The sequence below is a fragment of the Variovorax sp. LjRoot84 genome (genome assembly GCF_964254305.1).
In the GTDB taxonomy this organism is placed as follows: domain Bacteria; phylum Pseudomonadota; class Gammaproteobacteria; order Burkholderiales; family Burkholderiaceae_C; genus Variovorax.
On sequence record NZ_CAXUTE020000003.1, the window covers coordinates 1 to 56,830 of the forward strand.

At 67.1% G+C, this 56,830-nt stretch carries 49 protein-coding genes (1 of these 49 cut by a window edge); 25 read left to right on the plus strand and 24 right to left on the minus strand.

The window, feature by feature from the left end; genetic code table 11:
• The 8 genes from ACSQ9I_RS38305 to ACSQ9I_RS38340 all read right to left on the minus strand — a co-directional run bounded on the left by ACSQ9I_RS38305 (position 1) and on the right by ACSQ9I_RS38340 (position 8,012).
• Positions 1-1,131, minus strand: a complete 1,131-nt coding sequence (locus ACSQ9I_RS38305) for an acyl-CoA dehydrogenase family protein (protein WP_436317130.1) — start codon at positions 1,129-1,131, stop codon at positions 1-3.
• A 114-nt stretch (positions 1,132-1,245) separates the two neighbouring features.
• Positions 1,246-2,283 carry a phosphotransferase family protein gene (locus tag ACSQ9I_RS38310; RefSeq protein ID WP_436317131.1) on the minus strand — a complete coding sequence of 346 codons (1,038 nt, stop codon included), beginning with the start codon at positions 2,281-2,283 and terminating at the stop codon, positions 1,246-1,248.
• Between the two features lies 1 nt (position 2,284).
• Positions 2,285-3,088, minus strand: a complete 804-nt coding sequence (locus ACSQ9I_RS38315; protein ID WP_436317132.1) for an enoyl-CoA hydratase-related protein — start codon at positions 3,086-3,088, stop codon at positions 2,285-2,287.
• Positions 3,089-3,267: 179 nt separating this feature from the next.
• A complete protein-coding gene (locus ACSQ9I_RS38320; RefSeq protein ID WP_436317133.1) occupies positions 3,268-4,260 on the minus strand; it encodes a branched-chain amino acid ABC transporter permease in 993 nt (330 codons plus the stop codon).
• A gap of 40 nt (positions 4,261-4,300) precedes the next feature.
• Positions 4,301-5,173: a branched-chain amino acid ABC transporter permease gene (locus ACSQ9I_RS38325; RefSeq protein ID WP_436317134.1), complete on the minus strand. Its 873-nt coding sequence runs from the start codon at positions 5,171-5,173 to the stop codon at positions 4,301-4,303.
• Positions 5,174-5,186: 13 nt separating this feature from the next.
• Positions 5,187-5,906 carry an ABC transporter ATP-binding protein gene (locus ACSQ9I_RS38330; RefSeq protein ID WP_436317135.1) on the minus strand — a complete coding sequence of 240 codons (720 nt, stop codon included), beginning with the start codon at positions 5,904-5,906 and terminating at the stop codon, positions 5,187-5,189.
• Positions 5,903-6,718, minus strand: coding sequence for an ABC transporter ATP-binding protein (locus ACSQ9I_RS38335; RefSeq protein ID WP_436317136.1), 816 nt, complete (start codon positions 6,716-6,718; stop codon positions 5,903-5,905). The genes ACSQ9I_RS38330 and ACSQ9I_RS38335 overlap by 4 nt, the downstream gene beginning before the upstream one ends.
• A gap of 115 nt (positions 6,719-6,833) precedes the next feature.
• Positions 6,834-8,012, minus strand: coding sequence for an acetyl-CoA C-acetyltransferase (locus ACSQ9I_RS38340; protein ID WP_436317137.1), 1,179 nt, complete (start codon positions 8,010-8,012; stop codon positions 6,834-6,836).
• A 188-nt stretch (positions 8,013-8,200) separates the two neighbouring features.
• Between ACSQ9I_RS38340 and ACSQ9I_RS38345 the strand changes: the two genes are divergently transcribed.
• Positions 8,201-9,409, plus strand: coding sequence for an ABC transporter substrate-binding protein (locus ACSQ9I_RS38345; RefSeq protein ID WP_436317138.1), 1,209 nt, complete (start codon positions 8,201-8,203; stop codon positions 9,407-9,409).
• A 19-nt stretch (positions 9,410-9,428) separates the two neighbouring features.
• Positions 9,429-10,997, plus strand: a complete 1,569-nt coding sequence (locus ACSQ9I_RS38350) for an AMP-binding protein (protein ID WP_436317139.1) — start codon at positions 9,429-9,431, stop codon at positions 10,995-10,997.
• Positions 10,998-11,038: 41 nt separating this feature from the next.
• Here ACSQ9I_RS38350 and ACSQ9I_RS38355 read toward each other — a convergent pair whose 3' ends face one another.
• From ACSQ9I_RS38355 to ACSQ9I_RS38370, 4 genes are all read right to left on the minus strand, one after another.
• The gene (locus tag ACSQ9I_RS38355) at positions 11,039-12,196 is read right to left on the minus strand and encodes an acyl-CoA dehydrogenase family protein (protein WP_436317140.1); all 1,158 of its coding nucleotides are present in this window, start codon (positions 12,194-12,196) and stop codon (positions 11,039-11,041) included.
• A 199-nt stretch (positions 12,197-12,395) separates the two neighbouring features.
• Positions 12,396-13,451, minus strand: a complete 1,056-nt coding sequence (locus tag ACSQ9I_RS38360) for a phosphotransferase family protein (protein ID WP_436317141.1) — start codon at positions 13,449-13,451, stop codon at positions 12,396-12,398.
• On the minus strand, positions 13,448-14,740 hold the full coding sequence (locus ACSQ9I_RS38365; protein WP_436317142.1) for an acyl-CoA dehydrogenase family protein: 1,293 nt from the start codon (positions 14,738-14,740) through the stop codon (positions 13,448-13,450). The genes ACSQ9I_RS38360 and ACSQ9I_RS38365 overlap by 4 nt, the downstream gene beginning before the upstream one ends.
• Positions 14,741-14,766: 26 nt before the next feature.
• Positions 14,767-15,546, minus strand: a complete 780-nt coding sequence (locus tag ACSQ9I_RS38370) for an SDR family NAD(P)-dependent oxidoreductase (protein WP_436317143.1) — start codon at positions 15,544-15,546, stop codon at positions 14,767-14,769.
• A gap of 136 nt (positions 15,547-15,682) precedes the next feature.
• Here ACSQ9I_RS38370 and ACSQ9I_RS38375 point away from each other — a divergent pair, with 136 nt between their 5' ends.
• The gene (locus tag ACSQ9I_RS38375; RefSeq protein WP_436317144.1) at positions 15,683-16,372 is read left to right on the plus strand and encodes a TetR/AcrR family transcriptional regulator; all 690 of its coding nucleotides are present in this window, start codon (positions 15,683-15,685) and stop codon (positions 16,370-16,372) included.
• 111 nt (positions 16,373-16,483) lie between these two features.
• Here ACSQ9I_RS38375 and ACSQ9I_RS38380 read toward each other — a convergent pair whose 3' ends face one another.
• The 5 genes from ACSQ9I_RS38380 to ACSQ9I_RS38400 all read right to left on the minus strand — a co-directional run bounded on the left by ACSQ9I_RS38380 (position 16,484) and on the right by ACSQ9I_RS38400 (position 22,396).
• A complete protein-coding gene (locus ACSQ9I_RS38380; RefSeq protein ID WP_436317145.1) occupies positions 16,484-17,728 on the minus strand; it encodes an ABC transporter substrate-binding protein in 1,245 nt (414 codons plus the stop codon).
• A gap of 87 nt (positions 17,729-17,815) precedes the next feature.
• Positions 17,816-18,598, minus strand: a complete 783-nt coding sequence (locus ACSQ9I_RS38385) for an SDR family NAD(P)-dependent oxidoreductase (protein WP_436317146.1) — start codon at positions 18,596-18,598, stop codon at positions 17,816-17,818.
• A gap of 66 nt (positions 18,599-18,664) precedes the next feature.
• Positions 18,665-20,815: a fatty acid oxidation complex subunit alpha FadB gene (gene fadB / locus ACSQ9I_RS38390; RefSeq protein ID WP_436317147.1), complete on the minus strand. Its 2,151-nt coding sequence runs from the start codon at positions 20,813-20,815 to the stop codon at positions 18,665-18,667.
• Between the two features lie 280 nt (positions 20,816-21,095).
• On the minus strand, positions 21,096-21,233 hold the full coding sequence (locus ACSQ9I_RS38395; protein ID WP_436317148.1) for a hypothetical protein: 138 nt from the start codon (positions 21,231-21,233) through the stop codon (positions 21,096-21,098).
• Positions 21,230-22,396 (minus strand): NAD(P)H-dependent flavin oxidoreductase, encoded by a 1,167-nt coding sequence (locus tag ACSQ9I_RS38400; protein WP_436317149.1) that lies wholly within the window; start codon positions 22,394-22,396, stop codon positions 21,230-21,232. The genes ACSQ9I_RS38395 and ACSQ9I_RS38400 overlap by 4 nt, the downstream gene beginning before the upstream one ends.
• A gap of 60 nt (positions 22,397-22,456) precedes the next feature.
• Here ACSQ9I_RS38400 and ACSQ9I_RS38405 point away from each other — a divergent pair, with 60 nt between their 5' ends.
• Positions 22,457-25,195: a LuxR C-terminal-related transcriptional regulator gene (locus ACSQ9I_RS38405; RefSeq protein WP_436317150.1), complete on the plus strand. Its 2,739-nt coding sequence runs from the start codon at positions 22,457-22,459 to the stop codon at positions 25,193-25,195.
• A 171-nt stretch (positions 25,196-25,366) separates the two neighbouring features.
• On the opposite strand, the gene ACSQ9I_RS38410 is transcribed toward ACSQ9I_RS38405, so the two are convergent.
• From ACSQ9I_RS38410 to ACSQ9I_RS38435, 6 genes are all read right to left on the minus strand, one after another.
• A complete protein-coding gene (locus ACSQ9I_RS38410; protein WP_436317151.1) occupies positions 25,367-26,515 on the minus strand; it encodes an acyl-CoA dehydrogenase family protein in 1,149 nt (382 codons plus the stop codon).
• Between the two features lie 38 nt (positions 26,516-26,553).
• The gene (locus ACSQ9I_RS38415) at positions 26,554-28,113 is read right to left on the minus strand and encodes a long-chain-fatty-acid--CoA ligase (protein WP_436317152.1); all 1,560 of its coding nucleotides are present in this window, start codon (positions 28,111-28,113) and stop codon (positions 26,554-26,556) included.
• 36 nt (positions 28,114-28,149) lie between these two features.
• Complete coding sequence (locus tag ACSQ9I_RS38420) at positions 28,150-29,718, minus strand: acyl-CoA synthetase (RefSeq protein WP_436317153.1); 1,569 nt, start codon at positions 29,716-29,718, stop codon at positions 28,150-28,152.
• A gap of 83 nt (positions 29,719-29,801) precedes the next feature.
• The gene (locus tag ACSQ9I_RS38425) at positions 29,802-30,905 is read right to left on the minus strand and encodes a CaiB/BaiF CoA transferase family protein (RefSeq protein WP_436317154.1); all 1,104 of its coding nucleotides are present in this window, start codon (positions 30,903-30,905) and stop codon (positions 29,802-29,804) included.
• Positions 30,906-31,241: 336 nt separating this feature from the next.
• Positions 31,242-32,423 carry an acyl-CoA dehydrogenase family protein gene (locus ACSQ9I_RS38430; protein ID WP_436317155.1) on the minus strand — a complete coding sequence of 394 codons (1,182 nt, stop codon included), beginning with the start codon at positions 32,421-32,423 and terminating at the stop codon, positions 31,242-31,244.
• Between the two features lie 12 nt (positions 32,424-32,435).
• Positions 32,436-33,638 (minus strand): acyl-CoA dehydrogenase family protein, encoded by a 1,203-nt coding sequence (locus ACSQ9I_RS38435; protein ID WP_436317156.1) that lies wholly within the window; start codon positions 33,636-33,638, stop codon positions 32,436-32,438.
• A gap of 883 nt (positions 33,639-34,521) precedes the next feature.
• On the opposite strand from ACSQ9I_RS38435, the gene ACSQ9I_RS38440 reads away from it, so the two are divergent.
• The 13 genes from ACSQ9I_RS38440 (at position 34,522) to ACSQ9I_RS38500 (ending at position 46,592) form a co-directional block, all read left to right on the plus strand.
• The gene (locus ACSQ9I_RS38440) at positions 34,522-35,706 is read left to right on the plus strand and encodes an ABC transporter substrate-binding protein (protein ID WP_436317157.1); all 1,185 of its coding nucleotides are present in this window, start codon (positions 34,522-34,524) and stop codon (positions 35,704-35,706) included.
• A 22-nt stretch (positions 35,707-35,728) separates the two neighbouring features.
• Positions 35,729-36,586, plus strand: a complete 858-nt coding sequence (locus ACSQ9I_RS38445) for a branched-chain amino acid ABC transporter permease (protein ID WP_436317158.1) — start codon at positions 35,729-35,731, stop codon at positions 36,584-36,586.
• Complete coding sequence (locus ACSQ9I_RS38450; RefSeq protein WP_436317159.1) at positions 36,583-37,578, plus strand: branched-chain amino acid ABC transporter permease; 996 nt, start codon at positions 36,583-36,585, stop codon at positions 37,576-37,578. The genes ACSQ9I_RS38445 and ACSQ9I_RS38450 overlap by 4 nt, the downstream gene beginning before the upstream one ends.
• Positions 37,575-38,324 (plus strand): ABC transporter ATP-binding protein, encoded by a 750-nt coding sequence (locus tag ACSQ9I_RS38455; RefSeq protein ID WP_436317160.1) that lies wholly within the window; start codon positions 37,575-37,577, stop codon positions 38,322-38,324. Before ACSQ9I_RS38450 ends, ACSQ9I_RS38455 begins: the two co-directional genes overlap by 4 nt.
• On the plus strand, positions 38,321-39,034 hold the full coding sequence (locus ACSQ9I_RS38460) for an ABC transporter ATP-binding protein (protein WP_436317161.1): 714 nt from the start codon (positions 38,321-38,323) through the stop codon (positions 39,032-39,034). The genes ACSQ9I_RS38455 and ACSQ9I_RS38460 overlap by 4 nt, the downstream gene beginning before the upstream one ends.
• Before the next feature lie 18 nt (positions 39,035-39,052).
• The gene (locus tag ACSQ9I_RS38465) at positions 39,053-40,261 is read left to right on the plus strand and encodes a cytochrome P450 (RefSeq protein WP_436317162.1); all 1,209 of its coding nucleotides are present in this window, start codon (positions 39,053-39,055) and stop codon (positions 40,259-40,261) included.
• 34 nt (positions 40,262-40,295) lie between these two features.
• On the plus strand, positions 40,296-40,619 hold the full coding sequence (locus ACSQ9I_RS38470) for a 2Fe-2S iron-sulfur cluster-binding protein (RefSeq protein ID WP_436317163.1): 324 nt from the start codon (positions 40,296-40,298) through the stop codon (positions 40,617-40,619).
• Positions 40,616-41,206, plus strand: coding sequence for a MarR family winged helix-turn-helix transcriptional regulator (locus ACSQ9I_RS38475; RefSeq protein WP_436317164.1), 591 nt, complete (start codon positions 40,616-40,618; stop codon positions 41,204-41,206). Before ACSQ9I_RS38470 ends, ACSQ9I_RS38475 begins: the two co-directional genes overlap by 4 nt.
• A gap of 61 nt (positions 41,207-41,267) precedes the next feature.
• Positions 41,268-42,377 (plus strand): S-(hydroxymethyl)glutathione dehydrogenase/class III alcohol dehydrogenase, encoded by a 1,110-nt coding sequence (locus ACSQ9I_RS38480; RefSeq protein ID WP_436317165.1) that lies wholly within the window; start codon positions 41,268-41,270, stop codon positions 42,375-42,377.
• Between the two features lie 13 nt (positions 42,378-42,390).
• Positions 42,391-43,605 (plus strand): NAD(P)/FAD-dependent oxidoreductase, encoded by a 1,215-nt coding sequence (locus tag ACSQ9I_RS38485; RefSeq protein ID WP_436317166.1) that lies wholly within the window; start codon positions 42,391-42,393, stop codon positions 43,603-43,605.
• 14 nt (positions 43,606-43,619) lie between these two features.
• On the plus strand, positions 43,620-44,483 hold the full coding sequence (locus ACSQ9I_RS38490) for a helix-turn-helix transcriptional regulator (protein ID WP_436317167.1): 864 nt from the start codon (positions 43,620-43,622) through the stop codon (positions 44,481-44,483).
• A 43-nt stretch (positions 44,484-44,526) separates the two neighbouring features.
• The gene (locus ACSQ9I_RS38495) at positions 44,527-45,504 is read left to right on the plus strand and encodes a Bug family tripartite tricarboxylate transporter substrate binding protein (RefSeq protein ID WP_436317168.1); all 978 of its coding nucleotides are present in this window, start codon (positions 44,527-44,529) and stop codon (positions 45,502-45,504) included.
• Positions 45,505-45,524: 20 nt separating this feature from the next.
• Positions 45,525-46,592 (plus strand): Rieske 2Fe-2S domain-containing protein, encoded by a 1,068-nt coding sequence (locus tag ACSQ9I_RS38500; protein WP_436317169.1) that lies wholly within the window; start codon positions 45,525-45,527, stop codon positions 46,590-46,592.
• Positions 46,593-46,775: 183 nt separating this feature from the next.
• On the opposite strand, the gene ACSQ9I_RS38505 is transcribed toward ACSQ9I_RS38500, so the two are convergent.
• Entirely contained in the window at positions 46,776-47,690 is a 915-nt protein-coding gene (locus tag ACSQ9I_RS38505; RefSeq protein WP_436317170.1) for a LysR family transcriptional regulator, read from the minus strand.
• An 84-nt stretch (positions 47,691-47,774) separates the two neighbouring features.
• Between ACSQ9I_RS38505 and mdlC the strand changes: the two genes are divergently transcribed.
• The 8 genes in view from mdlC to ACSQ9I_RS38545 are tightly spaced (at most 41 nt apart) and all read left to right on the plus strand, a layout consistent with a single transcriptional unit that may run on beyond the window.
• Positions 47,775-49,403 carry a benzoylformate decarboxylase gene (gene mdlC / locus ACSQ9I_RS38510; RefSeq protein ID WP_436317171.1) on the plus strand — a complete coding sequence of 543 codons (1,629 nt, stop codon included), beginning with the start codon at positions 47,775-47,777 and terminating at the stop codon, positions 49,401-49,403.
• Positions 49,404-49,444: 41 nt separating this feature from the next.
• Positions 49,445-50,896 (plus strand): aldehyde dehydrogenase, encoded by a 1,452-nt coding sequence (locus ACSQ9I_RS38515; RefSeq protein WP_436317172.1) that lies wholly within the window; start codon positions 49,445-49,447, stop codon positions 50,894-50,896.
• Positions 50,897-50,916: 20 nt separating this feature from the next.
• Positions 50,917-51,882, plus strand: a complete 966-nt coding sequence (locus tag ACSQ9I_RS38520) for a Bug family tripartite tricarboxylate transporter substrate binding protein (RefSeq protein ID WP_436317173.1) — start codon at positions 50,917-50,919, stop codon at positions 51,880-51,882.
• A 23-nt stretch (positions 51,883-51,905) separates the two neighbouring features.
• Positions 51,906-53,675, plus strand: a complete 1,770-nt coding sequence (locus tag ACSQ9I_RS38525; RefSeq protein WP_436317174.1) for an FAD-dependent oxidoreductase — start codon at positions 51,906-51,908, stop codon at positions 53,673-53,675.
• On the plus strand, positions 53,672-54,634 hold the full coding sequence (locus ACSQ9I_RS38530; RefSeq protein ID WP_436317175.1) for a Bug family tripartite tricarboxylate transporter substrate binding protein: 963 nt from the start codon (positions 53,672-53,674) through the stop codon (positions 54,632-54,634). The genes ACSQ9I_RS38525 and ACSQ9I_RS38530 overlap by 4 nt, the downstream gene beginning before the upstream one ends.
• 8 nt (positions 54,635-54,642) lie before the next feature.
• Positions 54,643-55,491 (plus strand): intradiol ring-cleavage dioxygenase, encoded by an 849-nt coding sequence (locus ACSQ9I_RS38535; protein ID WP_436317176.1) that lies wholly within the window; start codon positions 54,643-54,645, stop codon positions 55,489-55,491.
• Between the two features lie 36 nt (positions 55,492-55,527).
• Entirely contained in the window at positions 55,528-55,836 is a 309-nt protein-coding gene (locus ACSQ9I_RS38540; RefSeq protein WP_436297678.1) for a Dabb family protein, read from the plus strand.
• A 32-nt stretch (positions 55,837-55,868) separates the two neighbouring features.
• Positions 55,869-56,830 carry the 5' portion of a maleylacetate reductase gene (locus tag ACSQ9I_RS38545; RefSeq protein WP_436317177.1) on the plus strand. The gene runs 115 nt beyond the window's last position, so only the first 962 of its 1,077 coding nucleotides appear in the window; it begins with the start codon at positions 55,869-55,871; its stop codon lies beyond the right edge, outside the window.

Consider the following 56,830-nt stretch of genomic DNA (forward strand, 5'->3'; position numbering starts at 1 on the left):
TCAGGCCAGCGCGCGCTTGATCAGGAGCTTCTGGATGTCCGACGTGCCTTCGTAGATCTGGCACACGCGCACGTCGCGGTAGATGCGTTCCAGCGGGAAGTCGTTGACATAGCCGTAGCCTCCGAGCGTCTGGATCGCCGCGCTGCACACCTTCTCTGCCATCTCGCTCGCGAAGAGCTTGGCCATCGCCGCCTCCTTGAGGCAGGGCCGGCCCGCGTCGCGCAGGCTCGCCGCATGCCAGATCAACTGGCGCGCGGCTTCGAGCTGGGTCGCGCATTCCGCGAGCCGGAAGCCCACGGCCTGCTGCTCGAAGATCGCGCCGCCGAAGGCCTGGCGTTCCTTGGCGTAGGCCAGCGCCACCTCGAAGGCGCTGCGCGCCATGCCCACGCTCTGCGCGGCGATGCCGATGCGGCCGCCTTCCAGCGCGCCGAGCGCGATCTTGTAGCCCTCGCCCTCCTGGCCGATCAGGTTCTCGGCCGGGATGCGGCAGGCATCGAAATTGATCTGCGCGGTGTCGCTCGAATGCTGGCCCAGCTTGTCCTCCAGCCGCGCGACCGTGTAGCCCGGCGCGTCGGTGGGCACGACGAAGGCGCTCATGCCGCGCTTGCCCGCGCCCTTGTCGGTGACGGCGATCACGATCGCGACCTGGCCGTTCTTGCCGCTGGTGATGAACTGCTTGACGCCGTCGATCACCCAGCCGTCCGCGTCCTTGCGCGCCGTGGTGCGCAGCGACGAGGCATCGCTGCCGGCCTGCGGCTCGGTCAGGCAGAAGGCGCCGAGCATCTGCCCCTGCGCCAGTGGCTGCAGCCACTTCTTCTTTTGCTGCGCATTGCCGTAGCGCATGAGGATCGCGTTGACCGGGCAGTTGGTGACGCTGATCGCGGTGCTGGTGCCGCCGTCGCCGGCCGCGATTTCTTCCAGCACCAACGCGAGCGTGAGGTAGTCCAACCCCGCACCGCCGTCTTCCTCGGGCACGCAGATGCCGTAGGCGCCCAACGCGGCTAGGCCCTGGTGCGCCTCTATCGGAAAGTGGTGTTCCTTGTCCCAGCGCGCGGCATGGGGCGCGAGTTCCTGCTGCGCGAAGGCGCGCACGGCATCGCGAATGGCTTCCTGGTCGAGGGTCAGCAGCATGCTCTTGTCTCTCGTTTTGATATCGAATCAGTAGCCACTTGCACCCGTACAGCGGGCGGCACAAGCCGACTAGGCTAGAAACGCCACTGGTTGTTGAGGCGTTGATGACGCACCTTAGGCGATCAGCGCCGCCGCTCGTCGCGCGAACCCCGCGCCCTGCGCGCCGACTTTCACCGCATCTTTCGCCGCCGCGCTGCCGCTATTGGCGCGAGCCGCGATGCCTTCGAGGATCACGGCGAAGCGGAACAGCGAAAACGCCAAGTGGAAGTTCGTCACCGGCTCGGCGCAGCCGCCGGCCTGCTGGTAGTGGGCCACGTACTCGGCCTGTGTCGGGATGCCTTCGGCCGCGAGGTCTATGCCCTGCATGCCCTCGAACTCGTCGGCACCGGTGTGCCAGGCCATGCAGTTGTAGGCCACGTCAGCGAGCGGGTGGCCCTGTGTTGACAGCTCCCAGTCGAGCACGGCGATCACGCGCGGCTCGGTGGGGTGGAACATCAGATTGCCGAAACGGAAGTCACCGTGCGCAATGGTGGTCTGGTCGCTCGGCGGAATGTTCGCGGGCAGCCACGCGATGAGGCGGTCGATGTTCGCGTCTTCGCGGGTGCGCGACGCCTCCCACTGCCGGATCCAGCGCGCGATCTGGCGCCGGAAGAAGTTGCCAGGACTGCCGTAGTCGCCCAGGCCGACGGCCGCCGGGTCCACGGCATGCAGGCGCGCCAGGGTCTCGGCCATCGCGAAGTAGTAGGCGCGGCGCTCGGCGGGCGCGACGCCGGGTAGCGCGTAGTTCGGCATGACACGGCCTTCGAGCTTTTCCATCACGTAGAAGGGTGTGCCCACCACGGCGCGGTCGTCGCAGTACAGCACGGTGCGCGGCACGGGCACATCGGTGCCGGCCAGTGCGCGCAGCACGCGGTACTCGCGGTCCACGGCGTGGGCCGAGGGCAGCAGCTCGCCGGGTGGCTGCTTGCGCAGCACGAGTGCGCGGTTGTCGAAGTCGACGAAGAAGGTCGGGTTCGACTGTCCGCCGCCGATGCGCGCCAGGCGCATCGGCCCGTCGAGGCCGGGCAGCGCCCGCTGCAGGTGGAGCTGAAGGCAATCTGAATCGAACTCGATACCCGACGGCCGCGCAGAGGTAGATGCGAGTTTGCTCATGTCAGCGGAACACGGGCTCACGTTTTTCCAGGAAGGCCTTGACGCCTTCGGCGAATTCGGGGCGATCGATCAGCTCGCGTTGGCGCTCCGCCTCGTGATGCAACTGCCCGAGCAGCGATTGGCTGGCGGCCGACTCGTACACCGACCGGATCTCGCGCGCCGCGTACGCGGGCAGACGCGCGAGCCGCTGCGCGACCGCTACGGCCTGGGCACGCAGTTCAGCATCGTCCACACACGCCCACACGAGGCCCCATTGCGCGGCCTGCTCGCCGGACAGGCGATCGCCGAGCAGCGACAGGCCGACCGCACGCGACCGGCCCACAAGGCGCTCAAGAAACCAGGTGGTTCCGAGGTCAGGCACGACGCCCAGGCGCGGCATGAAGGGCAGGTAAAAGTACGCAGAGCGCGCAGCCAGCACCACGTCTGCCGCCAGCGCCACCCCCACGCCCGCACCCGCAGCGGGGCCGTTGATGGCGCTCACCACCAGGAAGGGCATGCTGCGCAGATCCTCGATGAGGCGATTGGAAATCGACTCCATCGCGTCCGCCGTGCGCTGGCCCAGGCTGCCGGGCGCGCTGGCGTCCATGCTGCTGAGGTCGGCGCCCACGCAGAAGGAATTGCCGACGCCGGTCAGCACCACGGCGCGCACTTCGCCTTCGTCGCGCAGTTGCGCGAGCCGCTCGCGCAGGGCCTGCTGCAGCGACTGGGTGAGCGGATTGAGGCGCTTGGGAATGTTGAAGCTGAGCATGGCGACGTCGCCATCGCGCTCATACAGAAGGGGGGCCTGGTCGTCAGGCTGGATCATGGCGGAGGGCTCCAAAAAGGGGATAGATGAATGGACTCACTTCGTGTTCAGTTGCGGCTGGCCGGATGGAGATCCGCCGTGCTGTAGCACGCGGACAGATCAAGGCATAGGCGTCCAACTCAGTTGCCGCACGGAGCCTTGTCACGAGGGCAGCATCGCGCGCTCCCGCCAGCACCACTTCAGCGCACGCCGCCAAAGCGTGTCTGAAGTTTGCGAAGCAACCCGACCACGCCGCCGGGCATCGCGAACATGAAGGCGATCAGCACCACGCCGTACACCGCCCACGGCGCGGCCTTGGAGACCTTCTCGGCCAGCGAGGGCACGAACATGATGAAGATTGCGCCGAAGATCGCGCCGTACAGCGTGCCCACGCCGCCCACCACGATGCCCACCAGCAGCGAGATCGAGAGGAACAGCGTGAACGAATCGGGCGCCACGAACTGCACGGCGATGGCCGACAGCGCGCCGCCCACGCCGGTGTACGCGGCCGAGACGCCGAAGGTCATGGCCTTGTAGTGGCTGTTGTCCACGCCCATCGCCTCCGAGGCCATGGCGTGGTCGCGGATGGCGCGCATGGCCCGGCCGCTGCCGCTTTGCAGCAGGTTGTGGGCAATGAAGAACATCACGACCGCGACGAACAACGAGAACAGGTAGAGCCACTGGTCTTCGTTGAGCGGCAGGCCGAAAGGCGCGGCGGGCTTCATGAGCACGATGCCCTGCACGCCGCCGGTCCAGGCTTCGAGGTGCTTGTACTTGAGCAGCTGCGGCATCGCCACGCCAAGCGCGAAGGTGGCCAGCGCGAGGTACAGCCCTTCCAGCTTGAGCGCAGGCCGCCCGAACAGGTAGCCCACGATCAGGCACACCACGGCCGCCGCCGGCACCGTGAGCCAGTACGGCGCGCCCGCGTGCTCCATGAGAATGCCAGTGGTGTAGGCGCCAATGGCATAGAAGGCGCCGTGGCCCAGCGAGATCTGCCCGTTGTAGCCCGTGAGGATGTTCAGGCCCAGCAGCGCGATCGCATACGAGATCACCATGGTCGCCTGGAACAGCTGGTAGCCGCGCGCCGCGAAGGTGATGCCGATGGCCAGCAGGATCAGCAGGCCGACCCACATCAGCGGGGAGCGCCAGGCCTTGGCGCTTCGTGTGTCGGCTGACCCGGCGAGAGGTGCCATGGCGGTCGGCAAGGAGGAGGCGTGAGGAGCGTTCATGCGATCAGACCCGGGTGACGAGTTTGCGGCCCATGAGGCCAGAGGGCTTGACGATGAGCACGCCGACGATCAGCACCAGCGCCACCGACAGCTTGAGTTCGGTGCCCACCACGTAGGTGCCGATGAGGTTTTCGAGCACGCCGACGATGAAGCCGCCGAGCACCGCACCCACGGGGCTGTCGATGCCGCCGATGAGCGCGCCCGCAAAGGCGTAGAGCAGCACGCCGGTCATCATGTGCGGGTCGAGAAAGACCACGGGCGCGACCATCATCCCGGCCACCGCGCCGATGGCGCCGGCCAAGCCCCAGCCCAGCATCAGCATGCGCCCTACGTTGATGCCCACCAGCCGCGACGAGGCCGCGTTCTGCGCGGCAGCGCGCATCGCCAGGCCCAGCGGCGTGAAGCGGAAGAAGCCGAACAGCAGCAGCACCACCAGCAGCGTGATGCCGATGGCACCCATTTCGTGCGCCGACATCATGGCGCTGCCGAACCAGGCGTCCGACGGGAACGGGCTCGGGAACTGCTTGATGGTGTAGCCGAAGAGCCAGCCCGCCAGGCTGTGGAAGATCACCAGCAGGCCGATGAACACCACCACCACAGACAGCGCGGGCTTGTCGTGCATGGGCCGGATCACGGTGAACTCCACCACGGCCGCGAGCACGAAGGACAGCACAACGGTCGAGGCGAACGCGACCCAGTACGACAGGCCGGCCTGCATGAGGCTCCAGGCGATGAAGGTCGAGAACATCGCCATCTCGCCCTGGGCGAAGTTGATGTGGTGCGTGGCCTGGTAGATCATCACCAGAGCCAGCGCAACGCTGGCGTAGATGCCGCCGGTGGCCAGGCCCGCCAGCATTTGGTGCAGGAATGCGTCCATGGGTGTGGGACCTCTATTCGCCCAAGTAGGCTTTGCGGACCGCGTCGTTGCGGCGAATCTCGGCGGCGGTGCCCGAGAGCACGATGCGGCCGGTCTCCAGGAGGTAGGCCGAGTCGGCCAGCTCGAGCGCGAGCTTGGCGTTCTGCTCCACCAGGAGAATCGACACGCGCTCTTCCTTGTTGATGCGCCGCATGATCGCGAAGATGTCCTTCACGATGAGCGGCGCGAGCCCGAAAGATGGCTCATCGAGCAGCAGCAGGCGCGGCTTGCCCATGAGCGCGCGGCTGATGGCCAGCATCTGCTGTTCGCCGCCCGACAACGTGCCCGCCTGCTGGGCGCGGCGCTCGCGCAGGCGCGGGAAGTAGTCGAACACGCGGGCCATGTCGGCGTCGATTCCTTCCCTACTCGCGCGGGCGTAGGCGCCCAGGCGCAGGTTCTCCTCGGTCGTGAGGCTCAGGAAGGTGCCGCGCCCGTCGGGCACATGGCCCACGCCGGCCTTGGCGATCTGCTCGGTCGAGCGGCCGTCGATGCGCTGGCCGGCCAGCACGATGCGGCCCTCGGTGCTCACCATCATCTGGCACAGCGCGCGCAGCGTGGTGGTCTTGCCGGCGCCGTTGGCGCCCAGCAGCGCCACGACCTGGCCCGTTGGAATGTCGAGGTCGATGCCCTGGAGCACACGCGTGGGGCCGTAGGCAGCGTGCAGGCCGCGCACTTCAATAATGTTGGTTGTCATGCCATGGCCTCCGCTTCTGCTTCCTCGCCCAGGTAGGCGCGGATCACCTCGGGGTGCGCGCGCACCTCGGCCGGCGTGCCCTCGGCAATCTTCTTGCCGAAGTTCAGCGCCACCACCTTGTCCGACACGCCCATCACCAGGCTCATGTGGTGTTCCACCAGCAGCACCGTCACGTTCAGGCGGTCTCGGATGTCGCGGATCAGCGTGCCCAGGCTTTCGAGTTCTTCGTGGTTGAGGCCGCAGGCTGGCTCGTCGAGCAGCAGCAATTGCGGCTCGGCCGCCAGCGCGCGCGCCAGCTCGACGCGCTTCTGCGTGCCGAAGGGCAGGTCGGCCACCTCGCGCTCGGCCACGGCATCGAGGTCGAGGAAATGGATCAGCTGGTCGGCCCGCGCACGCGCCTGCGACTCGATGACCGCCACACCGGGCAGCCGGAAGGCGTTGCGCAGGAAGCCCGCGTGGTGCTTGCTGTGGCAGCCGACCAGCACGTTGTCGCGCACGGTCATCGTGCGAAACAGCGCAAGGTTCTGGAAGGTGCGCCCAATGCCCAGGCCCGCCATGCGGTGGCGTGGCAGGCGCGTGAGCGGATGGCCGTCGAACTCGATGCGGCCGGCGCTGCATTCGTACAGACGCGAGAGACAGTTGAACAGCGTGCTCTTGCCCGCCCCGTTCGGCCCGATGAGGCCGCAGATCTGGCCCCGCCGCACGTCGAACGAGACGCCGTCGAGCGCCACGATGCCGCCGAAGCGCACCGACACGGCGTCGATGCGCAACAGGGGGATGTTCTCGTCTCCGCGATCGTTGTCATGAATCATGCTTCGATCTCTTTTTTGTCGAGCTGCAATCGGCGACTGCAGCGTTCTTGTTGCCTGAAACACCGTGGAGCCGGCTTTGAAGGCCACACAAGGTGGGGCAAGCCCGAGGGTATGCCTACAGCCGTTCGACGATCGTCACGTTGGCGAGGCCGCCGCCTTCGCACATCGTCTGCAGGCCGTAGCGCTTGCCGCGCTGGCCCAGCGCATTCACCAGCGTAGTCATCAGCTTGGTGCCCGAGGCGCCCAGCGGATGGCCCAGCGCGATGGCGCCGCCGTTCACGTTGATGCGGGCCGGGTCGGCTTCGAGCGTCTTCAGCCAAGCCAGCGGCACGGGCGCAAAGGCTTCGTTGACTTCGTATAGATCGATGTCGTCGATCTTCATGCCGGCCTTCTGGAGCGCGCGCTGCGTGGCGGGCAGTGGAGCCTCGAGCATGATGACGGGGTCGTGGCCCAGCACGCTCATGTGATGGATGCGGGCCAGCGGCTTCACGCCCAGCGTCTTCAGGCCGCGCTCGTTCACGACCATCATGCCGCTGGCGCCGTCGCAGATCTGGCTGGCGGTGGCCGCGGTGCAGCGCCCGCCTTCGGCGATCAGCTTGACGCCGGCGATGCTCTCCAGCGTGGCGTCGTAGCGGATGCCTTCATCGGTAGTGTGCATCTCGCCGGTCTCGGTGCCATCGGCCATGCGCACGGCCACGGGCACGATCTCACGCGCGAAGTGCCCAGCCTTGGTGGCGGCAATGGCGCGGTGGTGGCTTTCGAGCGCGTAGCGGTCGAGCGCGTCTTTCTCGATGCCGTAGTTGCGGGCGATCATCTCGGCGCCCGTGAACTGGCTGAACTGGATGCCGGGGTAGCGCTTTTCCATGCCCGGGCTCACGTAGAAGCCCAGGTTGTTCTTCAACGGCAGCGTGGTGGGCAGGCCCATGGGCACGCGACTCATGCTTTCGACGCCGGCCGCGACCACGATGTCCATGGTGCCCGACATGACGGCCTGGGCCGCGAAATGCAGCGCCTGCTGCGACGAGCCGCACTGGCGATCGACCGAGGTGGCGGGCACCGACTCGGGCAGGCGTGAAGCCATGACCGCGTTGCGTGCGATGTTGTTGGACTGCTCGCCAGCTTGGCCGACGCAACCCATGATCACGTCTTCGATCAGCGCCGGATCGGCGTCGGTGCGTGCAATCAGCGCATCGAGCACCTGGGCAGCCAGGTCGGCGGGATGCCAACCGGCAAGACGGCCGTTGCGGCGGCCGCCGGCGGTACGGGCGACGGCAACGATATAGGCTTCGGGCATTGGGGTTCTCCAGTTTCGAAAGTGAGCAGCAAGGCCATTGTTGGCGCAAGGGGCGCACCCAGCGTCGTCGGAACGGACGATTTTGAGAATCGGCCTTCAGGTGCACGATGGCCGCCTGCACCGCGCACCTTCGCATGCGGCGCAGCAACCCGGCGTATGTCCGGGCCTTCACAAAACCGGAGACAACCTTGATACAACGCTTTGCCATTTCGATCTGCGCCGCCGCGCTCTCGCTCACTACCGCATCCGCCTGGTCGCAGAAGAAGTACGGGCCCGGCGTCACCGACACCGCCGTCCGCATCGGCCAGTCAATTCCCTACAGCGGCCCGCTGTCGTCGTACGGCACGCTGGGCAAGGCGCAGTTGGCCTACTTCCGCATGCTCAACGATCAGGGCGGGATCAACGGCCGAAAAGTCGAACTGATCTCGCTGGACGACGCCTACAGCCCGCCCAAGACCGTCGAGATGACGCGTCGCCTGGTCGAACAGGACGAGGTTCTGGCCATCTACGGCACCATCGGCACACCCACCAACACGGCCATCCACCGTTACCTCAACGCGAAGAAGGTGCCGCAGTTGCTGGCCTCAAGCGGCGGCACGAAGTGGAACGACCCGAAGAACTTCCCGTGGACCATGGCCTGGCTACCAACGTACCACGCCGAGGGCCGGATCTACGCCGAACACATCATCAAAACCAAACCGGATGCCAAGATCGGCGTGCTCTATCAGAACGACGATTTCGGCAAGGACTATCTCAACGGCCTCAAGGAAGGCCTGGGCGCCCGAGCCGCCCAGGTCATCGTCGCCGAGGCTTCCTACGAGACCTCCGACCCCACGGTCGATTCGCAAGTCGTGGCGCTCAAGGCGGCCGGCGCCAACGTGTTCGTGAACCTGGCATCGCCCAAGGCCGCCGCGCTTGCGATCCGCAAGGCGGCCGATATCGGTTGGCAGCCCGTGCAGTACCTCGTGTCCATCTCCTCCTCGGTCAGCCAAGTGCTCAAGCCCAGCGGTGCGAGCGCTGCCAGCGGCATCATGACCGTGCTGTGGCTCAAGGACACCTCCGATACGCAGTGGGCGCAGGACGAGGGCATGAAGTGGTACCTCGACTTCATGAAGCGCTACTACCCGGAAGGCGACCCCAACGACTTGATGGTGGGCGTCGCCGTGTCGTCGGCGCACGTGATGGCGCAGATCCTGAGGCAGTCCGGCGACGACCTCACGCGCGAGAACCTCATGCGCCAAGCGGCCAGCCTGAAGGACGTAAGCCCTCCGCTGCTGCTGCCCGGCATCCGCGTCAACACCAGCCCCACCAACTACGCCATGATCGAATCGATGCAGCTCGCCCGCTACGACGGTGCGCGCTGGACGCGCTTCGGCGAAATCATGGGCCGCCGATGAACCGCCAGCGATGCCAGCCATGAACAACACCCTCCAAAATATCGCCTTGAGCGACGGCCCCAGCATGGGCCACCTGCTCGCCACCGCCATCCAGCGCGGCGGCGACGCCATTGCCTTCATCCATGAAGACCGGCAGATCAGCTACCGCGACTTCGGCCGGATACTCAGCCGACTGGTGCAGGCGCTGCACGCGCGCGGTCTCCGCCAGGGTGACTCGATCGCGACGTTGTCGGCCAACCGGCCCGAGGCCTTCATCGTCACTGCGGCCAGCCACCTGATGGGCATGCGCATTACCTGGATCAGCCCCTTGTCCTCGGAGGAGGACCATGCCTACATTCTGGCCGACGCGGGCGTGAAGGCGCTGTTCGTCGACCCGGTGCCCTTCGGTGAGCGCGCACGGCGGCTGTGCGAACGCACGCCGGGTATCGCGCAGTGCTTCGGGCTCGGACCACTCGACGGCTGCGAGGACATCCTGGCCGCGCTGGCCGCCTACGAACCCGGTCCGCTGGAACCGCGCGCTCGCCCCCAGGACGACTGCGTGGTGGTCTACACCGGCGGCACCACCGGCCGACCCAAGGGTGTGGTGCACAGCCACCTGGTGCAGGTCACGATGTCGATCACTCAGATGGCCGAGTGGGACTGGCCAGCCGAGTTGCGCTTCCTCGCGCTCTCGCCCATCACCCATGCAGCCGGCGCCGTGATCCCCACGGTGCTGATGCGCTCGGGCACCTTCGTGACGACCGCCGGCTTCGACGCCGACCGTTTCATCGACCTGGTCGAGCGCCACCGCATCACCGCGACCTTCCTGGTACCGACCATGATCTACGTGCTGCTCGACCATCCTCGCCTGCCCACGGCGCGGCTCGACAGCCTGGCGCTGATCGTCTACGGCGCCGCTGCGATGCTACCCAGCCGGCTGGTCGAGGCCATGGAACGCTTCGGTCCAATCTTCATGCAGCTCTACGGCCAGTCGGAAGCGCCGATGGCCGTCACCGTGTTGCGCCAGCGCGACCACGACCCCGTGAACCATCCGCAGCGCCTGGCCTCCTGTGGCACGCCCACCTCGGCCGTGCAACTGCGGCTGCTCGACGATGCGGGGCAGGAGGTGCCTGAGGGCGAGGTCGGCGAGATCTGCCTGCGCGGCCCGCTGGTCACGCGCGGCTACCTGGACAATCCCGAGGAGACGGCCGCCGCCTGGCGCCACGGCTGGCTCTACAGCGGCGACCTGGCGCGGCGCGATGCCGATGGCTTTCTCTATATCGTCGACCGCTCGAAGGACATGGTGATCAGCGGCGGCTTCAACGTTTTCCCACGCGAGATCGAAGACGTGCTGAGTCGGCATCCGGCCGTGGCGGGTGCGGCCGTGATCGGCGTGCCCGACGCCAAATGGGGCGAAGCCGTGAAGGCCGTGGTCGTGTGCAAGCCAGGTGCGCAGGTGGAAGCGTCCGAGCTGATTGCGCTGGTGAAGCAGTACAAGGGCGCGGTCTATGCGCCCAAGACCGTGGACTTTGTCGCCTCCCTGCCCGTGACCGGGCTGGGCAAGCTGGACAAGAAAGCGCTGCGCGCGCTCTACCGCGCAGCAGCCTGAAACTGATTCGCCGGCTCGGAGCCGGCGATTTGGGGGTGCGCTTAGAGCCTGGCAATCCGCTTGGCCATGCTCCAACGATGCACTTCCGACGGGCCGTCGTAGATCCGGAAGCCCCGCATGTCGCGGAAGATGCGCGCCGCCACCGTCTCGTCCGAGACGCCGTTCGCGCCGAGGATCTGCACTGAGCGGTCGACCACGCGCCACTCGGCCTCCGAGCACAGCACCTTCGCCACGCTCGACTCGTGCCGGCCCTTGCCGCCCTGGTCGAGCACCCAGGCGCAATGCCAGATCGCGAGGCGCGAGACATGCAGGTCCATCTCGTTGTCGGCCAGCATGAAGCCCACGCCCTCGTGCTCCACGAGCGCGTGGCCGAAGGCCTGGCGGCGGCGCGCGTAGTCGCTCGCGAGCTCGTGCACGCGGCGCGCGGCGCCGAGCCAGCGCATGCAGTGCGTGAGGCGCGCGGGCGCGAGCCGCACCTGCGCATAGCGGAAACCCTCGCCGATCGTGCCCAGCACGTCCTCAGCCGGGACCCGCAGGCCGTCGAAGCGCACTACGCCGTGGCCGCCGGTGAAGCAGCTGTCGAGCGCGTCGATCTGGCGCTCGATCACGATCTCGGGCTGATCCATGTCGGCCAGGAACATGGTCGACGAGCCATCTTCCATGCGCGCCATGATGATCGCGAAGCCCGCGCCGGTGGCGCCTGTGATGAACCACTTGCGCCCGGTAATCACATAGTGGTCGCCGTCGCGCACGGCCGTGGTCTGCATCATCGACGGATCAGAGCCGGCGCCGGGCGGCGGCTCGGTCATGCAGAAGCAGGAGCGCACGTGGCCGTCAATCAGCGGCTGCAGCCAGCGCGCCTTTTGCCCGGGCGTGGCGACCACCTCCATCAGGTGCACGTTGCCTTCGTCGGGTGCGTGAATGTTGAGCGCGGTGGGGCCGAGCGGCGAATAGCCCGCCTCTTCGAACACGATGGCCTTGTCGACGTGCGACAGCCCGAGGCCGCCGTGCGCCACCAATGCGTGGGGAGTGAGCAGGCCATGGCGGCGGGCGCGGGCGACGAGCTCGTCGCGCAGCTCCTCGCTCGGGCCGTGCGACCCCTGGCGCGGGTCGAACTCCAACGGGATCACTTCATCGGCGATGAAGCTACGGGTGCGCTGTTGCAGTTCCAACTGCGCGGGAGATAGGCTGAAATCCATGCGGCTCTCGCTTTCGTTGTCTCTTGTTCGATGAATGGCCAAGTGGGCCGTTTGCGGGGTCACGATGTCGGTGCGCGCATTGCATTCACGGCCACCGGTTCGACCGCTTCAGCACCTTCAGGCACTGCGCGCCATGAGTCCGCCGTCCACCGGGATCGCTGCGGATGCTTGACCGCTTGTTCGCCATCTTTTTTTTCATTTAGCGCGACGTGCGCGCCTCGATCCAAAGCGCCGCTCGCTCAAAGAGCTTGCGTGCCATCGCGTGCAGGCGGTCGCCGGTGGCACGGTCCGCCTTTCCGGCCCAAGCCCGCGCGTGGCTGCCTTCGAGCAGGATCGCGAGCTTGTAGCAGGCCAGCACCGCATACCAATGCACCTGCGACAGGTCGCGCTGCGAGCCCCGCGCGTAGCGCGCGATCAGTTCCTCGGCTTTCGGAAAGCCTTGCCATGGCCTGGGCACGTCGGGTCCGACTGCCTCGCCATCGGTGTCCGGCCAGGTTGCGAGCAACCAGCCCAGGTCCAACAATGGATCGCCCTGCACTGCCAATTCCCAGTCGACGATGGCCGCGAGCTGCGGGCCATCGTTGCGGTACATCACGTTCGCGAGGTGATAGTCGCCGTGCATGAGCCCTGGCACGAAGGCCTGGGGCCGGTGTGCTTCGAGCCAGCGGCCCACAGCATCGACATCGCCCAGCGACGCAGCGCCGGGCCAGCCTTCGAATTCCGCATAACCCTCGAGCTGGGCACGCCAGCGCGGCACCTGTCGCTCAAGGAAGCCGTCGAGCCGGCCCAGGTCCGACAGGCCGATGGTCGAAGGCACGAGCCGGCCCAACGCAGCAGCACCGTCGGCAATGGCCAGGCCCATCGCATGGCGAAGCGCCGGGTCGCGCGCGTGTAGCACCGGCATGCCGGCACAGGCATTGAAGCCCTCGACCGGCTCCATCAGGTAGAAGGCCGCGCCCAGCACCTCGGTGTCGGTGCAGCCCGCGATCAGCCGTGGATGCGGCACCTCGCTGTCGGCCAGTGCACCGAGCACACGGATCTCGCGGCGCATGGTCGCATTACCGTCGGCGCGCGGGTGCAGCGGCGGGCGGCGCAGCACGTAGTCATCGCCACTCCGGCTGAAGCGCAACAGCAGGTTCTGCGTGCCTCCGGCCAGCACCGTCGGCGCGACGATCGCACCCTCGCCCAGGCCCTGCGCGTCCATCCACTGCGCCAGGCGCTGCACGTCGACCAGGGCTTCCCAGCTATGGTTCACACCACACCTTGCAGGTCTTCCAGCGCATCACCGTACAGTGCCAGCGCGCGTTCGCGCGCGCGCGGCAGGTGGTAGTGCGGGAACAACTCGCTCGTAGGCGCGACATCGCGCAGCACCTGGCGTGCCACCGTGACCTTGTGTACTTCGGTCGGCCCGTCGGCCAAACCCAGGAAGAACGAGTTGATCACGCTGGTCACGAAGGGCATCTCGCTGGACACGCCGATCGAGCCGTGCAAATGCAACGCGCGCGACGCAATGTCGTGCAGCAGCTTGGGCATGGCCGCCTTGACTGCGGCAATGTCCTTCTGCACGCGCTTGTAATCCTTGTACTTGTCGATCAGCCACGCGGTACGCAGCACCAGCAGGCGGAATTGCTCGAGCTCGATCCAGCAGTCGGCGATCTTCTCCTGCACCATCTGCTTGTGGGCCAGCGGCTCGCCCTTGGTCTGGCGCGACACGACGCGCTCGCAGACCATCTCGAAGATCATGCGGGCCTCGCCGATGGTTCGCATCGCATGATGGATGCGGCCACCGCCCAGCCGGGTCTGTGCGACCACGAACGCCCGGCCCTCGCCTCCTAGCACATGGTCAGCTGGCACGCGCACGTCGGTGAAGCGCAGATAGGCGTGCGTAGCGACCTTCTCCGAGGCGATGCCCGCGTCGCGCACGATCTCGACGCCGGGCGTGTCAGCCGGCACGATGAACATCGACTGACGCGAGATCAGCGGCGCCTCGGGGTCGGTGACGGCCATCACGATGAAGAAGCTCGCATAGCGCGCGTTGGAGGCGAACCACTTCTCGCCGTTGAGCACCCAGCCCTTGCCGTCGCGCACGCCGCGCGTGGTGAAGACCATTGGATCGGCGCCCCCCTGCGGCTCGGTCATCGCGAAGCACGAGACGATCTCGTTGGCCAGCAGCGGCTCGAGCCACCGCTTCTTCTGCGCAGGCGTGCCGAAGTGCGCGAGGATCTCGCCGTTTCCGGTGTCGGGCGCCTGCGTGCCAAACACCGTGGGCGCGAAGATCGAGCGCCCCAGGATCTCGTTCATCAAGCCGAGCTTGACCTGACCGAAACCCTGCCCGCCCAACTCCGGCCCCAGGTGACAAGCCCAAAGGCCGCGCGCCTTGACCTCCGCCTGCAGCGGCCGCACGAGCCGTACGTTGCGCGGGTTGGCGACGTCATAGGGGCTGCCCAGCACCTCGGCCAACGGCTCGACGCGCATGCGCACGAACTCGTTCATCCAGTCCAGCTGGTGCTGGAAGTCGGGGTCGGTTTCGAAATCCCATGCCATGTGTGTTTCTCCTGTGGTGTTGTGTCTCAGGCGAGCGTGAGCCCGCCATCGACGATGAGGGTCTGACCAGTCATGTAGGCCGACAGCGGCGAGGCGAGGAACAGCGCCGCGCCGGCCATGTCTTGCGGCAGCCCGAAGCGGCCGGCCGGAATGCGCGCGAGCATCGCATCGCGCCGAGCCGGGATGTCGGTCGTGACCTTCGTAAGCTTGGTATCGACCAGCCCCGGCGCGATGCCGTTGACGCGGATGCCCTCGCCCGCCCATGCCTCGCCCAGCGTGCGCGTGAGCCCCACCGCACCAGCCTTGGAAGCAGCGTACGCGGGATTGCCGCGCGTGGAGCGGAAGCCCGCGGTCGAGCTCACGGTGATCAGTGCGCCGCCGGCCGCGCGCAACATCGGGTGGAACTTGAGCGCACACCCCATCAGGCTGCCGAGATTCACGCGCATCACACGGTCGAAGCCCGGCATCTCGAACTCGCCGCGCTTGTAGGCCACGATGCCCTGCGCCAGCACCAGTATGTCGAGCCGATCGAAGGCCGGCGCGTACGCATCGATGGCAGCCTGATCGGCCATATCGAGCTGCACGTAGTGCAGGCCCGCGAGATCGCTTCCCTCCTCGTTTGCATAGTCGGTGGCCGCTGTGCGCGTACCCCAGACATGCACCTGCGCGCCCAGCGCGCGAAAGGCCTGGGCGATGCCATTGCCGATGCCGCTCGAGCCGCCGACGACCAACACGGTCTTGCCGCCGAAGTCGAGAGCGCTCGCGTAGCGCAGCGGCGCCGGAGACGGCAGTGCAGTCGTGGTCATATTGTTGTCTCCAGTTGAATTAAAACAGTGACCTAATTGCTGTAATATAGCCTCGCAGCTCAGCCCGGTCAACGAAGGAGGGCCTCTGACTGCGACCCAGCTGCCACCTAGGCGACAGACGACACCACCACACACCATGCGCGGCCCCGACACACGCACTCACATCAAGCAGATCGCCCTGAAGCTCTTCGCAGCGCGGGGCATCGACAACGTCTCGGTCCGTGACATCCTGGTAGCGGCCAAGCAGAAGAACGGCGGGTCGCTGCACTACCATTTCGGAAGCAAGGAGGCGCTCGTGCTTGAGCTGGTGAGCGACGGCGCGCAGCGCATCGACGCGTGGCGCCTGCAGCAACTCGATGCGCTGGAGGCGCTGGAGACGCCCCCCACGCTTCGCGACATCGTCAAGCTGCTGGCCGACCCGCTGGGACCGCGGTGCACAGCGGACCAGGGCGACGACACCGGCTACATTCCCTTCATGAACTCGTTGCTGGTGCGTCACCACGCGATGTTTCTCGAAGGCGTGGACGGACAGGACGCGGGCTTCAAGCGCTGCGTCGCGCACCTGCGTGCACTGCTGCCCGACATTCCCACCGAGTTGTTCAATCAGCGGCTGCGGCTCATGATGCTTTACCTGTTCACGGCCGTCTCGGCGCGCGAACAGACGGGCGACCGCAGCACCTGGTACCGGCTCTGGGAGCATCCGGCGAGCGAGGAGAACTTCATCGACAGCGTCGAGGGCATGCTGCGCGAGCCGGCCTCGGCGGCCACGCGCGCCGCGATGAAATCGGCCTCGAAGTCAGCGCCGCGCCCGCGCACGGCGCGCTGATTCCGTCTCGTTCGACGACGCGCGCCAGCGTGCCGCACCAACATGGCCCGACGCCTTGCATTCGATCAGGCGACGACGACTGGCCCATGCGCTTCAGAGGCCGCTTTCACCCTACTGACCGCGTATCGGTCCGATCGGTTCGAAGCCCTCGCCGTTGAAGCGGATCAGCTGCATCTGCTTGATGGCGACGTAGTCGTCCGGCGTGGTACGGATGCGCACGCCCGGGTACAGCATGGGCAGCGTGAGATCGAGGTTGGCCGCCTGCTTGAGCACGTTCTCGCGCGTAAGGTTGTCACCGGCGCGGCGCAGCGTGTGCTCGAGCACCTGCGCGATGTAGTAGCCCGTCACGTTGTAAGACTCGTCGGGGTTGGCTGCCGGGTTGTACTTGCGGATCCATGCCTTGTAGTCAGCGACTTCCTTGCTGTCCTTCCACATCGGGTCGGACGGGACGCGGATGTAGGTCGCCGAGTACACGCCCGTGGCGTTGTCCAGCCCCGCAGGCTGCAGCACGGTGTCGACCGAGTTCGCGGTGCTGCTCAGGTAGCGCACAGGCTTCCAGCCCATCTCGGCCGATCGGCGAATCGCCTGCGCCGCGGCTTTGGGGGTGGCGATCAACACCAGCGTATCGGCGCCGGAGGCCTTCAGGGAGACCAGTTGACTATCGATGGTGGGGGCGCTCACCTCGAAACTCGCCTGCGCGGCGATCCGGGCCGCGGCCTTGTCGCCCAGCTTGCCCATGAAGCCTCGCAGGTAGTCCTTGCCCAGGTCGTCGTTCTGGTAGAGCACCGCGATGCGCGCGTTCGGATTCGTCTCGAGAATGTGTTGCGCGTAGATCGCGCCCTCAGTGGTGTAGGTGGGCAGCATGCCCATGGTCCACGGAAAGTTCTTGGGGTCGGCCCAGCGCGACGAGCCGCTGTCGACGAAGAGCTGCGGAATCTTCTTCATGTTGAGGTACTTCTGCACCGCCGCATTGGTCGGCGTGCCCAGCGCGCCGGCGATCAGCAGCACCTCTTCCTGCTCCACCAGCTGGCGCGTCTGCTCTACCGTCTTGGGTGGGCTGTAGGCGTCGTCGAGCGAGATGAACCTGATCTTGCGGCCGTTGATGCCGCCGCCCGCGTTGACCTTGTCGAAGTAGCCCGCCATGGTCTTGCCAATGGTGCCGTAGGCCGAGGCCGGACCCGAGTACGGCATCGTGTTGCCGATGCGAATCTCCGTGTCACTGGCGCCGGCGTCGTATTTCTTCTGGGCCATTGCCGCCGAAGGCCACGCCGAGAGCGCCATCAGGCCCGCAGCGCCCAGCGCCCCCGCGAGCATTGAGCGCCGGCGCCGTATCACCACATTGTCAGTTCGGCTCATTTCTTGTCTCCGAAAAAGCGTCGAGAAAAAGAAAGAAAACGGGCGCGCACGCGGGGGCACCATGCGCGCGCCACGGGCATTCGCGACTCAGCGGGGCGCCATCCGGATCGCGCCGTCCAGCCGCACGCTCTCGCCGTTGAAGTACCCGTTGGTGATCATCAGCTCGGCCAGCGTCGCATACTCGGCCGGGTTGCCCAGGCGTTTGGGGAACGGCACCGAGGCGGCAAGCGCCGCTTTCACGTTGTCGGGCGCGCCCTGCAGCAGAGGGGTGTTGAAGATGCCCGGCAGGATCGTGTTCACGCGGATTCCCTCGCTCATCAGGTCGCGTGCAATGGGCAGCGTCATGCCGGTCACGCCGGCCTTCGAGGCAGTGTAGGCTGCCTGGCCCATCTGACCGTCCTGCGCCGCCACCGAGGCGGTGTTGACGATGGCGCCGCGCTCGCCGTCTTCCAGCGCATCGAGCGTGAGCATGCCGGCCGCCGACTTGGCGATGCAGCGGAAGGTGCCCACAAGGTTGATCTGGATGATGCGATCGAAGTTGGCGAGCGGATAGTGCTTGATCTCGCCCGAGGCCTTGTCGCGGCTCGCGGTCTTCACCGCATTGCCGGTGCCGGCGCAGTTGACCAGTACGCGCTCTTGGCCGTGCGCGGCACGCGCCGTGGCAAAGGCCGCGTCAACCTGCTCCTCGGAGGTCACGTCGACCTTGCAGAACACGCCGCCCAGTTCCGTGGCAAGGGCCTCGCCCTGCTCCACGTTGAGGTCGAACAGCGAGACCTTCACGCCGTGGCTTGCAAGGCGGCGCGCGGTGGCGGCCCCGAGGCCCGAGGCGCCGCCTGTGACGATGGCGGCAATGCTGGAATTGAGTTGCATCTCTTGTTGTCCTTGAATAGAGAGGAAGAAAAAAAAAAGAAACCGCCTGTCGTTCGAGCCCTGGATTCAGACTGGGTAATAGCGCAGCTTCTGCGCCGCCATCTCGCGCATGCGCGCCGTGGGCCTGTACGGCGTGCCAAGCGCCGCATGCTTGTCGCACAGCGCAATCACGCGATCCAGCCCCAGCCAGTCGGCGTACTTGAGCGCGCCGCCCGCATAGGCCGGGAAGCCCACGCCGAGCAGCAGCGCCATGTCGAGCTCGGCCGGCGTGGCGACCACGCCGTCTTCAAGCGCATGCGCGGCTTCGACGACCATCGGCAGCATCATGCGTTCGACGATCTCCGTATCGGCAAAGTCGCGCCGGCCCTGCGGCTGCAGCGTGGCGACCAGCGCATGCGCCTCGGGCGCGGCGGCCTTGCGCGGGCGGCCCGCGGGATCGTTTTCGTAGCGGTAGAAGCCGGCGCCGTTCTTCTGGCCGTAGCGCTTGTTCGCCACCATCAGCTTCACGGCGTTGCGTTCGACGGCCGGCATGCGCTGCGGGTAGCCCGCCGCGATCACGTCGCCCACGTGCGCGCCCACGTCCATGCCCACCACGTCCTGCAGGTAGGCCGGGCCCATGGGCCAGCCGAAGGATTCCATCGCGCGGTCGACGGCCTCGAAGTCGGCGCCGTCGGCCACCAGCTGCACGAAGGCATTGATGTACGGCGTGAGGATGCGGTTGACCAAAAAGCCCGGGCAATCCTTCACCACGATGGGCGTTTTGCCCATGGCCACCGCATAGCCCGCGGCGGTGGACACGGCGGCGTTGCTGGTCTTCGCGCCCTGGATCACTTCCACAAGCTGCATCACGGGCACCGGGTTGAAGAAGTGCATGCCGACGAAATCCTCGGGCCGCGCGAGCGGCTGGGCGATGTCGTCGATGCGCAGGCTCGAGGTGTTCGAGGCGATCACGGTGCCGGGCTTCACGCTGCGTTCCAGCGCGGCCAGTACCTTGCGCTTGACCTCGATGTTCTCGACCACGGCCTCGACCACGCAGTCCACTGCGTCGAAGCCGGCCTCGTCGAGCTGCGGCACGATCGACGCCCGGATGGCATCGGCCTTGGCCTGCGCGAGCCGGCCGTTCTTCACCTGCTTGGCGAGCTGCTTGCCGGCCTCGGCCATGCCCAGGTCGAGCTGCGGCTGCGCGATGTCCTTCATGCGCACCGGCGTGCCGCGCAGCGCACTGGTGTAGGCGATGCCGCCGCCCATGATGCCGGCGCCGAGCACGGCCGCCTGTTTCACCGGCCGGCCTTCGCGCGCGTGGCGCTTGTAGAGTTTCTTGAGCGCCTGGTCGTTGAGAAAGGCCTGCACCAGCGAGGCTGCGGCCTGTGTCTTCGCGACGCGGCCGAAGGCGGCCGACTCGAGGTCGAGCGCGCCCGCGCGGTCGCGACCTGCCGCCTCCGCCATCATTTCGAGCGCGATGACGGCCGCGGGCTGGTGCTTGCCGCTGCGCGCCGCCACCTGCGTGCGCGCGGTCTCGACCAACGCGCCGGCCTCCTGCGCCGACAGCACCAGTGGCGCCCGCTTGCGCTGCTGTGCGGCCTGCCAGTCAACCTCGCCGCGCACCGCGCGCTGCAGCAGTGCGAGCGCGCGTTCGCGCAGTGCATCAGGCGCTGCGATCTCGTCGACCACACCCGCCGCCAGCGCGGCTGGCGCCTTGGCCGGCTTGCCGCTCGCCACCCAGTCTATGGCCGTGGCCAGGCCCGCCAGGCGCGACAGCCGCACCGTGCCGCCGAAGCCCGGGAACAGCCCGAGCTTCACCTCGGGCACACCGACCTGGGCCGTGTCGGCCATCACGCGCAGCGGCGCGAGCATCGCCAGCTCCAGCCCGCCACCGAGCGCGAAGCCGTTGATGGCGACCACGCTCGGAACCTTCAGGTCCTCGAAGGCGTTGAACAGCTCGTTGCTGGCGCGCACGCCACGCGCGATGTCGGCTTCGGCCTGCTGGAAGGTGGCGCCGAACTCAGTGATGTCTGCACCAACGATGAACACGTCCTTCGCGCTTGTCACGAGGACGCCGCGCACCTCGGGCGATGCTGTGATGCGTTCGGTGGCCTGACGGAACTCGTCGACGGTGCACGCGTCGAGCTTATTGATGGCTTCGCCGCGCCGGCCGAAGCGCAATTCCACCAGCCCGTCCTGCAGCGGCAGGACTTCGATATTTTCGCCTTGGAACAAAGGGATCTCCTCGCGGCCAGCGACGCGCCAGCCTGTGGGAAAAGTTTAGGGACGCGCCTACGCTCAGGCATCGTCCGAAGCGACGATTAAAGCCAGCCGCGGGGTCGAACAGGTGCCACGGCAGAAGCCGCGCACACATCCGATCGAGAGTCGGCCTGGGGCAAATTGGCGCCATACCGCCGTCCATGGCTGCGGCAGAATCCAGGCCCGTATCGCCAAGTGCAGCAGCGTGTCGATGATGCGCATCCAGAACAGAATCTCGGGCAGCGTAGGCCCGCCATCAAGGGTTCGCTCGACTTAATGTAGTGAACACGGCACGCGCACCGATATCGGTGCGGGTGCCGCGAAAGAAGTTCTTCTCGAGGTGTCCGAGCTTCAGTTCCGCCGCCAGCGCCTGCAGCGTTGCCGTGCGGCTCATGCGGCGAGAAAGCCGCGCGCAGCGTCGAGCCGCTCGCGGCACTCGGCCACCATGCGCGCCATGAGCACGGCGCAAGTGGGCACGTCGTCGATCAGGCCGATGCACTGGCCCGCGCTGATCACTCCGCCATTCACGTCGCCCGAGCGCAGCGCGGCGCGGCCGCGCGCGCCAGCCACGAGCGGGCGGATCTCTTCGAAGGTGCAGCCGCCAGGGCGCTGCTCGATGGTGCGCACCTCGTCGGCGATGGCGTTGCGGAACACGCGCGCCGTGTTCTTCAGCGTGCGGAACAGCAGGGCCGTGTCGCGCTCGGTGCCCTGCACCAGCGCCTGCTTGATGTGCTCGTGGATGGGTGCTTCCTGCGTGACGCAGAAGCGCGTGCCCATGTTCACGCCTTCGGCGCCCAGCGCAAGCGCGGCGGCCATGCCGCGCCCGTCGGCGATGCCGCCCGAGGCAATGATGGGTATCTTCAGCGCGCGCGCCGCGGCGGGAATGAGTACCAGCCCGCCCACGTCGTCCTCGCCCGGATGGCCTGCACATTCGAGACCATCGATGGACACCATGTCGACCCCGTTGCGCTCGGCCGAGAGCGCGTGGCGGACCGTGGTGCACTTGTGCACGATGGTCACACCGGCATCCTTGAAGCGCGCGATGAATTCCTTCGGACTGTTGCCCGCAGTCTCGACGATCTTCACGCCACTGTCGATGATGGCTTGGACGTAGGCGGCGTACGGCGGCGGCTGGATGGCCGGCAGGATCGTCAGATTCACGCCGAAAGGACTGTCGGTCATCGCTCGCGTGCGCGCGATCTCACGACGCAGATCGTCGGGCGTGGGCTGCGTGAGCGCCGTGAGGATGCCCAGGCCGCCTGCATTGGATACGGCAGCGGCGAGTTCGGCCACGCCGACCCATTGCATGCCGCCCTGGATGATCGGGTGCTCGATACCCAATTGGCGAGTGACGCGTGTGTGCATTTTCACGTGATGTGCTCCATGGAATGAATGAAAGGGTGTGTTCGACTGCGTGCTTTTGCTGCGCCCTTGCCGCGCAACTGGTGTACGCGGTCGGAGATGGGCACCTCGCCTGTCGTCGACGGAGCGCTTTCGGCAGACACGACGACCGATTGCAGGAGAATTCAGTTTGTCTGCTGCCAGTTTAGGAAGCAAAATCGGATGCCGGAATCGTCGGAAGCGACGGAATTTCCAGGCACTCCCCTCCCCTTCGCGATGCCTGCAGCCCCTGTGACCCCTTCTCCCCGGATTCTCGAAACCAAGCTCAACCCGCCAGCCTCCGTTGCCACGCAGGTACTTCGCACCGCCATCAGTGAAGAGATCGCCGCCGCGGCCGGCAAACTGGTGCTGGTGCGCGCGCCGGCAGGTTTCGGCAAGACCACCGCCATGGCGCAGATCCGTGAGCACATGAACGCCCAGGGTATCGCCACCGCCTGGCTCACGCTCGACCGCGCCGACAACGACATCTCGCGCTTTCTCAACTGCCTGACCGAGACCGTGCAGCGCCTCGACATGGACGAGCTCGCCAGCCAAACGCCTTTCGACGCCGTGGCCGCGCTGTCCGCGCACCATGCGCCCTTCACGCTGTTCCTCGACGATTTCGAGGTGGTTCAGGAGCCCGCCGTGCTCGGCCTTGTGCGCGAGTTGATCGAGCACCTGCCACGCCGCGGGCAGGTCGTGATCGGCTCGCGCAGCCTGCCCAACCTCGGCCTGGGCCGGCTGCGCGCGCGCGGCCAACTCATCGAGATCGACACCGACCGGCTGCGCTTCTCGCTGGAAGAAACCAGCACCTTCATCGCCCTGCGCCGGGCGCATGCGCCGCACGCTGCCGGACTGCTGCCGCAGGCGCTGTCGGCCGAACTGCTCTCGCAACTGCATCGCAAAACCGAGGGCTGGGTCGCAGCCATCTGGCTAGCGTCGATGGCGCTGGAACGGCATGGAGCCGAGGCCGGCTTCATCGAACGCTTCTCGGGCTCCGACCGCGCCGTGGCCGACTACCTCGCCGAGGACGTGCTTGCACACCAGCCGCCCGAGATACGCGACTTCCTGCTGCGCACCAGCATCCTGCGCCAGCTCGACGCCTCCGTATGCCAGGCGCTCAACCCGCGTGGGGACAGCGCCGCGATCCTTGAGCAACTCGCCGCCGCTAACTTGTTCCTCACCCCCGTGAGCGGCGAGGGCGACGCCGGAGGCGAAATCCGTGCATGGCGCTATCACAGCCTCTTCGCCGATTTCCTGCGCGCACAGCTCGCGCGCGAGCGGCCCGACGAGCTCGCCAGGCTGCACCTCGCGGCCTCGGGCTGGTACGAGTCGCACGGCCGGCCGGTGCCCGCCATCGACCACGCCATCGAGGGCGGCGACCATCCGCACGCGCTCACGCTGCTCGACAGCCACGCCGAACGGTTTCTCGAGCAGGGCCGCATGCGCATGCTGGCGCGCTGGTTCTCGGCCATTCCCGAGCATCTGCTGCGCGAGCATCCTTTCCTGCAACTCATTGCGCTGTGGGCGACCGGCTTCACGCACGGCCCGTGGGACGCCATGCGGCAGCTCGAACAGTCGGGCTGTCTCGACAGCCCCATTCCCGAAGTACGCGCCAACGCCCACACACTGATCCCGCTGCTTCTGGCCATGGAGGACAAGCACGACGCGGCCTACGCGGCCGGCCGCGAGAGCCTCGCGCGCCTGCCCACCGGCCTGGCCTTCGCTGAGGGCGTGCTGCTCAATGCGATGGCCCACATCCTCGCGGTGCGCGGCGACCATCGCGAGGCACAGCGGCTGCTCGATGCGGCGCGTCGCGAGCAGGGAAACGGCACCTTCAACCGCATGTACACCGAATCGCTGGCTGGCCTGTTCGACCTCACCGAAGGCCGGCTGCGGCAGGCCACCGCACGGCTGCGCATGGCAGTCGATTCCACACATGCCGTGTCGTACAACCACAGCCACGGCAACGCCTGGGCCGGCGTGCTGTATGCCGGCGCCGTGTACGAGACCAACCAGCTGGTGCAGGCTGAGCATCTGCTGAACGTGTACCTGCCGCTGGCGCGAGACGTCGGCCTGCCCGACCACATGATCCTGAGCCACGTCATGCGTTCGCGCATCGCCTTCCATGCGGGCGACATCGACGCCGCCTTTCAGGCCCTGACCGAGCTCGAATACCTGGGCCACGCGCGGCAGCTGCCGCGCGTGGTGGCCGGGGCCAAGCTGGAGCGCTCGCACATGCTGCTTCTGCAGGGCAACGGTCCCGCGTCGCGCGACGAGCTGCAGCGCGCCGACGACCCCGAACTATGGGAGCGCGAGCGCCGCGAGCGCCTGCCCGCGCACGACATCGACTACCTCGCGCTCGCCAAGGCGCGCTGGGACATCGCCTTCGGCGACGCCCGGGCCGCGCTGGTCGTTCTCGATGCTGAACTGCATGCCGCCGTGGCCGCCAACCGCAACCGCCGCGCGCTCAAGCTGCGCGTGCTGCGCGCGCTGGCGCTGCAGCGCGCGGGCGACCTCGCCACCGCCATCGAGGAAATCGGCGCCGTGCTGCAGACCGCGAGCCAGGAAGGTTTCGTGCGGCTGATCCTTGACGAAGGCCCGGCCGTGGGCACATTGGTGCACCGCTACGCCGCCGCCATGCAACAGGAGGCCAGCGCGGTCGCGCCCGTGCTGCGCAGCGACCCGATCCTGGCCGACTACCTGCAGCGGCTGCTGCAGGTAGTCGGCCCGCCGCCCTCACCAATCGACGCCGAGGCACCATCGGGCGATGCGACCAAGGAGCCGCTCACGCGCAAAGAGATCCGCGTACTGCAGCTGCTGGCCGAGGGCTACTCAAACAACGCCATGGGCGAGAAGCTGTTCGTTTCCGAAAGCACGGTGCGCACGCACCTGCGCAACATCAACATGAAGCTGGGTGCCAAGCGCCGCACCGAGGCGGTCGCGATTGCTCGCAAGCTGGGTGTGATCCGCTAGACGGCCAGCATCGGCCCACTCCATCGCGAGCGACTGCGTCATGGCGTGCAGCCCGGCCTCGGACATGGCCAAGGACACGTTGAACCACGGTCCGTTCCACACCCGAGTGGCCAGGATTGACAGCACCGACCCCGCCGCGCCGTTCGATCTGCGGCACATTGTTCACGGCGGTTAAAGCGCGCGCGAGATGACTTCTTTCATGATCTCGTTGGTGCCGCCGTAGATGCGCTGCACGCGGCCGTCGGTGTACATGCGCGCGACCATGTACTCGTTCATGAACCCGTAGCCTCCAAACAGCTGCAGGCATTCGTCGACCACGCGACCTTGCGTCTCCGAGCCCCAGAGCTTGGCCATCGAAGCGGTGGCGGTGTCGAGTCTGCCGGCCACGAGGTCTTCCACGCAGCGGTCGATGAAGGCACGGCCCACCTTGATCTGCGTGGCGATCTCGGCCAGCTTGAACCTGGTGTTCTGGAACTCGGCGATGGGCTTGCCGAAGGCCTTCCGGTCGCGCACGTAGTCGAGCGTGGCCTGGTAGGCGCCTTCCATGGTGGCGAGCGCGCTCAGGCCGATGATGGTGCGCTCGTACGGCAGGTCGCCCATGAGCTGGAAGAAGCCCTGCCCTTCCACGCCGCCCAGCAGCGCATCGGCGCTCACGCGCACGTCGTCGAAGAAAAGCTCGGAGGTGTCCTGCGCCTTCATTCCGATCTTGTCGAGCACGCGGCCCACGCAAAAGCCCTGGCAGTCCGCAGTGTCGACGATGAGGATCGAGGTGCCCTTGGCGCCCTGTGCCGGGTCGGTCTTGGCCACCACCAGCACCACGCCGGCGAGGTAGCCGTTGGTGATGAAGGCCTTGGAGCCGTTGATGACGTAGCCGCCCTCTTTCTTGTCGGCGCGGGTGCGCACGCCCTGCAGGTCGGAGCCGGCGCCGGGCTCGGTCATGGCAATGGCGCCCACCAGCTCGCCGCGCGCCATGCGCGGCAGGTAGTGGCGCTTCTGCGCCTCGGTGCCGTGGTTGAGGAAGTAGTGCGCCACGATGGCGTGCACCGAAGTGCTCATGCCGCTCAAGCCGCGGCGCGCACACTCTTCGTAGAACACGGCTTCGTGGCGGAAGTCGCCGCCTCCGCCGCCATATTCCTCCGGAATGTCCGCGCACAGCAGCCCGAGCGATCCGGCCTTGCGCCAGATTTCATGTCCGACGTGGCCGCGCTTGCGCGAGGCCTCGTCGTTCGGAACCATTTCGGTTTCGATGAAGCGCACCACGTTGTCGCGGTAGAGCTCGAGTTCTTCGTCGCTCCAGGAGCGGCGAAAATCGATGGGCATGGGGGTCGTCCTTGAGTGTCTGGAATTGGGATAGGGGCTTAACCAACGCGGCGTTCTTTACCGGCCCAGAAAGGCTCGCGCAGCTGAAACTTCTGCAGCTTGCCGGCCGCCGAGAGCGGCAGCGCGTCGCGGAACTCCACACTGCGCGGGCACTTGTAGCCGGCGATCTGGTCGCGGCAATGGGCGATGACGGCCTCGGCCGTCAACGCCTCGCCTTCACGCCACACGATCACGGCATGCACGCGCTCGCCCCATTTGTCATCAGGCACGCCGATCACGGCGGACATCAGCACCTGCGGCATTTGTGCGATGGCGTTCTCGACCTCGGCCGAGTACACGTTCTCCCCGCCGCTGACGATCATGTCCTTCATGCGGTCGACCACGTAAAGGAAGCCCTGTGCGTCCATGTAGCCGCCGTCGCCGGTGTGCATCCAGCCGCCGCGCAGTGCAGCTTCGGTTTCCTCGGGCTTGTTCCAGTAGCCCTTCATGACCGTCGGGCCACGCGCCACGATCTCGCCGACCTGGCCAGCGGGCACCTCGTTGTCCTCGCCGTCGACGATGCGGATTTCGGCCACCGGCACCGGCGTGCCGGCCGCACGCAACAGGCGGTTGCGGTCTGGGCCAGGCAGGTGGCAGTGCGGCGCCAGCACGGCCACGGTGGGCGACAGCTCGGTCATGCCGTAGGCCTGCGAGAAGCTGGTGGTGGGCAGAGCGGCCATGGCCTGCTCGAGCAGCGCCACATCGATGGGCGCGGCGCCGTACAGCAGCATCTGCAGGCTCGACAGATCGAACTCGGCAAAACGCGGGTGCTCGATGAGCCGCTTGATCATGGTGGGCACCAGGAACATCTCGGTGGCGCGCGCGGCCTGGATGGCCTGCAGGATCGCCACCTCGTCGAACACCGGCACCACCTGCTGCGGCACCAGCCGCAGGATGCTCTGCAGCGACAGCCCGCAGCCGGCCACGTGGAACATCGGCACCGCAATGACCACTGCGGCCTTGCGCGTCTCGCGCGGCACCGCGGCCACGGAGCTCAGCGCGTTGATGTAGAGGCTGCCGTGCGTGAGCATCACGCCCTTGGGCCGGCCGGTGGTGCCGCCGGTGTACATGATGGCGGCCAGCTCGTCGGCGCTGTGCGGTGCGTCGTCGATGGGCGCGGCCTCGGCCAGCAGCACCTCGTAGCCAACCATGCCCTCGGGCACGGGCCCGTCGCCGCAGTACACCACGGTGCGCAGCGAGGCCGAGAGCTTGCGCAGCTCGCCGGCCATGGGTGCGAACAGGTCGTCCACCAGCAGGATGCGGGTGTCGCAGTCGTCCAGCGAGTAGGCGACCTCCTTCGGGTTCCAGCGGATGTTGACCGGGTTGATGACGCCGCCGCCCCACCAGGTGCCGAAAAAGAACTCGACGAACCGGTGCGAGTTGAGGCTCATCATGCCGACGCGGTCACCGCGCGCCATGCCGAGCTTCTGCAGCACCGCGCCCAGGCGCGCCACGCGGTCGGTGAAGGCGCCGAAGTCGAGGCGCTGGCTGCCGCAGATCACGGCGGTCTCGCGAGCCTTCTCGCGGCGGCCCTTGTGCAGGGGCTGGGTGAGGAACATGGTTGTCATCTCCTTTTTGGTTGTGCGGTGCAGTGCTCAGGCGACCTGGCGCGCGCGGCCGGCCCAGTGCGGCTCGCGCAGGCGGTACTTCATGACCTTGCCGGCGCCCGAGATCGGCAGCGCCTCGACGAACTCGACGCTGCGCGGGCACTTGTAGCCGGCGATCAGGTCGCGGCAGTGGGCGATGAGCGCCTCGGTATCGGCCTCGGTGCCGGGCTTTCGCACCACCACGGCGTGCACGGCCTCGCCCCACCGGTCGTTGGGCACGCCGATCACGGCGGCGGCGGCCACGGACGGGTGGCGGGCAAGCGCACCCTCGACCTCGGCGCAGTAGATGTTCTCGCCGCCGCTCACGATCATGTCTTTGTAGCGGTCAACGATGAAGACGAAGCCGTCGTCGTCCATGCGGGCGGCGTCGCCGGTGTGCATCCATCCGTCGCGCAGCACGGCGGCCGTCTGCTCGGGCAGGTTCCAGTAGCCCTGCATCACGCACGGGCTGCGCACCGTGAGCTCGCCCACGGTGCCGCGCGGCACCTCGCGGCCCTCGCTGTCGCACACGCGCAGGTCGATGCCCGCCAGCGCCTGTCCGGCCGAAGCGAGTTTGCCGAGCTTGCGCCCTTCGGGCGAGTGGTAATAACGCGTGAGGTAACTCACGCCGGCCGACAGCTCGGTCATGCCGTAGCCCTGCGCGAATTCGGCCTGCGGGAAGGTGGCGAAGGCGCGCTCCAGCAGCGCCTCGGTGATCGGCGACGCGCCGTAGCCCACGAAGCGCACGCTCGACAGATCGGCCTGCGCGGTGCGCGGGTCGTCCACCAGCATCTGCAGCATCGAGGGCACGGCCATGAGGTCGGTGGCGCGGTCGCGCTCGATGGCCGCGAGCATGCCGTCCACCGTGAAGCCCGGCAGGATAATCTGCGTGCAGCCCATGAGCATGCCGCGCAGCAGGAACGACAGCCCCGCGAGGTGGAAGAGCGGCGCCACCTGCAGCAGCCGCGCGCGCTGGTCGAAGAACGCGCCGAGCATCGAGATCTGCGCGTTGATCGCCAGCGCCGCGTGGCTGAGCATCACGCCCTTGGGCCGGCCGGTGGTGCCGCCGGTGTAGAACACGCCCGCGAGGTGGTCGCCGCCGCGCAGCGCGTCGGGCACGGGCTCGCTCTGGCGGATCAGCGATTCGCAGTCGGTCATGCCCGTGGGGGCCTGCCGCTCGCCCATGTAGATCCAGGTGGTGACGGCGCGCGCGGCGGCACGCAGTTCGGCGGCCACTGGCAGGAACTGGTCGTCCACGAACAGGATGCCAGTGGCGCAGTCGTCGAGCGAATGCGCCATCTCGGCCACGCTCCAGCGCGTGTTGACTGGATTGACAACGCCGCCGGCCCACCACACGGCCAAGTAGTACTCCAGGATGCGGTCGGCGTTGAGCGCGAGGAGGCCCACGCGGTCGCCGGGCCGCACGCCCAGGCGACGCAGCGCGCCCGCGAGGCGCGCCACGCGCTCGCCGAGTTCGCCATAGGTGCGGCCGCGGCCCTGGAACACGGTGGCGACGGCGCGCGGGCTGCACTGCACGGCGCGGTGCAGGGCCTGCGTGAGATACGGTTGCGGTTGCATGAAGAAGTCTCCCGTCGTTGCGTGGTGTCGGGCTTGCACACCTGCGCGCATGCCCGGAAGAAGAGAAAGGAAGGGGGGCGGCGTCAGCGCGCCTCGGCCACGGGCGCGGCCGCGCCCCAGCGGCGCAGCAGCGCCTCCCGGTCGTCGGGGGCCGCGGCTGGCGGCACGACCGGCGCGGTGCGGCTGAAGCGCGGCGCGGGCGCGGGCTGCACCACGTCGCCCACGGTCGCAAAGGTGCCGCGCGCCACGTTGTGCGGGTGCTGCGGGGCCTCGTCCCAGTCGAGCACGGGAGCGAAGCAGGCGTCGCTGCCTTCGAGCAGCACGCACCACTCGTCGCGCGTGCGGGTGCGGAACATGTCGGCCAGGCGCAGCTTGAGCAGCGGCCAGCGGTCGGCGTCCATCTGTGCGTCGAAGGCGGGGTCGTCGATCAGGCCGCAGAGTTCGCGCAGCAGCGCGTAGAACTGCGGCTCGATGGAGCCTATGGCCACGTACTTGCCGTCGGCGCAGGCGTAGGTGTCGTAGAAGTGGGCCCCGCCGTCGAGCATGTTCTCGCCGCGCTGGTTGCTCCACTGGCCAGCCGACTTGAAGCCGTACATCATGGCCGACAGCAGCGCGGCGCCGTCGGTCATGGCGGCGTCCACCACCTGGCCCTGGCCCGAGCTTTTCGCCTCGTGCAGCGCGGCCAGCAACCCGAAGGCCAGCAGCATGGCGCCACCGCCGAAGTCGCCCACGTAGTTGAGCGGCGGCACGGGCGCCTCGCCCGAGCGGCCGATGGCGTGCAGCGCGCCGCTGATGGCGATGTAGTTGATGTCGTGGCCAGCCGCGTGTGCCAGCGGGCCGTGCTGGCCCCAGCCGGTCATGCGGCCGTAGATCAGGCACGGGTTGCGCGCGTGGCATTCGGCCGGGCCCAGGCCCAGGCGCTCCATCACGCCGGGGCGGAAGCCCTCGATCAGGATGTCGGCGCGCGCGATGGCGTCGAGCACCGGCGCGGCGGTGCCGGAGGCGCGCAGGTCGACCTCCCAGGTGCTGCGCCCGCGCGCCAGGATGTCGTGGGGGTCGCGCAGCGTGCCGGGGCGCGTGATGCGAAGCACCTCCGCGCCCATGTCGGCAAACAGCATCGCGCAAAAAGGTCCGGGCCCTATGCCAGCCATCTCGACGACCCGAAGTCCTTTCAAGGGTCCTGCCATGTGTGTCTCCTCTGGCGCGCATGCAGCGGCCTGTTGCATCAGGGCATCTTGGCGCGCGGGCGCCGCCGTCGCATCGTCCGAAGCGACGAAAGCGACGCGGGCCGCGGCCGCGATCACCACCTTGTCGCGCGGGCAGCGCGCGCCCTGCCGGCGAATAATTCCTGCCCGGCAATCAGGTCGGCAACCGAGGGTTCGCCTTCGAGCAGCTGGTCGGCGCGGCACATGAGCAGCATGGTGAGATCCAACGCCGCGCAACGGGGCCTTCAGCGGTCTCCTTGGTGCAGTGGATGATCTCACCGACGCCAACGATGAACGGCGTGCGGTCGTCCAGTGCTGTCATCGCATTCCTGCGCTGAGGGGTGCTTGTTGCCGCCGCTGTCGTTGAAGCTGCGCCACCCGGCGCAGGTGCCACGCGGGCGGGCCGAACTGGCCTTCGATGAGGGTGGCGCGTCGCACGTAGTGGCCGAGGGCGAGCTCCTCGGTCATGCCCATGCCGCCGTGCAGTTGCACCGCCCCCTGTCCCACGGCGCGGCAGGCCTTGGCGACAGCGACCTTGGCGGAAGAGACCGCACGGGCGCGGGCCTGCGGGCTCTGTGTGGTGGCAAGGGTCTCGCCCGCGATGGCGGTGCGCGCATCGGCCTGCTCCAGCGCCATGTGCATGTCGGCCAGCCGGTGCTGCAGCACCTGGAAGCTGGAGATCGGCACGCCGAACTGCTTGCGCTGGCGCACGTAGTCGAGCGTGTCGCGCATCAGCCGGCGCAGCACGCCGATGGACTCGGCACAGATCGCAAGCGTGGCCTCGTCGAGCGCCTGTTCAATCTGCGGCAGCGCACCGCCCTCCGCGCCAAGCAGGGCGTCGGAGCCCAGGCGCACGGCCTCGAAGACGATGTCGGCCGCGCGGCCGCCGTCGTGCGTGGGGTAGCCGCGCAGCTGCACGCCGGGCGCGGCCTTGGGCACCACGACCAGCGAGAGGCCGCCGTCCTCGCCGCATCCGCTGCGCGCCGTGACGATGAAGTGGCTGGCCCACGGCGCGGCCCGCACCACGGCCTTGCGGCCGTCGAGCCGCAGCCGGCCGTCGGGCTCGCGCGCCAGCTGCGTGCGCACGTCGTCGCGCGTGTGACGGCTGTGCGGTTCGTCGTGCGCGAAGGCCAGCACGGCTTGGCCGGCGACGACGCGGGCCAGCAGCTCGTCGGCCTGCGCGCCCGGGTGGCGCTGCAGCAGGCCGGCGCCGATCACCAGCGTGGACAGGTAGGGTTCGGCCGCGAGCGCACCGCCCAGCGTGGGCATCAGCGCCAGGTGCGCGGCCAGGCCGAGGCCTAGGCCACCCTGGGCCTCGGGTAGAGCCGCGCTCAGCAGGTCGAGGTCGCGCGCCAAGCCCTGCCAAAACGGCGGCGGCGCATCGTCGGCCGCGGCCAACGCATGCAGGCGCTGTTCGAAGCCGTGGTGATCGTCGAGGTAGCGCGCGAGGCTGTCACGCAGCATCGCAAGGGTGTCGTCTTGTTTGGCGAGGGGAGTCATGGAAAACGAGCCTCAGCGGGACAGCAACAGCTGGCTCGCGATGATGTTGCGCTGCACTTCGTTGGAGCCCGCATAGATGGACGCGGCGCGGTCGTTCAGGTAAGCCAACATGGCGTACACAGACTCCTCGGGCACGGCCAGCGCGGCCTGCAGGCCGTCGTCAAGCGGCAGGTTGACGGCTGCATGGTGGGCGGCGATCTCCACTCCCAGTTCGGTCAGCCGCTGGCGCAGCTCGGACCCCAACACCTTGCCCATCGAGGGCCGGATGCCGAGCGGCTCGCCGCGCGCCTGAGCCCGCAGCGACTGCAGCTCGGTGGCCTCGACCGCGTCGATGGCGCAGTCCATTTCGGCCAGGCGCAGCGCCATCTCGCGCGCCTCGTCGGCGGCGGCTTCGCCAGCGGCCGCGAAGGCGGTATCGGCGGCCGCGCGCAGGCGGCGCAGGCGCGCGCGCAGCAGCGGCGCCCAGGCGGCGCCGCGCTCGTGCTGCAGCAGATACTTGGCGACGGCCCAGCCCTGGTTCTCCTCGCCGATCAGCCCGGTGGCGGGCACGCGCACGTCGTCGAAGAACACCTGGTTGAGCTCGTGGTCGCCCGAGATGCTGATGATCGGCCGAATGGTGATACCCGGCCGGGGAATGTCGAAGCACAGGAAGCTGATACCCTGCTGGGCCTTGCCGCCCGAGGCGGTGCGCACGAGGCAGAACATGCGGTTGGCGTACTGGGCGTGGGTGGTCCAGATCTTGGTGCCGTTGATCACGTAGTCGCCGGCGTCGCGCACCGCCTTGCACTGCAGCGAAGCGAGGTCGGAGCCCGCCTGCGGCTCGGAGTAGCCCTGGCACCAATAGTCCTCGCCCGAGCGGATGCCGGGCAGCCAGGTGCGTTTCTGCGCCTCGGTTCCGAAGGCGATGATGACCGGCGCCACCATGCCGGTGCCCATGGGCGCCAGCGGTGGCGCGTCGGCCGCAGCCAGCTCGCTGGCGAAGAGGTAGTGCTGCATCGGCGTCCAGCCGGTGCCGCCATGCGCCACCGGCCAGTGCGGCGTGCTCCAGCCGCGCTTTGCCAGGATCCGATGCCAGCGGATCCCCTCATCGTAGTCGGTGAAGATGCCGGCGCAGCGCCGTCCGGCGGCGCGCAGCGCGGGGGTCAGCTCACGCGCGAGAAATTCGCGAACGTCGTCGCGAAACGCGGTCTCCGCCGCGCTGAGGGTCCAGGCCATGGTGTCGTCTCACAGGGGGTCACACCCAGCAAGTGTGCGGCGCGGGACGCCCCGCGGCATCGTCGGTTCGGACGATCATGGCGGGCCTGCGACCGCCCGTAGCGCCTTTTCTTCAGCGAACTCACTCGAGCAATGACTGGAGTTGGCCCGAATCCCTGGTCGCATCGGGAACTTCGTATTCAAGGAGAGCCAGCTTGTCGACTCAGAGTTCAGCGCTTGGACGCCCGGTGCACGCCAGCATGGGAGCTGATCAATCGGGGGCCAGCACATGAGAGGTCAGCGAGCAGTTTCCCGGCTGAGGCCTCTGCGCTCTCGACATACTCTTCTGCCGACGTTCCTGCCAAGCCCAGGAGGGATCGCAATATCGACGCACCTACCAGATCCTCGATGAACGAAGCGCACAGTTGGCTTCTGTGCTTCGGACCGATAGCCGATGCCTCCGGCCATACGGCCAGATATCTTTCTAGATTGTCCTTGTATTCACAAACAAGGCTCTGGTGGGCGATTTCTGCCAATTGTGGAAATTGCGTTGACTCCGCCCTCGCATGACGAAAGGCTAGTCGGTTCGGGTCGGCATAGCTCGGCGCGCCGCCGCTCGCGGTCGGCCATGCTCTGCTCGTGCCGCAGGAGCACCCACTGTTCAGCGCTCGGGGTCTCGCTGGTGTCACCATGCTGGACATCATTCTCTCCCTCTTAGTCGGCCTCGAAGCCTTTTGTCATCACGATCCACCCCACTTTGCGAAGTGGAAGCTCGGGGAAAACCATGCATTTGGTTGATCGTCACGATGGTTGACATGCCAACTATCTGCCGGGAGACTCCGTCTGATCGTCATGTCGCTCTGAAGGCCCGCGACGACCATTCCACAAAGACAGGAGACAAGGCATGAGCAAGACCACACGGCGTTGCGCGGCGGCATGGTGCGCGGCGTTGGCACTCGGCGGGGCAGCGCTGCCGGCTCTGGCGCAATCCACTGTCAAGGTGGGCATCGTTGGCCCGTTCTCCGGGCCCTTCGCCCACTACGGCACGCTGTTCAAGGCAAGCGCTCAGGCCTACGTGGATGCGCAAGGTGGCAAGCTGGCTGGCCATTCCATTGAATTCATCTACCGTGACACGGGTGGCCCCAACCCGGGCCTGGCCAAGAGCCTGGCTCAGGAGCTCATCGTCAAGGACAAGGTGGACTACCTCGGCGGCTTCGTGTTCACGCCTAACGCGATGGCAGTGGCGCCGCTGATCCAGCAGTCGCAAACGCCCACCGTTATCTTCAATGCCGCCACATCGGCTATCACGGAGAAGTCCGACTACTTCATCCGAACCTCCTACACGCTGTGGCAGGTGACGGTGCCGCTGGCCAGATGGGCGGCTGGGCAGGGACTCAAGAAGGTGGTCACCGCGGTGACCGACTTCGCCCCCGGCCTGGACGGCGAAGCAGCCTTCAAGGCCGAGTTCACCCGCCAGGGCGGAACGGTGGTGGAGAGCATTCGCATGCCGATCGCCACCACCGACTTCGCGCCCTTCGTTCAACGGATCAAGGCCAGCGGCGCGCAGGCGGTCTACACCTTCCTGCCGGGTGGGCCATCGAACCTGGGCTTCGTGAAGGCCTACAACGAGAACGGACTTGCGAAGGCCGGCGTTCAGTTCCTCGGGACAGCGGAGACGGATGAATTCGATCTGCAGAAGTTCGGCGATGCGGCGCTGGGCCTGACCACCGCCTTCCACTACTCGGCCGCGCACGATTCGCCGGCCAACCAGAAGTTCATCGCCGCACTCAAGACCGCCGATGCGCAGGCAGTCCCCAACTACGCCTCGGTGGGTGCATGGGACGGCATGCACGTGATCCACAAGATGATCGAGGCCACTGGTGGTCGCAAGGACGGCCCCAAGGCGCTTGCCGCCGCCAAAACACTTCAATGGGACAGTCCGCGCGGACCGGTGAGCATCGATCCAAAGACGCGCCACATCGTGCAGAACGTGTACCTGCGCAAGGTTGAAAAAGCAGGCGGCATGCTGGTCAACCGCGAACTGCAGAGCTTTGGCCCGCAGCCCGACCTCGGCCTCGAGACCAAGTAACGAAGCAACGCGGAGGCTTCGAGTGGGCACGATCCTGAACGTCGGCATTGACGGTGTGGCCTACGGCATGGTGCTGTTCGTCATCGCCGTGGGCATGTCCGTCACGCTGGGGCTGATGCGTTTTGTCAATCTCGCGCACGGCGCCTTCGCGATGGTGGGTGGCTATGCGGCGGCATGGCTCACGCGTGAGGTGGGCTGGAGCTTTTGGCTGGCTCTGCCGCTGGCGGTGCTGGCCGCCGGTGCCTTGGGAGCGCTGCTGGAGATGCTGGTGCTGCGCCACCTGTATCGCCGCAAGGAACTGGACCAGGTACTGTTCACCATTGGACTGACCTTCTTCCTGATCGCCGCCACCAATGCCATCGCTGGCCCGCAGGTACAGCTCATCGCGCTGCCGCCCCTGCTCGCGCAACCGGTGGATCTGGGCTTTCGCACCCTGCCGGCACAGCGGCTGTTGGTCATCGCTGCGGGCTTGGGGGTCGCCGGCGCGGCCACCTACACCGTGCTGCGCACCCGCTTCGGGGTGTGGCTGCGCGCAGCGGTGGACCATGCGGAGACCTCCGCAACCTTGGGCATCCCGATTCGCCGCGTGCAGTGCCTGAGTTTCGCCGCCGGCGCGGCGCTGGCGGGCCTGGGAGGAATTCTCGGCGCGGAGCTGATGCCTCTGGAGCCGTACTACGCGCTCAAGTACCTGGTGCTTGTGCTGGTGGTAGTCGCCGTGGGAGGCATGGGCAGCATCGGCGGCACGTTGGCTGCGGCCCTGGTTCTGGGAACGGTGGAGACGGCCAGCAAGTACTGGGCTTCCGACTGGGGCAGCCTCTTCTTCTTCCTTGCCATGGCGCTGCTGCTTGCCTGGCGTCCCAGTGGGCTGCTGAAGCGATGACCCCGAACAGCTTGCGCACCGCGCCCGCCTGGCGTGCTCCCCTGGTCGTGCTGATCCTGGGCGTGGGAGTCGGGCTGCTGCTCCCCGAGCAGTTGGGCCTGATCGTGCGCATCGCCGTCATGGCGCTGCTGGTTGTCTCCCTTGACCTGGTCGTGGGCGTGGCCGGCCTGGCCACGCTGGGTCATGCGGCTCTGTATGGCGTTGGCGGATACGCGGCCGCGCTGTTTGCGCTCCATGTGCAGGCCGATCCTCTGCTGGGATTGCTGGTGGGCGTCGCGGCCGGCGCAGCGGTAGCGCTGGTATCAGGCGCCTTGCTGCTGCGCTACCAAGGCTTCACTTTCCTGATGCTCACCGTGGCCTTCGCCCAGATCCTGCTGGCGCTGGCGCAGAAGTGGCGCGGCTGGACGGGTGGCGACGACGGGCTGTCAGGCTTCTCGATGGCGCCGTTGCTCGGCTTGTTCGCCTTCGACCTGGAAGGACGTACCGCGGCTTTCTACGCCATCGCGGTGCTCGCGCTGGGGCTGTACCTGGCGCAGCGGCTGGTCGCCTCGCCCTTCGGCCTGTCGGTGCGCGGCATCCATGAGAGCCGGGCTCGCATGGCAGCTCTGGGCACGCCGGTGCGCGCGCGGCTGCTCGCCATCTATACCGCGGCCGGCGCCCTGGCCGGCGCCGCGGGCGCCCTGGCAGCACAGACCAACGCCATCATCGGGCTGGACAGCCTGGGCTTCGGCCTCTCCGCCGAAATCCTGGTCATGCTGGTGCTGGGCGGCGCGGGGCGCTTGCACGGCGCACTGGTCGGCGCGCTCATCTTCACGCTGCTGCATCACACGGCCGCTTCCATCAACCCCTACCACTGGCTGTTCGCGGTGGGACTGGCCCTGATGGCAGTGGTGCTCGCGCCGCCTCGCGTGCTGTGGCCGCGGCTGCGCGCGCGCCTGGGCGCTGCCGGACGTCGTGCGCCGCTCGCCTCATCGCAAGAGGTTCTGCCATGACGCCGCTGCTGCAGGTCGAATCACTGGAAAAGCATTTCGGCGGGCTGCACGTCACGCGCGGCGTCTCGCTGACCATCGCGCCGGGAGAACGCATTGCACTGATTGGACCCAACGGCGCGGGAAAGACCACGCTGGTCAACCTGATCAGCGGCGTCATTGCACCTTCCGCCGGGCGCGTGCGCCTCGCCGGGGAGGATGTCACGTCGCAAAGCCAGGCGCGACGCGTGCGCTCCGGGCTCGTCCGTACGTTCCAGATCACCACATTGGCGCCGCACCTTCCGGTGCAGCGGCAGGTGGAGCTCGCGCTGTTCGAGCGCGAGGGCCTGGCCCACCGTGCATGGCGCCCGGTCGAAGCCTATCCAGCGCTGGCCGACGAGGCGCGCGCCATATTGGCCACCTTCGGCTTGGCGAACCATGCAACCGTGCCGACCGGCCAGCTGGCGTACGGCGAGCAGCGGTTGGTGGAGATGGCACTCGCGCTGGCCCTGCGCCCCCGTGTGCTCTTGTTGGACGAGCCCATGGCCGGCGTGCCACGAGACGACGGCCACCGGCTTCTGGCAGCACTGGATGCGCTGCCGCCAGAGCTGGGCGTACTCATCATCGAGCACGACATGGACCTCGTCTTCCGATTCGCACACCGCATCGTGGTGCTGGCCGAAGGGGCTGTGCTGGCCGCAGGGACTCCCGAACAAATCCGAGGCGACGCCCGAGTGCGCGCCGCCTACCTGGGGCACGGACTGCCATGATCTCTCCCCTGCTGCAGTTCGACCAAGTGGTTGCGGGCTACGGGCCGACCACCATCCTCGACCGGCTGAGCTTCACCGTCCAGCCCGGCGAGCGATTGGCCATGATCGGCCGCAACGGTGTAGGCAAGAGCACCACTCTGCGGGCCATCATGGGCCTGGCGCGGCTGTCTTCCGGTCGTATCGTGTTCGATGGTGAGGACATGACCGGCCTGGCGCCACACCAGCGCGCGCAACGCGGCCTAGGCTACGTGCCGCAAACGCGCGACATCTTTCCCTCGCTGAGCGTGGAGGAGAACCTGCTGGCGGGCCTGAAGCAACGACCGCGCGCCGCGCTGGCCGAAGCCTACGCGTTCTTCCCGCGCCTGGCCGAGCGCCGTCACAACGGCGGGGCGCAGCTCTCGGGTGGCGAGCAGCAGATGCTCTCCGTCGCCCGCACCCTGCTCGGGCGGCCCCGCTTGCTACTGCTGGACGAACCTTTGGAAGGCCTGGCGCCCATCATCCGCCAGGAATTGCTTGCTGCCTTTGGCCGACTGGCAAGCGAAACCAACATCACCGTGCTCATCGTGGAGCAGCAGGTCAGCGAGGTGCTGGCCTATGCCGACCGTGCCCTCATCCTGGACCACGGCCACGTGGTGCATGAAGCACCCGCCGCGGTCCTGCGCACGGACGAAGCCACCTTGGAGCGCCATGTGGGCATGGCAGTCCATTGAACGTGAAGGAGCCCCGACATGACGACCCTCAGTTCCGAACTCGACATCCCGGTTCTCGACATCGACCCCTATGCGTCGGCGAACCTGATCGACCCATATCCGATGCACGAACGCATGCGCGAGGCCGGGCCGGTCGTGCGCCTGGCACCGTATCCCTCGGTGGTGGCGTGTGCGCGCCACGACGAAGTGCGGGCCGTGCTCAACGACCACGCCACCTTCATCTCGGGCGCCGGCGTCGGCCTGACCAACTTCAACAGGGAGACGCCCTTCCGGCCCCGCAGCCTGATCCTGGAGGCCGACCCGCCGCTGCATACACAGACGCGCACAGTGCTCTCGCGCATCCTCAGTCCCAAGACGGTGATGCAGATCCGCGATCGCTTCGCCCAGGAGGCCGAGGCCCTGGTCGAGCGATGCGTCGCCAAGGGCGAGATCGATGGCATCCACGACCTGGCGCAGGTCTATCCGCTCAAGGTGTTCCCCGACGCGGTGGGCGTGGAGGAAGCCGGGCGCGAGAACCTCCTGCTTTATGGCGACATGATCTTCAATTCGATGGGGCCGCGCAACGAACTGCTGGCCAAGAGCGCGGAGCGCGTCGTCGCGGTGACCGACTGGATCATGGCCCACTGCCAGCGCGATCACCTTCGCCCGGGCGGCTTCGGCGACCAGATCTACCAGGCAGCCGACGCTGGCGACATCTCTCACGAACAGGCGCCGATGCTGGTGCGATCCTTCCTCTCGGCGGGGGTGGACACGACCATCAACGGCATCGGCAACGCCGTGTTCGCGCTGGCACACCATCCGGCCGAATACGCGAAACTGCATGCCGATCCGCAGCTTGCCCGCCCCGCCTTCGAAGAGGCGCTGCGGTGGGAATCCACTGCGCAAACTTTCTTCCGTACGGCCTCGCGCGACTGCGAGATGGCCGGTGTTGCGTTGGCGGCCGACACCAAGGTGCTGTGCATGCTCGCCTCGGCCAACCGGGACCCGCGCAAGTGGCCTGAGCCGGATCGGTACGACGTCGGTCGCCGACCGACCGGCCACATGGCCTTCGGCTCGGGCATCCACGGCTGCGTGGGGCAAGTCATCGCACGGCTGGAAGGCGAGGTGGTGCTGCAGGCACTCGCGCGCCGCGTCAAGGCCATCGAGATCACCGGCGCGCACACCCGCCGGCTCAACAACACGTTGCGCGCGCTGGACACGCTGCCGCTGCGGCTTATCCCTGTCTGAGAGCGTACTGACGCAGGCATTCGAAGGAGACACCATGCCCACGATCCGATTCATCCTGGCCGATGGCAGCGAGCGCGATGTTCAGGCGCCAGTCGGCCACACCGCGATGCAGGTCGCCACGGGTGCCGGCCTGTCCGGCATCATCGCCGAGTGCGGCGGCTCGGCCATGTGCGCCACCTGCCATGTGTATGTCGACGACGCCTGGACGGCCCGGCTGCCCGAGGCGCTTTCCAACGAGTTGGAGATGCTCGAATGCACCGCCGCCGAGCGTCGGGCGAACAGTCGATTGTCTTGTCAGATCCGGCTGGACGACGCGCTGGACGGGCTCGTGCTGCATCTGCCCGAGGCGCAGCAATGAGCTCCGCTCCGGCCGGCACGACATGGGCCACACTGACGCGCATGCCTTCTACTCGCACCAGCTCTACCCGGCACGTATCCATCGACCTGGAACGCTACGTTCCGGCCTTCTTCACCTGGATCGCCAACAAGCTCTCGCGCGGCGCCTCGCAGCATTACCTGCGCAGCTTCGGCGTCGGCATCGAGACCTGGCGCTGCCTGGTGCTGCTGGCGATCGAACCCACGATCTCTGCCAACAAGGTGTGTCGCATCATCGGGATGGACAAGGCCTCAGTGAGCCGCTGTTTTTCCGGCATGGAGGCGCGGGGCCTGATTCGCATCGCACCGGATCCCGCGGACGGCCGTGCGCGCGTGGCCACCCTCACCGAGGAAGGCCGGGCGCTGCATGACCAGATCATCGGCGTTGCGCTGGAACGTGAACGCGCCTTGCTCTCCGTACTCAGCAGTGAGGAACGCGAAGTGCTGATCGCCCTGCTGCGCCGACTGCACGAGAACTTGCCTGAGGTCGAAGCTGCCACCGACCGCTATGTGGCGCGCATGCAAGCGCCGGTCAAGCGCAGTGGGCGACCCAAGGCCAGCAAAGCCTGAGCGTCCTCGCGGGGCACTCTGCGACACAGCATCGTCTCTTTCCATTCCAAGGAACCATCCCATGAGATCCCGAGCCGCCGTTGCCTTCGAGGCCGGCAAGCCCCTGCAGATCGTCGAGATCGACGTCGCGCCGCCGAAGAAGGGCGAGGTGCTGGTGAAGATCACCCACACCGGCGTGTGCCACACCGATGCCTTCACGCTCTCGGGCGATGACCCGGAGGGCCTGTTCCCCGCCGTGCTGGGCCACGAGGGCGCAGGCATCGTGGTGGAGACGGGCGGAGGCATCACAAGCGTCAAGCCGGGCGATCACGTCATCCCGCTGTACACCGCCGAATGCGGTGAATGCCTGTTCTGCAAGTCGGGCAAGACCAACCTGTGCGTGGCCGTGCGCGCCACCCAGGGCAAGGGCGTGATGCCCGATGGGACCACGCGCTTCAGCTACAACGGCCAGCCGGTCTATCACTACATGGGCTGCTCCACCTTCAGCGAGTACACGGTGGTGGCCGAGGTCTCGCTCGCGAAGATCAGCCCCGACGCCAATCCCGAACAGGTCTGCCTGCTGGGCTGCGGCGTGACCACCGGCCTGGGCGCGGTGAAGAACACTGCCAAGGTGCAGGAGGGCGACACGGTCGCGGTCTTCGGCCTCGGCGGCATCGGCCTGGCCGTGCTCCAGGGCGCCAAGCTGGCCAAGGCCGGCCGCATCATCGCAATCGACACCAACCCGTCGAAGTTCGAGCTTGCCAGGACCTTCGGCGCCACCGACTGCGTGAACCCCAAGGAGCACGGCAAGCCCATCCAGCAGGTGATCGTCGAGATGACGGGCTGGGGCGTGGATCACAGCTTCGAGTGCATCGGCAATGTGCAGGTGATGCGCGCGGCGCTGGAGTGCGCGCACCGCGGCTGGGGCCAATCGGTCGTCATCGGCGTGGCCGGCGCGGGACAGGAGATCTCCACCCGCCCCTTCCAGCTCGTGACCGGCCGCCGGTGGCTGGGGACTGCCTTCGGGGGTGTGAAGGGCCGCAGCCAGTTGCCAGGCATGGTGGAAGACGCGATGGCCGGGCGAATCCAGCTCGCACCCTTCGTCACGCACACGATGCCGCTCACCGGCATCAACGATGCCTTCGATCTGATGCACCAGGGCAAATCGATTCGCGCGGTCATCCACTACTGAATCCTGAACTCACATGGAACGCGACATCGTGGTCATTGGCGGCGGCCATGCGGCGGCGCAGTTCTGCGCCGGCATGGCCGAGGCCGCACAGGGCGCGCGGGTGCATCTGGTGTGCGAGGAGCCGGACCTGCCCTACCAGCGCCCGCCGCTATCCAAGAGCTTCCTCAAGCGACCAGACGAGCTAGCCCAGTCCATTCGCGGCGAAGCCTGGTACCCCGAAGCGGGCATCGAGCTCCACCTCGGGACGGCCGCTGAAGCGGTCGATCGGGAGGCGCGTGTCGTGCGCCTGGCCGGCGGCCGAAGCCTGCCTTATGGCGTGCTCGTTCTGGCCACCGGCACGCGTGCGCGCGAGCTGCCGGGCCTGCCCAGCGGGCTCAGCAACGTAGTGCTGTTGCGTACCGCCGCTGATGCCCGCGCGCTGCGCACGCTGTTGGGCGAGGCCCAGCAGGTGGTGGTGCTGGGGGGCGGATTCATCGGTCTGGAGATCGCCGCCACCGCGCAGGGCCTGGGCCGCCAGGTGACCGTGCTGGAGGCCGCGCCGCGCCTGCTCTCGCGCTCGCTGTCGCCGGAGATGGCCGAGCATGTGCTGCTCAGCCATCGCGCCGCGGGCGTGGACATCCGCCTGGGCGAGAAGGTGAGCGACTTCGAGGTTGCTCAGGCGAGATTGCAGGCGATCCATCTGGGCGCGCAGCGGCTGCCGCTGGACCTGCTGATCATCGGCATTGGCGCCAGGCCAGAAACCACGCTGGCGCAGGCGGCAGGCCTGGACTGCCGAGATGGCGTCGTGGTCGATGCATTCATGCGCAGCAGCGACACACGCATCCTGGCGATTGGCGATTGCGCGCGCTTCCCGCTGTCGGGGGAAGGGAGCGATCGCCGACTGGAGTCGGTACAGAATGCGCACGACCAGGCACGCACCGCGGTGGCCACGGTGCTTGATCGGCCAGCGCCGTACGCGGCGCTTCCTTGGTTCTGGTCTGAACAGGGCAGCATGCGCCTGCAGATGGCGGGCTGCATGCCCGCGCAGTCGGTGCGGCACCTGCGTCCTGGCGCGCGGGGGGACGCATTCTCCATCCTGCACTACACGCCTCAGGGGCGACTGGCCTGTGTAGAGAGCGTGAACGCGCCCCAGGACCACATGGCGGCGCGCAAGCTGCTCGAGGCAGGACATTCACCAGCACCGGCGGCCGCCTGCAACCCGGCGACGGCACTCAAGACATTCACATAGGTCGGAGCCGCTACATGGCGAATCACTGGGCGCGAGTCGGAATAGACGAAGACAGCACGGTGCCGTCCGCGGCGATGATTGCCCTCCTCGACCACCTTCGCGCCGGGCCGCCCGCGCTTGCTGCATTGCGATTCATCGCGCATCTGGTGCCGGTGGAGTACATCTCGCTGGTGGAGTACGCGGGCGGCGGCGCGCCAAGGCAGCTCGAAGGGCATGCGCGGAGCTCGCAAGTCCAGGACACCACGGCGCGCTGCTTTTCGCTGTACCGGTTCGCCTTCTTCCGAGAAGACGAGGTCACCGCGTTGGCCGGCGAACTGACTTCTGTGAGCGAGAAAGCGCCTAGAGTGGACATGTTCCACTACCGCCAGCGCGACATTCCCAACCGGGACTGGCGCAACGAGATCTTCGTGCGCGAACGATTGGCCGGACGGGTGAGCCTGGTCTTCGCAGGAGCTGACCATCGAGCCTACGCGCTCAACCTGTACAGGCACACAGCGGCCGGCGAATTCGAATCCGATGAACTCGCTCGCCTGCGCACGGTGGCGCCGATCGTGCGGGCTGTGTTGCAGTCGCGGCTGGATTCGAAGTCCCGGGCTTCGGATGCGAATCGCGTGGCGATGGCGTCCATCCGCCTGGGGCAGCAGTCGGACAGACTCTCGAAACGCGAACTGGAAGTCGCGGCGCGCATTGCGGCGGGCCTCAGCACGGACGGCATCGCCCAGGATCTGGGCATTGCCACCTCGACGGTGCTCACGCTGAGAAAGCGCGCCTATGCCAAGCTGAACGTCCACAGTCGGATGACTTTGGCGTGGGGGCTTGATATAGGGGATTCCCCGTGCCAATCGCTGGGTACAGACGCGCGCTGTGACGACGCCTAGAGTTCCGGGACGCCGCCCTCCGACGGCAAGAGGAGACATCCCCATGGACCGCCGCATGATGAACCAAATGCTCGCCGCCGCCGCCCTGGCGCCACTGGCCGCAAGCGCCCAGCCGAGCTTTCCTACACGCCCGATACGCATCGTCGTGGCCTATCCTGCAGGTGGAGCTTCGGACTTCATCGCCCGCATGGTGGGTGACCGCCTGTCCAAGACACTCGGCCAGCCCGTCGTGGTGGACAACCGCACCGGCGCATCGGGTGCGCTGGGTGTGTCGGAAGTGGCGAAGGCACCGCCCGACGGCTACACGCTGGGCGTGACCCTCGGCGATTCGCTGATCAACAACGTGGCGTTGTTCAAGGCGCTTCCATACGACCCCCAGCGCGACCTGGCGCTGATGACGCAGGCGGTGTTCAGTCCCGCACTCATCAGCGCCAACCCGGATCTGCCGGTCAAGAACATCGCCGAACTGCGCCAATACGCTGCGCAGCACAAGGGTCAGCTGAGCTACGGTTCGTGGGGGATAGGCAGCCTCGGCCACATTGCCGGCGAGGCCTTGAGTCAGCGCCTGGGTGCGAACATGGTTCATATTCCCCAGCGCGGCGAAGGCCCCGTGCTGCAGGATCTGTTGTCCAAGACGATCAGCCTCGGCCTGAGCTCGGCCGGTCTGGCCAAGCAGCACGTACTCGCGGGAAAGATCACGCCCCTGGCCATTCTGGGACGGGAGCGTTCGAAGGCACTTCCCGGCGTCCCTACCTTGCGGGAACAGGGAATCGACGATCCGATCTTCGATGCAGCGGTATGGATCTGCTTCATCGCCCCAGGCAAGACGCCGCAGCCGGTGCTGCAAAAGCTCATTCAAGAGATCCGGACCATCCTGGCCTTGCCGGATGTGGATGCCGCCGTCGTCGATCGCGGCCTGGAAGTGATGGCCACCACGCCGGTGCAATTCCGCACCAACTATCGCGGCGAGTTCGACATCATCACGCGCCGCATCCGAGAGATCGGCATCGAGCCGCAATAAGACCCAAAGGAGAAGCGAGCGTGTTTATCCGCAACCTCTGGTATGTCATCGCTTGGTCCCACGAAGTAGGCGCCGACGCGCTGTTCACGCGCACGGTGCTGAGCGAGCCCATTCTTCTGATGCGCAAGCAGGATGGCAGCCTCAGCGCTCTTCAGGACCGTTGCTGCCATCGCCTGCTGCCATTGTCGCGCGGTGCCCGCGAGGGCGACGCGGTGCGCTGCGGCTACCACGGGCTGAAGTTCGATTGCGGCGGCCAGTGCGTCGAGGTCCCCGGGATGGAGCGGGTGCCCTCGTACCTGAAAATCAAGAGCTACCCGGTGGTCGAGAAGAACCGTTGGATCTTCGTTTGGATGGGTGACCCGGAGCGCGCGGATGAGGCGCTGTTGCCGGACAACTTCGCCAACGATGATCCGCAATGGTGCAACAAGCCGGGCTACATGCACTATGAGGTCCCGTACCTGCTCATATGCGACAACCTGCTGGATTTCTCGCATCTGAGCTACGTGCACGCCAACACCCTCGGGGGCTCTCCGGAGATCGCGCGATCACGCCAGAAGATCGATCGGCTTTTGATACCGGACGGCCGCCAGGTCGGGTTGAAGGTGTCGCGCCGGGTCAGCGATGTGCCGCCTTCACCCTACTGGAAGAGTTTTCGTGTTGGCCTGCGAGACGAAATGTACGAGCGGTGGTTCGACTATGACTTCGTGTTGCCCGGAACGCTGTTGATGGACTCGGGTGGACGTCCCATCGCGGCACCCGACGACGAAGCCCGCACCGTCCGGCTGCTGAGTTGCCAGACCCTCACGCCGGAGACCGAGACCAGCACCCACTACTTCTTCCAGCAGTCCTGCCAGAGCGCAGACTTTGAACGCGCGCCAGAGACAGTCGACCACATGTATGCCACCCTTGTTCGGGCCTTCCATGAGGATCAGGACACCATCACGGCGCAATATCGGGCGTTGCAGGCAACACCGGGAATGAAGATGCATGCCGTGCCGCCGTTTGATGGCGCGCTCGGGCATTTTCGTGGGCTGGTGGAGCAATGGGTCGCGGCAGAATCTTCGGCAAGTTTCAGCCAAGGCCAGTGATCGTGCGCTGGCTGCGGACGACGTCTACGTTCGCCTTCTGGAGTCACCGGGCGCGGACCTCGTTCTGACGCGGCCCGACTTCGTGGTGTTACAGGCACGCCGATCGTGCAGGTCGCATGCATCTCGCCCAAGGCTTCCTGCAACAGCTGCACTACACCTCGACGAGGGCGCATCACCCCGGCGTCAGCGTCCTTTGTCCTTGAAAAGGCCGATGAAAAGGTTTCGGATCCAGTGGTGCGCCGGATCCGACTCGAAGCGGCGGCTCCAGTGAATCGACACAGTGAAGGTGCTGCGGGGAAGCTCCGCCGGAAGCACCGCGTAGCGCTTCGGGTCTATGAACCTGCGCGCGATCGCCTGAGGCATCACGACGGCGAAATCCGTGCGCGCAATGATGGCCGGCAGCGCAAGGAAGTGCGCCGAGTTCAAGACCAGCCTGCCATCAAGGCCGAGCTGCTGCAGGATGCGGAAGGTCTCCGAGTGCGAGCGGACGGCCACGTATTCCAGGCGCCGCAAGTCCTGGATCGTCATGCGGACATCCGACGCGTTCGAGGCCTTCGCCATCGGATGTCCGGCCCGCACCACCACCGCATAGCGGTCCCGCAGCAACTCGACGCGCTCCGTTCCGCTGACCGAAGGCAGAAAGCCGAGCGCGAAATGAATGGCCCCGGTCTCGAGGGCATCGGCGATCTCCCCGTGCGGCAGCGGGGTCGTATGCACCCGCATGCCGGGTGCCTGGCGGTGCAAGGCCGCCATCAGTTCCGGCAGCAACCGGGCCTCGCCGATGTCGTTCATGTGCAGCCGAACGGTCATTCGCGAGCGCGACGGATCGAACGTGTCTTCGTCCCGCAGCTCATCCTCGATGGCGGCCACGGCCGGCTGCACGACGCTTGCCAGCCGCTCCGCCCGCAGCGTCGGCCGCATGCGCCCGTTGGCGCGCACGAACAGCGCATCGCCCAGGGCAAGCCGCAGTCGCGTCAACCCTTGGCTGGCTGCCGGCTGGGACAGTCCCAGCGCATCGGCAGCGCGGCTGACGCTACCCAGGCGGTACACCGCTTCGAACAGGCGAAGCAAGTTCATGTCCAGTTTTTCACTATGCATACTGCTTATTTTCTTCTAGACATTTCATTGTATTGATGGATATGGCGGTAGCCGCAAAACTGCGGGATTCACCAAGGAGCATTCATGGATCAACGCGTCAAGCCGCTCGCGCAAGAAACCCTCGCGGCGGGCAGTATCCTGACCGTGCGGGATGCCGTTTTCAGGCTGCTGCGCGCCTTCGGCATGACCAGCGTATTCGGCAACCCCGGTTCGACGGAACTGCCGCTGTTCATCGATTTCCCGGAAGATTTCCACTACGTGCTCGGGCTGCAGGAGTCCGTGGTCGTGGGCATGGCGGATGGGTACGCGCAGGCCACGCACAACGCGGCGTTCGTCAATCTGCACTCCGCCGCCGGCGTCGGCCATGCGATGGGCAACATCTTCACGGCCTTTCGCAACCGCACGCCGCTGGTGATCACGGCCGGCCAGCAGGCGCGGTCGATCCTGCCTTTCGAGCCCTTCCTCGGCTCCACGCAGGCGCCCGAGTTGCCGAGGCCCTACGTGAAGTGGAGCGTCGAGCCGGCGCGAGCCGAAGACGTCCCGCTGGCGATTGCGCGCGCCTACTACATCGCGATGACGCCGCCGCGCGGTCCCGTGCTGGTCTCGATTCCATCGGACGACTGGGACGTCCCGACCCTGCCGGTCGATGCACGCGAGGTCAGTCGCCACCTACGCCCGGATCCTGACCTTCTCGCGCGCATTGCCGCGGCCATCGATGGCGCCCGCTCCCCGGCCTTCGTGGTTGGTGCTGCGGTCGATCGCGATGAGGCTTGGAAAGAGACGGTCCAGTTGGCCGAGCGGCACAACGCGCGGGTTTATGTCGCCCCCATGTCGGGCCGGTGCAGCTTCCCGGAAGATCACCCCCTGTGGGGAGGCTTTCTGCCGCCAATGCGCGAGCGCATCGTCGAGCGGCTCGCCGGCCACGACCTGGTGTTCGCGCTCGGTGCGCCGGCGTTCACCTACCATGTCCCGGGCCACGGGCCGCACCTGCCCGAGGGGACCGAGTTGGTGCAGCTCACAGACGATCCCCAGGTCGCGGCCTGGGCACCAACAGGAACCTCCGTGGTCGGCAGCATCCGCCTCGGATTGCTGGATCTGCTCGAACAGAGTACGCCACGGCATCGTGCGCCACCATCTCCCCATCTGCGGCCATCGCGCGTTGCAGAGCCTGCGCCCGACGAACGCCTGCCGGTTGCGTGGGTCCTGCAAACGCTGGCCGATCTGCGCGCGCGCGACAGCATCGTGGTCGAGGAAGCGCCCAGCGCACGGCCGATCATGCACGGCCATCTACCGATCTTCGAGTCGGAAACCTTCTACACCATGTGCAGCGGTGGCCTGGGCTATGGCCTTCCGGCTGCGGTCGGGGTGGCACTGGGCAAGCCCGGCGCACGGGTCATTGCGTTGGTGGGCGATGGCTCGGCGATGTACGCGATCCAGGCGCTGTGGAGTGCAGCGCAATTGGCCTTGCCGCTGACGATCGTGATCCTGAAGAACCGCCGCTACGCGGCGCTGTATGAGTTCGCCCGCATCTTCGGCTACCGGCCCGACGAGCATGTTCCGGGCACCGACCTGCCCGATCTCGATTTTGTTGCGCTGGCTGGCGCGCAAGGCATGAAAGGGCTGCGCGTCGAAACGGCTGAGCAGCTGCGTCCGGCATTGCGCCAGGCCTTGGACTCGACTGCACCGATGCTGGTCGAGGTCGAAGTGGCCTGACGTTTTTTCACTTTTTCCCCAACTACTAAGGAGACCAGACCATGGGCACGATTTCGATGTTGATCAACGGCGAGTCCCGGCAGGCCGAGAACAATGCCACATTCGAACGCCGCAACCCGCTCGACGGTACGGTGGCCACCATCGCACCCGCCGCCACGACAGCTGACGCTGTGGCCGCGGTCGAGGCAGCCGCTGCCGCATTTCCGGCCTGGTCCCGCACCGGCCCGGGCGAACGCAGGGCGCTGTTGTTGAAGGCGGCACACGCCATCGAAGCCAAGGCGCAGGCCCTGACGGATGCAATGGCAGCGGAGACCGGCGCTGCCGCTCCGTGGGCGGGCTTCAACGTGCATCTGGCGGCCGGCATGCTGCAGGAAGCTGCCGGCATGACGACCCAGATCGGCGGCGAGGTCATCCCTTCCGACGTGCCTGGCAGCCTGGCGCTGGGCCTGCGCCGCCCGGCCGGTGTGGTACTTGGCATCGCCCCATGGAATGCACCGGTGATCCTCGGCGTGCGTGCGATCGCCACACCACTGGCTTGCGGCAACACGGTGGTCTTCAAGGGCTCGGAGCTCAGCCCGGCCACGCACGGCCTGATCGTCGAGGCGTTCAAGGATGCGGGCTTCCCGCCCGGGGTCGTCAACTTCGTGACCAATGCACCGGCGGATGCAGCCGATGTGGTCGAAGCGATCGTGGCGCACCCGGCACTGCGCCGGGTGAACTTCACGGGCTCCACCCGCGTCGGCAGGCTCATCGCGCTGACTTGCGCCAAATACCTGAAGCCGGCCGTGCTGGAGCTGGGCGGCAAGGCCCCGCTCGTCGTGCTGGACGATGCCGACCTCGATGCCGCAGTCAACGGTGCGGCCTTCGGCGCCTTCGCCAACAGCGGCCAGATCTGCATGAGCACCGAGCGCATCATCGTGGACCGCCGCATCGCGGACGCCTTCGTCGACAGGCTCGCCGCCAAGGCCACGCAGCTGCCGCTGGGCGATCCGCGCAAGGGGCCGGTGGTGCTGGGTTCGGTCGTCGATGCAAGCACCGTCGAGCGCTGCAACGCGCTGATCGACGATGCGCTCGCCAAGGGCGCGAAACTCGTCTGTGGTGGCAAGGCCGACAGCACGCTGATGCCCGCGACGCTGCTCGACCATGTGACACCGCAGATGCGCATCTACCATGAAGAGAGCTTCGGCCCCGTGAAACCGGTGGTGCGTGTCGACGGCGTCGACGAAGCGGTGCGCGTGGCCAACGACAACCCCTACGGACTGTCCGCAGCCGTGTTTGGCCGCGACATCGCCCGCGCCTGGGAGGTGGCCAATCGCATCGACTCGGGCATCTGCCACGTGAACGGCCCGACCGTGCACGACGAGGCGCAGATGCCCTTCGGGGGGGTCAAGGACTCGGGCTACGGCCGCTTCGGCGGCAAGGCCGGCATCGACGCCTTCACCGAACTGCGGTGGCTCACGGTGCAGACCACCGACCGCCACTATCCGTTCTGATGAAGCGCAGGAGACAGCTCATGAAATCCCTGCTCGCAACCGCGGCGCTGGCCCTCGGCCTCGGACCGTGCGCCACCGCCCAGGCCCAGGACTGGCCGAAGCAGCCGATCAAGATCATCGCCAACTTCGCCCCCGGCGGCGCGGCCGACCAGCTGGCCCGCGCGATCGGCGCGCCGCTGCAGGAAGCGCTCGGGCAACCGGTGCTAGTCGAGAACAAGGGCGGCGCCGGGGGCAACCTCGGTGGCGAGTTCGTCGCCAAGTCACCCCACGATGGCTACACGCTTCTGATGAGTTCCGGCGGCATGGTGTCGATCAATCCGCACCTTTACGCGAAGATGCCCTTCGATCCGGCGAAGGATCTGGTCCCGGTCGCGTCCGTTGCACGCGTGCCGTTCTACCTGGTGGTTCGTGCCGACAGCGCGATCAAGGACTTCAAGGGCTTGATCGCCGACCTGAAGGCGAACCCCGACAAGCGATCGTTCGGTTCGCCCGGCAACGGGAGTTCGCCCCATCTCGCGGCCGAAATGATGAAGACACGGACAGGGACCACGGCGGTGCACGTGCCGTACCGTGGCGCGGCACCCGCGCTGACGGACCTGCTGGGCGGCCAGATCGACTTCCTCTTCGATCCGGGAATCAGCATCCAGCACGTCAAGACCGGCAAGCTGCGCATGCTGGCGGTGGCGAGCCTCAAGCGGGCCCCCCAGATGCCGGAGGTTCCGACGCTCGACGAACTCGGGCTGAAGGGCCTCGACGCCGATGCCGTGTTCGGCCTCTACGCCCCTGCCGGCACCCTGCCGGCCGTCATCGAGCGGGTCAATGCCGAAGTCAACCGCGCACTGGCTAGACCGGCGGTCAGGACACGCATCGAAGCCCTCGGCAACGTGCCGGAGCCTCTGACGCCTGTAGCCTTCGGCGACAAGGGCGCGGCCGACTTCAAGCGCTTGGGCGCCGTGATCCGGGAGCGCGGCATTCGCGCCGACTGATGCATGAAGAAGAAAGATAGCCGATGATCGCCACTCCCCGGCCTGCCACCGGCCACCCTCCCCTCATCGCCACGGACGTCCTCATCGTCGGCGGCGGCCCCTGCGGCCTGATGCTCGCCAACGAGCTCGGTCGCCGTGGCATCCGCTGCCTGTTGGTCGACGCCAAGCCAAGCACAGCTTTCAACCCGCAGGCGAACGCAACGCAGGCCCGCACCATGGAGCATTTCCGCCGGCTGGGCTTCGCGCATGAGATCCGTGCGCTGGGACTGCCCGCCGACCACCCGACGGACATCGCCTACTTCACACGCTTCGCCGGGCATGAACTGGCGCGCATCAGCCTGCCTACGGCCGCCGAGGCCACGGTCAAGATCAAGTCTATGACGGGGTCCTGGAGTGCGGCCGAGCTGCCGCATCGCGTGTCGCAGAAGTTCGTCGAGGAAGCCCTGCGCCGCCATGCGCAGGCCTGGCCGTCCACCGATGTGCGCTATGGCTGGCGGCTGGAACGGTTCAGCGATGACGGTGGTTCGGTGAGCGCCACGGTGCAGCCCAGCGACGGAGGTCCGGCGCAGGACGTACTCGCGAAGTTCCTGATCGGTGCCGACGGCGCGCGCAGCTTGGTCCGGCAACAGCTGGGTATCGAGTGGGGCGGCGTCACCGGCATCCAGCGCGAGTTCATGGGGGGCAAGATGTTTGCCATCTACCTGCGCGCGCCCCGTTTCCTCTCCGTACTGCACCATCCCAAGGCCTGGATGTACGTAGCGGTCAACCATGAACGGCGCGCCTTCATGGCCTCGGTGGACGGCGTATCCGAGTACGCGTTCCATGCGGCGCTGCGTCCCGGCGAAGACCCCGAAGGCTGGACCGAGGCCGATGCGCGCCGCGTCTTTGCCGAGGCGGTGGGCCTCGAGGTGCCGATTGAGATCCTCTCGATGGGCACTTGGCTCGCCGGGCACGCGCTGGTGGCCCAGCGTTTCCAAAAGGGCCGTGTCTTCGTCGCAGGGGACGCGGCTCACCTGTTCACGCCCACTGGTGGGCTGGGCTACAACACCGCCGTCGAAGATGCGGTCAATCTGGGCTGGAAGCTGGCGAACGTGATTCGCGGCCAGGCGCCGCTGGCGCTGCTGGACAGCTACGAGGCCGAGCGCAGGCCATTGGCCGAACGCAACACGGGCTATGCACGAAAGTTTGCCGACTCGGTGGGGCTCTTCGCGGCAAGGCCCGAGCTGGAAGAAGCCTCCGTGCATGGGGATGCCGAGCGTCGACTCGCGGGCCTGCACTTCAATGAGCATGCCCGCCTCGAGTTCAATATCCCAGGAGTGACCTTCGGCGGCCGATACGACGGCTCGCCGATCGTCGTCGGCGACGGCGCTGCGCTACCGCCCGACGAGCCGAATGCCTACACGCCGACCGCCAGTCCCGGCGGCCGGCCACCGCACGCCTGGCTGGACGACGGGCGCTCGCTGTTCGACCTATTCCACGCCGAATGGACCCTGCTGGCGCTGGGGCCCGATTCACCCGCTACCGAGACCTTCGAAGCCGCGGCCCGTACGCTGGCGATCGACTTGCGCGTGGTGCGGCTGCCGCAGGCTTCCCTGCGCGAACTCTATGAAGCGCCGCTTGCACTGATTCGGCCGGACCAGATCGTCGCGTGGCGCGGTGCAGCCCCGGACGATGCGGCAGGCGTGCTGTCTCGCGTCACCGGCAGGCCGAGCGGCGCGGCGCCGCATGCCGCTTCAAAACCTTCAACACCTTCAACAATTTCCGTCGATGCGACGAGAGGAGATCCGGCATGAAAGCCATCGCCCAGATGCTTCGGCTTTCGGCCCTTGCAATGGCCTTGGGCATCGCGCCCTCGGCCTTCGCACAGGCCTGGCCTGCCAAGCCGGTCCGGCTGGTAGCGGCATTTCCGCCGGGGACACCGGGTGACGTGATCGCCAGGTTGATACAGCCGGCGCTTCAGGCCGCCTGGAACCAGCCGGTGGTCATCGAGAACAAGACAGGCGCGGGAGGCAATCTGGCCGCCGGAGAAGTCGCGCAGGCCAAGGACGAGCACACCCTCCTCGTGGGACCGGACACGATCCTCACCATCAACCCCCACCTGTACAAGAAGCTGAGCTTCAATTTGCGGGCTTCGCTCAGGCCCGTGACCTACTTCGCCAGCTTCAACCAAACGCTGGTGTGCAATCCAGCCGCCGAGATCACGTCGTTCGGGAAGTTCGTCCAGCTCCCGTCGACGCGGCTGTATGCCTCCGGTGGTGCAGGGACACCGAGCCACATGACGATGGAAATGCTGCTAGCGACGACCGGAACCAAACTCACCCATGTTCCCTACAAAGGTCCTGGCCCCGCCGCGCAAGACGTGATGGGGCGCCACGTCGACTGTGGGTTCATCGTCTCCTCCATCGTCCTGCCCCATGTCCAGAGCGGGCGGCTGCGGGCAATTGCCGTCTCCGGAAAGGATCGATCGGGTCTGTTGCCTGACGTTCCGACGGTTGCTGAGAGCGGACATGCCGGCTTCGACGCGACCTTCTTCGAGACGCTGATGGCGCCAGCAAGCCTTCCGGTCGCTACCGTCGAGAAAATCCAGCGCGACGTGCGTGCCGCGCTCCAAGCCCCGGGCGTGAAGGCCAGGTTGGCAGAGATGGACCTGCGTGTGGAGGGGTTCAGTGCGCAGGAGGCTCAATTGCGCAGCAAGGAGGACTTCGCCAAGTGGGGTACGGTCGCGCAGCGGGCCCAGCTGCAGCTGGACTGAGAGCGATCATGCGCAATCTCGACCATCACACCATCACCGAAGCCGTGCTTGCGCGGCAGGCGCAGACGGCGAACCCGCGGCTCAGGCGCGTGTTGGACAGTCTTGTGAAGCACCTGCACGCCTTTGCGCGCGAAGTGGAGTTGACCGAGGAGGAGTGGTTCAAGGGCATCGAGTTCCTGACCCGTTGCGGCCACATCACCGATGACAAACGCCAGGAGTTCATCCTGCTGTCGGACGTGTTGGGCTTGTCGATGCTGACGGTGGCACAGAACAACGGCAAGCCAGCAGGCTGCACCGAGGCAACCGTCTTCGGACCCTTCCACGTGGAAGGGGCGCCGCACTACGAGCTCGGTGCGGACATTTCCAACGGCGCTCGCGGCCTCCCATGCCTTGTGCGCGGCACCGTGCGCGGCATCGACGGCAAGCCGGTCGCCAACGCGCACATGGATGTGTGGCAATCGGACGAGGACGGCCTGTACGACGTGCAGCACCCGGAGATCGGCCATGCACAGGCGCGCGGCATCGTGCACTCCGACAGTGAGGGTCGCTATCACTTCCGCTCGATCCTGGCAGTCCCCTATGCCATTCCGCATGATGGCCCGGTGGGCGACCTGCTCCAGGCCACCGGCCGACATCCCTGGCGTCCCGCGCACCTGCACTTCCTGATCGAGGCGCAAGGCTACGAGAAGCTGATCACGCACATGTTCCGCAGCGACGATCGGTACCTGGATTCGGACGCCGTGTTCGGTGTGCGTCAATCGCTGATCGCCGACTGGAAGCAGCAATCCGACGGCTCCTATATCGTTGAGTACGACTTCGTGCTGAACCCCGCCAAGCAGGGCGCTGCGGATGCCTGATCACCCGCCCTCGCTGCGACCCATAGAGGGTGCATCATGATCCGGCACATCGTGATGTGGAACGTGAAAGGCGCCACGGCCGAGGAGAAGCAGGAAAACATCGAGCGTCTGCGAAGTTGCTTCCATGGCCTGCGTGGCCGTGTTCCAGGGCTGCTCCACCTGGAAGTCGGCAAGGATGCAAGCAGAGTTGACTATGCCTGCGACGTCGTCTTGTACAGCGAGTTCGAATCCTGGGAAGCACTGGCCGCGTATGCGATGCATCCGGAACATCTGCGGGTGCGCGACGAGCTGGCTGGCGTCCGCATCGCCAGGCATCAGGTGGATTACGAAGTCCAGGCCGATTGAGCCTGGGCTGAGCACGATGCATTGGGGATCGCATGAAGGAATTCGTCTACAACGGCCAGCCGTCGCGGGTGGTGTTCGGCGCCGGGACCCTGGCGCATCTGGAGCGCGAGATCGAACTGCTCGGGGCGCGCCGCGCGCTCGTGCTGTCCACGCCCGAGCAGCAGGGTCAGGCGCAGCGCGTGGCCAAGCGTCTTGGCAGCCGCGCGGCGGGCGTTTTCGCGCGCGCTGTCATGCACGTGCCCATCGAGACAGCGCGCGAGGCCCGTGAGGAGGCGCGCCGCCTGGACGCGGACTGCGCCGTAGCCATCGGCGGAGGCTCGACCATCGGACTGGGCAAGGCCATCGCGCTGGATTCCGGTTTGCCCATCGTGGCAATCCCGACGACCTATGCGGGAAGCGAGATGACGCCGATCTTCGGCATCACTGAGGGCGGCTTGAAGAAGACCGGCAAGGACGCGCGTGTGCTGCCTCGCACGGTCATCTACGACCCTGAGTTGACGCTGCTGCTGCCTGTCGCCATGAGTGTTACCAGTGGCATGAACGCGATTGCGCACGCGGCGGAGGGTCTGTACGCGCGCGACGGCAACCCGGTGATGAGCCTGATGGCCGAGGAAGGCATCCGCGCGTTGGCCAGGGCACTGCCGGCCATCCGTCGGCGCAGCGACGATCTCGATGCGCGCGGGGATGCGCTGTATGGCGCGTGGCTATGCGGGACGGTGCTGGGCGGCGTGGGCATGGCGCTGCATCACAAGTTGTGCCACACCCTGGGCGGCAGCTTCAACCTGCCCCATGCCGAGGTGCACACGGTGGTGTTGCCTCATGCCATCTCCTTCAACGCGCCGGTGGTGCCTGAAGCCATGTCCCGCATCCAGCGCGCACTTGGGTTAGCACAGCAGAGCAGCGCCGCGGCGGGTCTGTTCGATCTGGCGCGAGACAATGGGGCGCCGGTGGCGCTGCGGGACGTCGGCATGGAGGAGAATGACCTTGACCGTGC

Coding starts and splice junctions, on each gene's coding strand:
- ACSQ9I_RS38420 (WP_436317153.1), bottom strand. CDS start 29,718: ATGCAACCGCAACCGTATCTCACGCAGGCCCTGCACCGCGCCGTGCAG.
- ACSQ9I_RS38505 (WP_436317170.1), bottom strand. CDS start 47,690: ATGCATAGTGAAAAACTGGACATGAACTTGCTTCGCCTGTTCGAAGCG.
- ACSQ9I_RS38485 (WP_436317166.1), top strand. CDS start 42,391: ATGGAACGCGACATCGTGGTCATTGGCGGCGGCCATGCGGCGGCGCAG.
- ACSQ9I_RS38335 (WP_436317136.1), bottom strand. CDS start 6,718: ATGATTCATGACAACGATCGCGGAGACGAGAACATCCCCCTGTTGCGC.
- ACSQ9I_RS38375 (WP_436317144.1), top strand. CDS start 15,683: ATGCGCGGCCCCGACACACGCACTCACATCAAGCAGATCGCCCTGAAG.
- ACSQ9I_RS38340 (WP_436317137.1), bottom strand. CDS start 8,012: ATGCCCGAAGCCTATATCGTTGCCGTCGCCCGTACCGCCGGCGGCCGC.
- ACSQ9I_RS38365 (WP_436317142.1), bottom strand. CDS start 14,740: ATGGCATGGGATTTCGAAACCGACCCCGACTTCCAGCACCAGCTGGAC.
- ACSQ9I_RS38330 (WP_436317135.1), bottom strand. CDS start 5,906: ATGACAACCAACATTATTGAAGTGCGCGGCCTGCACGCTGCCTACGGC.
- ACSQ9I_RS38315 (WP_436317132.1), bottom strand. CDS start 3,088: ATGATCCAGCCTGACGACCAGGCCCCCCTTCTGTATGAGCGCGATGGC.
- ACSQ9I_RS38465 (WP_436317162.1), top strand. CDS start 39,053: ATGACGACCCTCAGTTCCGAACTCGACATCCCGGTTCTCGACATCGAC.
- ACSQ9I_RS38440 (WP_436317157.1), top strand. CDS start 34,522: ATGAGCAAGACCACACGGCGTTGCGCGGCGGCATGGTGCGCGGCGTTG.
- ACSQ9I_RS38410 (WP_436317151.1), bottom strand. CDS start 26,515: ATGCCCATCGATTTTCGCCGCTCCTGGAGCGACGAAGAACTCGAGCTC.
- ACSQ9I_RS38540 (WP_436297678.1), top strand. CDS start 55,528: ATGATCCGGCACATCGTGATGTGGAACGTGAAAGGCGCCACGGCCGAG.
- ACSQ9I_RS38405 (WP_436317150.1), top strand. CDS start 22,457: ATGCCTGCAGCCCCTGTGACCCCTTCTCCCCGGATTCTCGAAACCAAG.
- ACSQ9I_RS38490 (WP_436317167.1), top strand. CDS start 43,620: ATGGCGAATCACTGGGCGCGAGTCGGAATAGACGAAGACAGCACGGTG.
- ACSQ9I_RS38380 (WP_436317145.1), bottom strand. CDS start 17,728: ATGAGCCGAACTGACAATGTGGTGATACGGCGCCGGCGCTCAATGCTC.
- ACSQ9I_RS38310 (WP_436317131.1), bottom strand. CDS start 2,283: ATGAGCAAACTCGCATCTACCTCTGCGCGGCCGTCGGGTATCGAGTTC.
- ACSQ9I_RS38530 (WP_436317175.1), top strand. CDS start 53,672: ATGAAAGCCATCGCCCAGATGCTTCGGCTTTCGGCCCTTGCAATGGCC.
- ACSQ9I_RS38415 (WP_436317152.1), bottom strand. CDS start 28,113: ATGTTCCTCACCCAGCCCCTGCACAAGGGCCGCCGCGAGAAGGCTCGC.
- ACSQ9I_RS38425 (WP_436317154.1), bottom strand. CDS start 30,905: ATGGCAGGACCCTTGAAAGGACTTCGGGTCGTCGAGATGGCTGGCATA.
- ACSQ9I_RS38350 (WP_436317139.1), top strand. CDS start 9,429: ATGAACAACACCCTCCAAAATATCGCCTTGAGCGACGGCCCCAGCATG.
- ACSQ9I_RS38370 (WP_436317143.1), bottom strand. CDS start 15,546: ATGACCACGACTGCACTGCCGTCTCCGGCGCCGCTGCGCTACGCGAGC.
- ACSQ9I_RS38325 (WP_436317134.1), bottom strand. CDS start 5,173: ATGGACGCATTCCTGCACCAAATGCTGGCGGGCCTGGCCACCGGCGGC.
- ACSQ9I_RS38525 (WP_436317174.1), top strand. CDS start 51,906: ATGATCGCCACTCCCCGGCCTGCCACCGGCCACCCTCCCCTCATCGCC.
- ACSQ9I_RS38520 (WP_436317173.1), top strand. CDS start 50,917: ATGAAATCCCTGCTCGCAACCGCGGCGCTGGCCCTCGGCCTCGGACCG.
- ACSQ9I_RS38455 (WP_436317160.1), top strand. CDS start 37,575: ATGACGCCGCTGCTGCAGGTCGAATCACTGGAAAAGCATTTCGGCGGG.
- ACSQ9I_RS38435 (WP_436317156.1), bottom strand. CDS start 33,638: ATGGCCTGGACCCTCAGCGCGGCGGAGACCGCGTTTCGCGACGACGTT.
- mdlC (WP_436317171.1), top strand. CDS start 47,775: ATGGATCAACGCGTCAAGCCGCTCGCGCAAGAAACCCTCGCGGCGGGC.
- ACSQ9I_RS38475 (WP_436317164.1), top strand. CDS start 40,616: ATGAGCTCCGCTCCGGCCGGCACGACATGGGCCACACTGACGCGCATG.
- ACSQ9I_RS38495 (WP_436317168.1), top strand. CDS start 44,527: ATGGACCGCCGCATGATGAACCAAATGCTCGCCGCCGCCGCCCTGGCG.
- ACSQ9I_RS38470 (WP_436317163.1), top strand. CDS start 40,296: ATGCCCACGATCCGATTCATCCTGGCCGATGGCAGCGAGCGCGATGTT.
- ACSQ9I_RS38430 (WP_436317155.1), bottom strand. CDS start 32,423: ATGACTCCCCTCGCCAAACAAGACGACACCCTTGCGATGCTGCGTGAC.
- ACSQ9I_RS38395 (WP_436317148.1), bottom strand. CDS start 21,233: ATGAGCCGCACGGCAACGCTGCAGGCGCTGGCGGCGGAACTGAAGCTC.
- ACSQ9I_RS38460 (WP_436317161.1), top strand. CDS start 38,321: ATGATCTCTCCCCTGCTGCAGTTCGACCAAGTGGTTGCGGGCTACGGG.
- ACSQ9I_RS38515 (WP_436317172.1), top strand. CDS start 49,445: ATGGGCACGATTTCGATGTTGATCAACGGCGAGTCCCGGCAGGCCGAG.
- ACSQ9I_RS38305 (WP_436317130.1), bottom strand. CDS start 1,131: ATGCTGCTGACCCTCGACCAGGAAGCCATTCGCGATGCCGTGCGCGCC.
- ACSQ9I_RS38450 (WP_436317159.1), top strand. CDS start 36,583: ATGACCCCGAACAGCTTGCGCACCGCGCCCGCCTGGCGTGCTCCCCTG.
- ACSQ9I_RS38480 (WP_436317165.1), top strand. CDS start 41,268: ATGAGATCCCGAGCCGCCGTTGCCTTCGAGGCCGGCAAGCCCCTGCAG.
- ACSQ9I_RS38355 (WP_436317140.1), bottom strand. CDS start 12,196: ATGGATTTCAGCCTATCTCCCGCGCAGTTGGAACTGCAACAGCGCACC.
- ACSQ9I_RS38385 (WP_436317146.1), bottom strand. CDS start 18,598: ATGCAACTCAATTCCAGCATTGCCGCCATCGTCACAGGCGGCGCCTCG.
- ACSQ9I_RS38535 (WP_436317176.1), top strand. CDS start 54,643: ATGCGCAATCTCGACCATCACACCATCACCGAAGCCGTGCTTGCGCGG.
- ACSQ9I_RS38320 (WP_436317133.1), bottom strand. CDS start 4,260: ATGGCACCTCTCGCCGGGTCAGCCGACACACGAAGCGCCAAGGCCTGG.